The following is a 57,671-nucleotide window of genomic DNA, read 5'->3' on the forward strand; positions in this document are numbered from 1 at the left end:
AACATATGCTCCAGCGGTATACGTTGCCCGATGCTAAGTATACGAACGAGCAATGTTGCCACTACAAGAATCAACGTACCTTTAATCAACGACTCTTTTTTAGCCAAAAAGCTTACCTTCTTTCCATATCATCCCATTAGATTAAATTACTCTGACGTAAAAATTACTTTAAATGTTGCATATTTTTTGAGTTTCTGGGGATGGTTTCAGGTATGATACAGTATCAACAGACGATACTACTTTTTTTAGCTATTATTAAACTAGACAAAAATGTGAAAGTTGCAGTGTGAAACGGATATAAAATACCTGCAAATAGTAGAAGTAAACAGACTACGGGAGTTGGGTATTCTTGTGGATTTTGAAGTGGAAAATAGTAAGCAGATGCTGTGCTTTAATGAACAAAATAGCGTAAGGTATATCCTTCAACATGCAGGTAAAGATGTTTCAAATTTTGTGATTTTGAATAGATTTTAGTATAGATGGTTGGAGGGTGATAGGATGAAGTTATTTCATTTGCCAGAGCGAGTTAAATATGTAGAGTTTATTGGAGCTGAGCATACGAGGTGGGGAAATGATGCGATTTTATTTCGTGTGTATAAAGGTTTGGGGAAATTGGCTACGCGATACGGGAGAGATCATAATGGCGATCTATATCAGTTTTTACTACTCGATAATCAACCTTTAATTACTAGTTACGGAGAGGAAATATATTGTCCGACTTGTGCGAAAATACTGAGTCTTGGTTTGGGTAGGGAAACTGTTGATCCACATTTGATTAATACGATTAAATATTCACAGCATGAAATGATGGATATGAGAGTTACTTTTGAAAATATGAAATCGATGCTGACCATTCTAGAAGATGGCTACTACTTGTTGACCCGGATTGAAATGATCCCGACGGATGGGGAAGGGGATTTCTTTTGGAATTTGTCTAGTTCGAGAAATCGCTATACCGCAGCAGCGAATGTTTATTATAAGTACCATGTTAGTGACACCACTCCGAAATATCTCTTGCCGTCTCAGCGAACAAACAGTTTAAATCAAGCAAGAGTTGATCATTATGTAGCTCAAAACAAGCGTGGTAAAAAGATGACAGGGCTTGCTTATTACTACGATGGATTTATGAGTACATTATTAGACGGACATCATAGAGCAACTGCTGCTTATATCGAAAATAAAACAGTAGATTGTTTAACGATAGTAAAAGTAACCGGATTAGGCTTTGATGAAGAGGCAGAAGCAAACAAATTGTATGCTGGCGGAGAAGTGTTAACTTTTGATTTATTTAAAGAACCACAAAAAATTGGAAAACATATAAATAAGACGATTGTTTCGAATAAGTTAAAGATCAGTACTCGGCAAGTGGAAAATATTATGGAGGAATTTTATAGTGTCTGGTTGGATGAACCAGCTTCTATCATTCACGATTATGGCAAGCGAGTTTATCCAGATTATTTGTATGTTGGTTTTGCAGATTTGGTCGGAGATATTTCGAAAGAACATGTGGACAAAGTAATGAGCGATAGTAGTGCGAATACGGAAGTGGAATTTCAATTGGAAATGATTTTTAAAAAAATACAAGTAGAAGAACCGAGTCGAGCATTTGAGCTTGCCAAACGAATTATTCATGACTCGATTTGGAAGGTGCTGCATGCAGATGCTTTTCGTTATTTGGCAACATTGGATCGGATGGAAGTGGAGGATATTTTTATAGCTTATATTGTAAATACGGACTACGATTCGAAAGACGCGAGCAGAAAGATTGCAGATGAGTATTTGAATAATAGATAGGAAATGGTTTGTCGCTAGTATAAGTAGGACTACATGGATGTCAAATTGCTGAGATAATGTCACCTTAACTCTTCTATGAAAATGTCACTTCTTGTGTTTAAGATCAGCCCCCGTTAGGGGGCTTCTGTAGATTCTTCATTTCTGTTAGAATAAGGGGAGTTGTTGCTCCAATTCATCCTCCAAGGATGGTTGGTGGCGGGTTTACGTGGCTGCGTAGTACCCGCCTTTTTTGTTTGCTTGATACGTTCTGGTCGTTCTGTTTCTTTGAGCTTTAACGCTTGTCCTCGTATCCAAAGGATGACCTCCCCTGCAAGTGTTTCTCTCACCTCGACCGTTGTTTTCACATCTAGTCGTAGGGTGGTAGTTTGAGCAAGTGTATATATCTTGCCACCATAGGCGATGGTGTTTCCGGAACCTATTTTTCGAAAGTTTCGGATGGTGAAGATATAGTCCAAATTAATCGTTGTATCCAGTTTCATATAAGCGGTTTGCGCGTCTTGGGCTTTTACGGAGAACCGTCGGTTGTGTTTATTTAGCAAATAGGGTAGTGCCTTATTCGCATCCTTCATGGTGTGAATGCCTAACAATCGTAGTTCGATCACCAGTCGATCCTGAAAGGTGACCCAAAGTCGTTCTACCCGTCCTTTAGCTTGTGGTGTCATTGCCTTAATGTGTTTAATGTGTAAGTCCTCCATAGCTTTTCCAAAGTTGGACAGAGGCCTGCTTTCTCCGGCAAGCTCTTGTTCTAACGTGAGTGATTCATTTGGTGACCGGAAGATGGTATGCCGATCGCTATAAATACCGAGAGGTACCCCGTATTTTTTCAGTCCCTGCTTCATGACGATAGAATAGCCTTCTCTGCATTCATTGGCACTAAAATACGCCCCAACAACGGTACCCGTCGCATCATCAATGGCAGCATGTAATGCGAATGTAGTCGCACGATCTTCTAACCAGGCGAAGGGCGTAGCATCTAATTGCCATAGCATTCCGCTTTGAGATCTTCGCTGCCGTGGTTGGTGTGCTTTACTCCGCCGTCTTTGTTTAGCTTGTTTGATCCCTTCTTGTAATAAGATACGACGAACACTGGAAGAACTAAGTACAATGGATTCATGCTCTTCTAACAACTCCGAAAAATGACAATTATTACTGCCATAATAAGTAGTTGTGTATAACTCCACCACGCTTTTTTTAATTTCCTCGTCCAAAGCGTGAGCTGGCTTGCGTCCTCTACTTTGATGCGCTAAAGCTTGCGCTCCTTTCTCTACGTATGTTTTTTTTAATCGCATGGTTTGCCGTGTTGACAATCCCAGTGTTGCTGCTCCTTCTTCTGTGGTCATTAACTTATCCAACATCTTTTCTACTACCAATACCTTTTTCAATTCTGCTCTAGTCAATGTAATATTCTCCTGTCCCATAATGACATTATCTCAGAACAGTTATGGGGTGACATTATCACAGAACAATAACAAAGTAGGACTACATGGATTGACAAATATTAAAATTAAAATTATGCTGGCATTATATTTAAAATTTACATGTAAACATGTTTTGAACTTAAAGTAATTACAATATCTCTCTTAGCTGCAAGCAGCAGTGTGTGATCGTCTCTCTGGACGGTTATGTATTCCTCACTGCTTATATGGCTGAGGGGGATTTTTTTGTTTATAGGTAAAGTGGGAAAACGAAACAAGAGAGAATTAAATTTGTGATATACCAAAAATTCCGATGGTATTCATATTTAGTGCTAATCAAAGGAGCTGAAATCTATGGAACCAAAGCCGGAGGAAGAAACGTTACATCCTCGCCATGATACGTCGTATCGCTTTTTGTTATCCAGTAAGAAATTATTTGTTGAGTTGCTTCGTTCTTTTGTAAAACGTGGTTGGACAAATGATGTTACGGAAGAAAATGTAGAGGAGATTCCGCATACTTTTATTTTACAGGATTTCAAGCGGCAAGAAGCGGATCTTGTTTATCGAGTGAAATTGAATGGACAGGATGTTATTTTCTATCTGTTATTGGAGCTTCAATCTACTGTAGATTATCGAATGCCCTATCGTTTATTGTTATACCAAGTGGAAATATGGCGCTACTTCATCCAAAATGATATTAACCTATTACGTAACAAAAAATCGTTTCAACTGCCAGCTATTGTACCAATTGTATTGTATAATGGAAAGAGAAAGTGGTCGGTGAAGCGACAGTTTCGCAAGCTGTTGGCAGGCGAGAAAATATTCGGTTCGGAGCTACTCAATTTTGAATATTTGCTTGTCGATGTAGTACGCTATACGGAAGAGGATTTATTGCAATTATCGAATACGATAGGAGCGTTCTTTTTACTCGATCAGACAGAAGAAGTGCCACAGTTGCTCGGACGATTGACGAAATTAGCGCATATAATTAAGCAACTACCATCTGAAAACAAAGATAAATTATTGACATGGATGAGCAATATATTAAAAAGAAAACTACCAGAGCATAATATAAATTTACAAACGATTATCGAAACGACAAAGGAGGGTCAAAATATGTTGCGATTTGAAAAAGCGCTTGATAATCTAGAACAACAAGGGATTGAGAAAGGAAAACAGGCAGGATTATACGAAGGGCTACTGCAAGGTAAACTAGAAGGGCAACGTGCGGAACGAGAAGAAATAGCAAAACGAATGTTAGATATGAATGTAGAACTAGCGATTATTACAGCAGCTACAGGATTCTCTATTGCAGAGATTGAGCAGTTAAGAAATTAAAAGGTTTTAGAGCCATAAGGCGGACGATTATTTGCAGGTTTTTCTTTAGGAAAAGCAAACCAATAATGTTTTGAGGAGTGATTCAATGGATATTAAAAAATATACCGAAGCTAATCGTACAGCTTGGAATGAAGTAAATCCGATTCACCAGCAGCATAATCCGACCCCATTACGTGAGGCTTTTTTAGAAAAGGGTTACTCTACGCTTGATGATCATATTACTCGTACGTTTCTCCGGTTAGGTTTGCAAGGACGTAATGTGGCGTAGCTTTGTTGTAATAATGGTAGGGAAGTGTTGTCACTCGTCAACTTAGGTGCACAAAGCGGCACTGGATTTGATATTTCGGATCATGCCATTGCGGAGGCGAAGGAGTTGGCTTCTACATCTGACTTGCCCTGCACATTTAATGGGATGTTCTGAATATAGAGCTGTGAGTTATGCGTTGCTTTTAATCGCTAAAAGATGACGAGAATGGAGCGGTTTGTAGAAAGGGAGGACTGACATTGTTGATCTTAACAAGATTTAGTAGTAATACATTAATTCGAGCGGCTGCAATCGTATCGGTGCTACTAGGTTTGCTGTACTTGCCTACTAACTATGCCTTGCCTATTGTGGGACTTGGTTCCGAATTATCGGGTGGGCAACAACTAGCAGAACAGTGGGCGATGTATGCGATTATTGGAGGTGCTAGCATTTTTATCGGCTCTTTCATATTACATCTAGCTCCATCAATAACGTATAAACGAGTCATCATAACCATTTACCTTATCGCTATGTGTTTACTAGTCGTTGCTCAGCTCTTGCCACTCTTTTGGTGGTTGTTTATTGCTTTCGCTGTATTTTCCTGGTCAAGCGTGATTGGTTTCTTTCTCCACCTCATCTTACTAGCGCTTGCTTCATGGGGAGCAATAGTAACCATGTATGGATTTGAACAATTGAAAGTCAATGTGGTGAAGTAATTAGACACAATGGCAGATGTAGCTGCTCATAAGGATGTATTTGTGTTGGCTTAGATTAAATAGCATTACTGTAGTTCTTGATAACTACTATTTAAATTATCAAAAAAATTGTTAAGGGTCATTACGGCAATAACAATGATAAAAATAAATACAGCTAATAATACCAGCCATTTTTTTATATTCATAGTTAGTCCTCCGAGCTACGGTTTTATGCAACATCGTTTACCCGCATTTTCATCAAAGATCACTGGCAATTACTCATATTCCACACCGCGTACTTTGGAGAAGACCATCGTATTTCGCAGTGAGCCGTCAACGTGATAAGTATCGTTACGGAGAATTCCTTCTAAGGAAAAGCCTGCTCGTTCTGCAACTAAGGCACTGCGTGTATTACGGGAATCACAACGGATTTCGACTCGATTAGCTTGTAATTGTCCGATAGCATAAGTCGTAATTGCTTGCACAGCTTCGGTAATATATCCTTGTTTGGCAAAAGAAGTACGTACCCAATAGCCAATTTCAAATGTACGAGCGTGCCAATCCATCCGGTGCAGACCACTACCACCGAGGAATTGTCCGCTCTCTTTATGTAGCAATTGCAGTCTTAAATCTTTTCGTTCCAGAAACTGTAATCTAGCATGCCTGATGTTTACTTCGGATTGTTCCAAGGTGGGAATCGTTTGTGCCCATGGCATCCAAGGCTGTAATTCCGCAATACTTTCTGTAACTGCCTCGTTAACTAAACGTCCATCCCCCCATAACGGCGCGCGTATAATTAAACGTTCGCTTTCAAAACTTTCTGGAATATCTAGCAAAATAGGATCGGTATAAGTAGCTGCCATATTTTCAACTCCATTTTAATATTTAAATGAATGTAACATATTCCGACGTTATTGTCATTAAGTGTTACAAGCATTATGGTACGTTGAAAAATAAATTATATATTTCATAGGCTTACTTACATAATTCATGAGACAGACAGTTACTCGAATCATTTTTGCGTCTGCTTGAGAGAAAGTGTGCAATGATGGTAATAATGAGGGATCATTTACAAAGTTGTTATTATCTATTTATGCTATGATTAAAGCAGTTATTATCATTTTTTTAGTACTGCTTAAAAGGATGAAAGGAAGTAACGCAAATGGACTGGATAGGCTTCGTTGTTGGTATTTTATGTGTTATTGTAGCAGTGTTAATTATTGCTAGTTTTTATTTTTATAATGTAGCGATTAAACGGAATAAGAAACAGTTTCTCAAAAATAATAAGGACTTGGAGCAACCAGATCATCCGTCTGATGATGTTGAAGTGGTGGAGATTACGGAGGAACATATTCAACCGACTCCTGTATTTGATGCGGATTGGGTAAATAGTCAGTCATTCGAAACGTGGCAATTGACATCAGAAGATGGGTTGAAGTTAGTCGGGTATTATATACCTGCAAAAATTAAAACGAATAAAACAGTGTTACTTGCACATGGCTATACTTCACAGGGGAAAGATATGGGTGGATTTGCGAAATTTTATTATGAACGGTTAGGATATAACGTCTTTATGCCGGATAGTCGGGGACATGGGGCGAGTGAAGGTAATTATATTGGGTTTGGTTGGATCGATCGTAAAGATTATTTGCTATGGATAAAAGAAGTGATAAATAAAATTGGTAATAATGCTCAAATTGTTCTGCACGGTATTTCGATGGGTGGAGCTGCTGTCATGATGATCAGTGGAGAGAAATTGCCGGAGCAAGTGAAAGTAATTATTGAGGATTGTGGCTATACTTCGGTAGAGGATGAGTTGAAATATCAGCTGAAACGAATGTATAAACTACCTAGTTTTCCAATATTGCAAACGACGAGTCTGCTAACAAAAGTAAGAGCGGGATATCATTTTCACGAAGCCTCTTCTTTGAAGCAATTAGAGAATAATAACACACCGATGTTGTTTATTCACGGAGATGCAGACACTTTTGTTCCTTCAGAAATGGTCTGGCAAGTGTATGACGCATGTAAAGCGGAGAAAGATGTTTTAATAATAGAAGGTGCTGCTCATGGGATGGCCTTTTCCGTTGGTAGATCGATCTATGAAAAAAAGGTGACTGAATTTATAGCGAATTATATAAATTAGCACGAACCACAATGTGCAGGTACAATGAAATCGTCATGTGAAAATGTAAAATGAAAAGGAATTTAGCGATGAAAAAAGTTATTGTAGTAGGGGCAGGTATATTAGGAGCCTCAACGGCTTATCAGTTGACAAGGTTAGGGGCAGATGTGTTAATAGTCGATCGGCAAGATGTTGGTCAAGCGACGGCTGCGGCTGCGGGAATTATTTGCCCCTGGTTATCGCAACGGAGAAATAAAGCATGGTATCGGCTGGCAAAAGCTGGCGCTAGTTTTTACCCTTCTTTTATTCAACAATTAGAGGAAGAATATAATGAGAAAACAGGGTATGCCAAAGTCGGTGCGCTTTGTTTGCATACGGATATCGAAAAATTAGAAGTGATGAAAAAAAGAGCAGTAGAGCGAAGAGTTGATGCGCCAGAAATAGGGGAGCTGACACTGCTAACGAATGTAGAGGCAAAAGAAAAGTTTCCGCTGCTGGCTGACGGATTCCATGCCTTACATGTAGCGGGCGCAGCCAGAGTAGATGGTCTTCAGTTACGGGATGCTTTACTGCGAGCGGCACAGCAAAATGGTGCGGAGTTGCTAACAGGAAGTGCAACGCTTATTCATGAAGGGCAGACGATTACTGGTGTAAGTGTTGATAAGCAACGATTTGAAGCAGATGAAGTAATTGTATGTGCAGGTGCATGGTCAAACACTATTTTGCATCCATTAGGAATTAATGTGCAAGTGGATTATCAGCGAGCGCAAATTATGCATTTACAGTTTAGAGGACAACCTAATATAGCTGAGTGGCCTGTCATTATCCCACCTTCTGATCAATATTTGCTGACGCTACCTGATGAACGAATTGTTATTGGAGCTACGTATGAGAATGATGTAGTGGATTATGACACTGCTATAACAGTAGGCGGCATGCAATCTATATTGCAGAAAGGATTACATATCGCACCAGACTTAACGGAGGGATGCTTATTGGAAATTAGAGTGGGATTTCGTCCATTTACCGCTAATTATTTACCTGTATTCGGATATGTAGAGGGATGGAACAAACTGATCGTTGCCAACGGATTAGGCTCAACGGGATTAACGGTAGGACCATACTTAGGTTACCAATTAGCCAAACTAGCGTTACAGCAACAAGTAGATATTCCTTTAGAAGATTACGAATTAGCATTAGCGGCAAAAAAATAGTACAGGTTGATAACGAAAAGAGAAATATCCGAAAATATAAATGTGGAGGGAAAAATAGATTATGAAAAGAATATCGTGAGAAATTAAAGGAGTGCAAATGATAAAGAAATGAATCTGGAGGTTTCTAATGAAGACAGTATTGGTTACTGGTTTTGAACCTTTCGGTGGAGAGAATATTAATTCGGCTTGGGAAACGGTCAAAGCGCTCGAGATGGACGTATAAAAGATTATTTTGCAAGATGCTCTGTTTTATATAAAACATCAAAACAGAAGGGCGGATAAGTGATGAATGAACTGGAAGAGCGGAGTAAACAGCAAGTGGTCGTTCCTCATGATGAAGCGTTTAAAAAGTTAATCCAAACTTTTTTTAAGGAATTTATTGAGCTATTTTTTCCTAAATTACATCTTAAGTTAGATCATACACAAACTCGTTTTTTAATGCAGGAGTTGTTGGTGGACATTGTGGGGCAAGAATCGCGGACACTAGATTTGTTGTTAGAAACACGTTATACGGAAATGGATGCCTACATTCTTATTCACTTTGAGCCGCAATCTTATGCAGATAAAACCTTTCATGAGCGGATGTTTGTGTATTTTGCAAGATTATACGAAAAATATCGTAAAGAGCATAAACTGATTATTCCTATTGCTATATTTACTGGTGAGCGATATAAGGAGTCCGAAGATAAGATAACGATGGCGATTCCTGATCATCAAATTTTACACTTTCAGTATTTGAAAGTAGAATTAAATAAAAAAAATTGGCGTCATTTTGTTAACTCTAATAATCCCGTGGCAGCTGCATTACTTGCTAAAATGGGGTATACTAATAAAGAAAGGCGAGAACTTCGTCTTGCATATTTGCGAATGATTTTACGTTTACAGTTGTCGTTAGATCAAGCACAGTTAGCGTTAATTATGTCTGTAGCAGACTTGTATTTCAAAGCTGATCCACTGGAAGATCAAGCTATTATAGAAGAATTAATTGGAAAAGATGAAAAGGAAGGTGAGCAACTAATGGAGTTAATGCCGGCATGGAAACGATGGGGATTTGACGAAGGTCATGAAGAAGGTATAAAAGAAGGTATAAAAGAAGGAGTAGTAGTGGGTATAAAAGAAGGTATAAAAGAAGGTATAAAAGAAGGTAGGATAGAAGCACAAAATGAAATGATTAGAAAAATGATAAATAAAGGTATAAGTCCAGAAGATATTTCCAACATGTTAGAGTTGCCACTGGACGAAATAAAAGTACGTACTAATTAATTAATTAATATCAAACCGTTGTCGCTGTCATGTCGAGCGTTGGCGGTTTTTTTTATTCTGTAAACTTCATGTGGTGAGCGGATGGTTTACGATGATGACGCAACATATTAGGTTGAGTATGTATGTAACCCTTTGCTAATGTTACAATCACATATAGTAGGTAGTAGTTGGTTTTACTTCATTAATACTGTAGGGCGATAACATATATATAATTTTTTAGATTCGATACCAATGTAGAATGGCGGACGCTATTAGTCAGAGCAAGGAAAGTAGTTTTATTAGCAATCCAACAGAAATGCTGTTACCCAATGGAAATTTTTATTTGATTTTGGGAAATAGACGTTGTGATTATTAAAAATACGGTTTGAAAAGGGAGATGTATTGTGCCATTATTATTGACAAATGTACGTTTGGAAACAGGATATATCTATGACCAATCGTTTGTGACCGCTACCAAAACGGCTATTTTTGATGTACTAATTGAAAATGGAAAATTTATAAACATAGCTCCAACGATTGAAGTAAGCGGTAACGATGTTATAATCATTGATGCTAAACAGCAATTGCTCGTTCCATCTCTCCAAGAAATGCACACACATATTGATAAAACATACTTTAGCGGAGATTGGAAGGCACCGGTGCCAGCGACGGAAGGTATATTTACACGTTTCAAAGAGGAAGCAATAATATTGCCCAAACAGTTGAGTGTAGCGGAAGATAGAGCACATGCAATGGTACAGCATTATATAAAAAAAGGACATACGCATATTCGTACCCATGTGAATGTTGATCCACATATAGAGACGAAACATATGGAAATTGTAACGCGTGTGTTAGAACATTATCGTGAACAAATCACGTATGAAATTGTTGCCTTTCCGCAACATGGCTTATTACGCAATGGGGAAGCGTTTCTAGCAATCTTTGAAAAGGCGTTGCAAATGGGAGCTACTCATGTCGGAGGTGTGGATCCGGCGATTGTTGATCGGAATAGTGGAACGGTATTACAGACAATATTTCAACTAGCGCAAAAATATTATCTGGGCATTGATATTCACTTACATGAACAAAACACATTAGGGGAGTTTCAAATACACCAGATTTTAGATGAAATGGAACAACGATCGTTTAAAAATGATGTGATGATTAGTCACGCCTTTACGTTAGCCGATTTGTCTGAGCAATCGTTAGATAAGTTAATCGAGCGAATGGCTGCCAATCAAGTGAACGTGACGACGACAGTTGCTATTGGTGCAGGAATGATTACGATTCCGGTGAAATATTTGTATGACAAAGGCGTTAACGTTTCGTTTGGGCACGATAGTTTGACAGATCATTGGTCACCGTTTGGCAGCGGCGATACAATTCAAAAATTAAATCGCTTTATCGAACGTTTTGGTTACATTGATGAATGGCATATTGGACAATCGCTGAAGTACGCGACAGGTGGGGTCACGCCACTAAATGAAGCAGGCGAGCAACAATGGCCCAAAGTTGGTGATACGGCTAACGGTTTGTTAGTCGATGCTGTAAGTTCAGCACATCTGATTGCTAGAAGGTGTCCGATTTCGACAGTGATATCCAAAGGAAAAATTATTCATGAAGAAGCAATCGAGTTGAAGGGGGAGTTTCGATGACTATGTGGTTACGCAATGTTAGACTGGAAACTGGCGAAGCAACCTATGAAGACGGTAGTATAAAAACAACGGCCGATCTGTTTCACATACAAGTGACAGAAGAAGGAGTTGTTCAAGCGATTATTGCTGCGTCATCGGATGTACCGGAAATAAATGCGTTTGATATGAAAGGGAAACTAGCGCTTCCTGCCTTCAAAGAAATGCATAACCATTTGGATAAAACTTATCTTTCCATCGGCTGGAAAGCTTGTCGTCCGGTGAAAAACTTGTCAGAGAGGTTAGATGTGGAAGCTACGGAATTAGAGAATCTTGCAGAAACAGTAACGCAAAGGGCATCTGCGATGATCGAATTACATTTGCAATATGGTGTAAATCATATTCGGACCCATGTTAACGTTGACCCGTTCATTAAACTTAAAAACTTGGAAGGGGTAAAGAAAGCACTAGCCATTTATGAGCCGTATATCACTTACGAAATTGTAGCATTTCCGCAACATGGTTTACTTGCTCATCCCGAAATGCCCGACTTATTAAGACAAGCATTGCGTTCTGGTGCTACTATTTTGGGAGCGCTTGATCCGGCTGGCATCGATAGAGATATTGAACATTCATTACAAATGACGATGGATATAGCCCAAGAGTTCCAGGTGGATGTCGATATGCATCTGCATGATCGAGGGCAAGTAGGTTATTACACGATGGATAAGTGGCTCGACATGGTGAAGGAGCAGAACTTTAAAGGACGTACCGCATTTAGCCATGCTTTTGGTTTAAGTAAACTATCACCCGCAGTGCAACAGCAATTTGCCAAAAAAATGAGTGAATATGATGTGGAAATTATGTCTACTATCCCGATTTCGCTCAACCATCAACTCATTCCGATAGATATATTACGAGCAGAAGGCGTGAAAGTTGCTTTAGGCTGTGATGGTTTTTATGATTGTTGGAGCCCTTACTTTTCGGGAGATATTTTGGAGAAACTATATAACTTTTGTGAATATACCGGAAAATCCAACGAACGTGCATTGCGTCAAAGTTTAGGGTTGGTGACACAAGGTATTACGCCATTGAATACAAATGGTGAACAAGTATGGCCTGTAGTTGGAGGAGAAGCAAGTTTTGTGTTCGTGGAAGCGAGTTCTAGTGCGGAAGCGATTGCTCGACTGCCCAAAAACAGACAATTGATGCATAAAGGAAAGTTTTATATCCCTAATAATTAATGTGATAAATGAGTTAAACTGAAATGGTAGTTATTTATGATACTATTAGAAGGGTTAACAAAAACACAAGAAACCAAATAGATGTTTCATTCGTTAAAACGTAACCTCAAGAGGTATTCTCTTAAGTTGCGTTTTTAGTTTTCTATATTTACTAATTAAATTTTTTGAAATTTTGGAAATGTTTTATGTTGGTAAAAGAATCGGACAGAGAGTAGAAAGTTAATAAAATGATAGAAAATAGTGTATTAATCCCTATTTCGCGGGATCTTGATACCATAAAATAAAATTAGAACGTTGGAGTTAAACTACATGTAATCGTTGAAGAAGGACGGTGGAATATTGTTGTCATTGAATCAATTGTTATTCGGACCAATACGTTATATCAAACAATCTTTATATCGAAAAATTGTTGCTTCATTTTTTATTATTATAGCGTTAACTGTAGCAGTGTTAATTTGGAATTTTCACACACAAACAGCTGATAATATGAAAAAGCAAGCGGTATTTAATTTGGAAAGGTTAGCAGAGCAAGCGGAGTCTACACTTTCTTCTCATATGAGTAGTGTGAAAAGGTTTGCTTGGGATTATTTTGGAGATAGTAATTTTCAACGGTTTGTCAAACAAATGGGAACTGATCCGGAAATTTATAGTTACTACTTGAGTAAGTTAAATCAGTTTGTAACAGAACAGGAAATGATAGAAAAAATTACAGTAAGTCAACTATCTGGAAACCGATTAATTGCTGGCTATCAACGTGAAACGTCACATTCTATAGCAGAGGAAGAACGATTAAAAGAAATAGCGTTAGCACATGATGGGAAAGGTGTATGGGTTGTAAGCGATACGGAAGGTAATAATACCTTTGCTTCTAACGGTGAGAAACAACCTACATTAGTGTTTGTGCAAGCGTTGAAGGAAGTGAAGATGACAGAAAGACCTCTAATTGGAGTTATGCTTATTCAGTTCAAAGGCGAAGCAATTCAACAGTGGTTGCGAGGTATAGAAGGTACTGTACAAGGTAATTTCCATTTGCTAGATAAAAGTGATAACAAGATAATTGTTCCAAGTTCTTTTGAGCATGATATGAGTTCTTCACAGTTACCAGTCGTATTTCTTGCATCTACAGATATAGAAAAAATAAATACAACGATGGGGTATGGACATTTCTTTTCTAATGAGCAGCAGGATAATCAATTAATTGTCTTTAGACATTTGAAAAATACAGAGTGGACTTTAGTTGGAAAAGTTTCGATGAAAGTATTGCTTACTCCAGTTTATGATGTTGCAAGACAGGCGATTTGGCTAGGGATCATTGTATGTCTCGTCGCTGTATTGGTAGCAAGTTTGTTATATAGCAAAATATCTACACCACTAAAACGATTAACAAGAAGTATGAAATTAATTGAAACGGGTAATTATGACGTCGTTGTTCCGGTAGAGAGTGAGGATGAGATTGGTTACATTTGTATCGGGTTTAATGCGATGTCTCAAGAGATTAATAGGTTAATTGTTAAAGTATATGAAGCAGATTTATTAAAAAAAGATGCAGAAATAAAAGCATTACAATCTCAAATTAATCCTCATTTCCTTTATAATACCCTCGGAACGATAGATAGTTTAGCTACACTGCATGATGATGAACGAATAAGTCGAATAAGCCAAGCGTTAGCACAGATGTGCCGCTATAATTTAAACGGTGAACGAATAGCGACTCTAGGTGATGAATTGCAACAAATAGATAAGTATTTAACTATTCAAAAAATTCGATTTGGCAATAGATTAACTTATGATATTGATGTAGATGACATATTAAATAATGTATTGGTTCCCAAATTATTAGTACAACCGATTGTGGAAAATAGTATCTTACATGGGATTGATCGTGTCGTCTTAGGAGGTCAAGTGAACATTCGAATGTATAAGGATAAACAGGATGTGATAGTGGAGGTATATAATAACGGTCCTATTATTCCAAAGGAAAAATGCGAAGAAATTCAGAACGTGTTAAATGATGTAGTGAAATTACCATCCAAGTTAGAAAAGACCGAAAATTTGTCGATTGGTTTATTAAATGTTCATCTTCGTTTAAAACTAATATACGGTTCAGCGTATGGTGTTTCTTTTGTTAGTAGTGAGCAACAAGGAACAATTTTCACCATTAAATTTCATGAGAAATTAACAGAGGAGGCGTTACATGATGAAACTGTTAATCGTTGAAGATGAAGAAATCATTCGACAAGGGATTGTAAAAAAAGTGGCTAACTGCAAGTTGCCGATCGATTCCATCGTGGAAACTGGAGATGGTATATCGGCTATGGAAATAATGGAAAATGATACCCCCGACATTGTATTAACAGATATTCGAATGCCTGGTCTAGATGGTATTTCCTTTATTGAACTAGCAAAGACAACATACGAAAAAATACAATTTATCGTTATAAGTGGCTATAGTGATTTTGACTACGCTAGACGTGTGATGCGGCAAAATGTCAGTCATTATTTGCTTAAGCCTGTCAATGATAAGGAGTTAAAAGAAGCATTGCAACAGTGTATAGAGAAGATAAGCGAACAACGCGAAACAACAAAACGATTAGAACAAATGGATATGAATCAACAGCTAAGTGAAGAGACAATACGGCAATATATGCTAACTAAATTAGTTCAACAAGGAGATATTGAAATAGGGGATAAGGAAAAATGGAACAGCTATGTAGAAACATTACCGCAGCGTGTGAACTATTATCAAACGATCATATTCAAACTAGAACCATTTCAAATGCCACTTCGTTCATTTCTAATTGGTGATGAAAGATTAGTGTGGTTTGCCATTAAAAATATGGTAAATGAGCGATTTTTGCAAGCTGGTATTGCTGGCCTGTTATTTGAGCATGCTATTAATGATTTTGAATTGGTGTTTGTAGTAGGCTTCGAAAGACAAGAGCAGACGATGGTAATGGAACAACTATTGCAAGCTGTAATAACAGATAATAACCATTTTTTGAAATTAGAAATGACAATTGGAGTAGGATCTATAGTCAAGCAAATAGATCATATGCAGCAGTCCTATCAGCAAGCTAAGTATGCGCTTTGTAATCGAATCTTGCAAGGAACAAAGCAAGTATATGAAGCACTAGTCCGAAATCGGGTAGAACGAAGGTTATTACTAACAGAACAAGATGAGGAGATGTTGCTCTATTGGTTGAAAAATAATCAGTATAAAGCGGTGAATCAATGGTTAGAACGAGCAGTATTATCTATTGCAGAAGACAAATCAGCTAACTATTTTCATCTAGAATGGTATTGTATGGATTTTTACTTACTGTTACGAAAATATTTGCTGAAAGAAACGAATATGACAGAATGGTTAATTGGAGAAGTAGAAGATTTAATTCAATATATACAATCTGCAAGTAATGTAAAAGAAGTTATTACTCGAATGCAGCAGTACATCCATAATATCCAAGGATATTGGCACTCTAACGCTTCGACATCTGATGTTATGGAAGAGATAAAGCAATATATTGATGACAACTTCCATGAACCGCTTACCTTACAATCTATAGCGGATCAATACTTTATTCATCCAAATTATTTTTCGAGACGATTTAAAGAACGGTTTGGTGAAAAATTTATTGATTATTTAACCAAGTTACGTATGAATAGAGCAATGCAATTGATGAGTGAAACAACAATGAAAATTTTTGAAATTGCGGAGCTTGTCGGGTATGAAGATGCGGCATATTTCGGGTCTGTATTTCGGAAGATATTCGGGATGACGCCAAAACAGTATAGAGATCAATTACCGTAAAGTTGCGAAAAGTAAAGAATTTTATAGTTTTACGTTGAGATATTCTGTTCTAAGTATTAAGGGGAACTTTTATAATGAGGACACAAGCAACAATATTACAATATTACGGGGGGAAATACGTGAAAAAGGTAAACAGAAATAGATGGGGTTTGTTAACATTTGCTTTAGTTACAGCAATAAGCTTAACTGCTTGTGGATCTGGCAGTGGTAATTCAAATGAAAAAGAACAAACTGGCGCAGGTAATGGCAATACAACTACTCCAACAGAGGTCATTGAAATAGTAGCTTGGGACAAGCCACATGCAGATGAGCCGTTCAAAGCTCATATGGATCAAGTGCATGCAGATTTTGAAAAAGAATACCCTAATATCAAAGTAACTCATATGGAGCAAACAAGAGGACAAGAACGAGAGCAGTTAATGACAGCTGTAGCTGGTAATGAACAACCGGATATTATTAACGTTTCCTTTCCATCAATGGAGGTCTATATCCAACAGGGTATAGCAGCTGATGTAACGGAATTATGGAATAACTATGAAGAAAAAGATAAGTATATTACGGGAGCACTGGATGCTGCTACAGTTGATGGGAAAATCTATGGTACTCCCAATGATATGTATGCCGCTGGTCTTTATTACAACAAAACACTCTTTACTGAAGCTGGACTTGATCCGAACAGTCCACCAACGACATGGGATGAATTTGTAGATGTGGCTAAAAAAATTCATAATCCTGATAAAGGAATTAATGGTTTTGATATTTTAGGTATGGACTGGGCAGATTGGCACTTTGAATACTACGTATGGGGTGCTGGTGGAGATTTGACGAATCGCAAAGATAATGGAGAAGTTGAATTAACATTTACCTCCGATGCAGCTGTCCAAGCATTGCAGTATTATAAAGATTTGAAATGGACACATCAAGTGACACAAAAAAATGTCGTTCAAAGTTTAGATGATAATCAAAAAGATTTTTATACTGGAAAAGCAGCTATGATTATAGGTGACTCCAATAGTTATGGTCAGTTTGTTTCTAAAGGGATGGATCCTGACAGCATTGGCTTTGCTCCATTGCCAGCCGGACCATCAGGAACTGCGCCGACACAAGTGGGAGGATCATATTGGATATTCAATCCCAAAGCTTCTCCAGAAAAATTAGAAGCTGCATTCACTTACTTTAAATATATTTCTTCAAAAGAAGTGATGGAATCTATATTTGAAGCGAAGTCAGAATTTGGTTCTGTAGGTGCTCTAAGTGTACGTTCAGATATCGATATGACGAAATATGTGGAAGACTTGCCTCAAGACATTGTTGAAAACATACAAAAAGCAGCTGCTACTCCTCACTTGGAATATTTCTTAAAAGATCGTTTGAGCCCGTATGTTGTAACTGCTATTCAAAAAATATTAGTGTCTTCAGACGCTGATCCTGCAGTGGAACTCAAAAAAGCACAAGAGTTAGCTCAAAAAGAAGTAGCTGACCCATATAATGCTTCATTACAGTAAATAGTAATTCAATCAGAGGTGCAATTGCACCTCTGATTGTATAAAGGAAGTGAATCTGATATGCACCGGCTCAACTCTTTGAAGCCTCGGAAATACACGATAAGATGGGTAACGATATTGTTTTTATTACCATCAATTATTGCCTATATTATGTTCAAGTATTACCCATTGTTCAATATGATGTATATGAGTTTGTTCGATTATAATGTTGTCAATCCACCAGGCAAATTTATTGGTCTGGCTAATTATAAAAATTTTCTGCAATCTGAAACATTTTGGAACGCTATAAAAAATACGTTTATATTTTTTGGACTTTATGTTGGGTTGACGTTTTGGATTCCTATTGTTCAAGCGCTCCTTCTCAATCATATTAAAAAGGCAAATGGTTTCTTTCGATTTATGTATCTTGTACCAGCTGTACTACCAGCGGTTGCAGGTATTCTCGTTTGGAAATGGATGTACAATCCAGATTCGGGATTGTTAAATTACTTACTTTCTTATATTGGTCTTGGTCCCTATGGATGGTTAAATGATACTAATATTACGAAGTTAGCCATCGTTATGCCTTCTGTTTTCGCAGGATCAGGAATTTCTGTTCTACTGTACTATGCTGCGATACGCTCGATTCCAGAAGATCTTATCGAAGCTGCTCAAATTGACGGCGTTGGTCCTTGGAAGCGACTATGGCTCATTATTTTACCGAATATTCAGTTTATTATCGTTATTCAATTTATTGGATTTATCTCTTCGACGCTACTCGCATTCGACAATATATACGTTATGACGCAAGGTGGACCAGCGAATAGTACGATGGTCGTATCGATGCTTATCGTCAATAATGCTTTTCAGCAATCACGATTTGGTGTAGCAGCAGCGATGTCATTCTTTATGTTTGTTCTCATTGGTCTAATTACAATAATTCAACAAAAATTTTCCAATGAGAAGGAGTGATTATAGTGTTTAGAAAAAAGAATAGTAATAAAATTGTAGAAAAAGGCGCACTACAACTGAAAATTGTAGCTTATACCGTCACCATTTTATTCGTCATCGCTTCATTGTTACCAATGGCATGGATGTTAATTACTTCTATGAAAGATAATACTGCGATTGACGCATATCCACCAACCTTTTTACCAGAAGTACCAGCATCTATAGAAATTACATTAGATTATACGAATCAACCTGATCATGATCCAGCATTTTATGAGCAAGATGCTATGGAAGCAACATGGTATCCTTGGATGAAAAATATGCGTGAAAATATCGGTGAAGTTAAAATAGTTGGTGTAAAAGATGGGAAGAAGTTGTATGAAGCCAAAACGAGATCAGCTGAATTTATGTTTGGTCAACCTCTGATCGTTCCATCTACTAACTTTAAGCCTAATCAGATGGAACGAAAAATGTCTATTATTCACGATAATAAATTATCTAAATTTGTTTGGTACGAACAAGCTAATTCATTAAAAGTATCGAATGAAATAGCAGACAAGCAGCTTAGCAGTAAGCTGAAATCATTTTTTGAGGATACTGAATTGATTGATGGTCAAGTAGTATCTATGGAACAATCCAAAAATTGGTTAAGAATGTTTGATAGTTACTTAATGTTAAATAAACTATCGCAAGATACAGCCGGTAAAAGTGGATTTTACGGTTACTTTATTAACAGTATGTTCGTTACTGTTGCTTCCATTGCTTCGCAATTAATATTAGGTGGGATGGCTGGATATGCTTTATCTCATCTGGTAAGAAGCAACCGATTAAAATTTTGGTTAGTGATGTTCTTTTTAGGAACGATAATGATTCCAGATGTAGCGATACTGTTACCTCTTTATATGACAATGGAGAAATTAAATTTGATTAATTCACTCTGGGCAGTCATATTACCTCATACCGCTTGGGGAATTGTCATCTTCTTATTCAAAGGGTTTTTTGATCAGTTGCCTAAAGAATTAATGCAAGCTGCCAGAATTGATGGAGCTTCAGAAATTCGAACGTTTACGCAAATGGTATTACCTATGTCAATTCCGATATTTACAATTGTAGGTCTTATGACGTTTATTCCCGTGTGGAATGAATTTATGTGGCCGCTCATTGTATTAAAAAATCCGGAAAGTTGGACATTTACAGTAGCATTAAACGATTTGCAAACAAGATCCAATGTTCGTCAGAACGTAATTATGGCTAGTGCAGCCATTTCGATGATTCCGTTGCTAATCTTGTTCAGTACTTGTCAAAAGTATATAGAAAAAGGTATTTCATTCACTGGTGTGAAGGGATAAACGAGCAAACAAGAAGACATTTAGGAGGAACTTTAGATGAACTCAAAAATTAAAGTCGGAGTAATTGGATTAGGTGAAGTCGCTCAAACGATCCACTTACCAGTATTACAACAATTACAGGAACAATTTGAAGTAGTTGCCATTTGTGATGTATCTCCTACATTAGTAGAAACAATCGGTAACCATTATCAAGTACCTCATCGTTATGAGAAAGTAGAAGATTTAGTCGAGAATGCTAATTTAGAAGCCATTTTTGTACTAAATAGTGATGAATACCATGCTGATTGTATCGTTCAAGCGGTAAGACGAGGATTACATGTGTTTGTAGAGAAGCCCATGTGTCTAACTATTTCAGATGCTGAGCGAATAATTGAAGAAAAAAATAAAGCGCAAGTCAATGTAATGGTCGGATATATGCGTCGATATTCTCCGGCATATCAACAAGCAGTTAAAGAAATACAATCGTTGGACAAAATTAATTTCGCTCGTTTTAAAGACATCATCGGACCTAATAGTTTCTTTATCGGACAAACTAATCATGTTCATCGTTTTCAGGATGTTGCTGACCATCTTGTAGCGGATCGGGCAATGCGAGGACAGGTGCAAGTGGGTGAGGCACTTGGTTCGCTTGCGGAGAAATACTATCATACTTACCGTCAGTTAGGTGGTTTGGCGAGTCATGGCTTGTCTGCGATGCGAGGAATGTTAGGTATGCCAGATAAAGTGATAGCTGCTGCAAGATGGCGTAATGATCAACATTTTATGAATGCTGTATTTCAATATGGCGACTATATGGTTCACTATGAAACAGGAGTCGATAACCAAGGTAGGTTCGACGCTGCAATTGAAGTACACGGCGATCTAAAAACTGTTGAAGTACAGTACGATACTGCTTACATTAGGCATTTGCCAACTACTTTGACGATTAAAGAAACGATAGGAGATAGCTATCAAGAAACGTTCATTCGACCGACTTATACAGACGCATATACGGTTGAGTTAACTACATTCTACGATACCATTAGACACAATAAAGCTGTCCCTACTCCACCAGAAGATGCCATTGACGACTTACGTTTGTTTAAAATGTTAATTGAGGCGATGGAGCAAGGTTCATTATAATAAGCGTAACTTTTTGATTGACTGGATGGGAGGAGGACCTGAAAGTGGAAATACCGATTAAAGTTGGAATTGTAGGTTACGGCTATACAGTGAAAACATTTCATCTGCCATTACTGCAATCATTACCTATATTTGAAGTAAGTAAAATCGCTAGAAAAAGTGGCAACAGAGATGACCAATTACCCCATTCGATTACATTTGTACAAGATGCTTCTCTTTTATATAATGATCCAAATATAGAATTGATCATCGTTTGTACACCCAGCATAGATCATGTTACATTTGCCCGAGATGCATTACTCGCAGGAAAACATGTAGTTGTAGAAAAACCATTTACTGTAACAACAGCGGAAGCAGATGAACTAATTAAGCTTGCAAAACAGCAAGGTAAAATGTTAAGTGTTTTTCACAATAGAAGGTTTGATGGAGATTTTATGACTATCGAGCAAATTGTAAAGCAAGCTACATTGGGGAAATTAACGGAAGTTTCATTCGGCTGGAGTCGTTATATACCGCAAGTGCAAGATAGCGTGTGGCGAGAAAGCAACATGTTAGGTGCCGGCGTTATCTACGATTTAGGTATACATTTGATAGACCAAGCACTTTGCTTGTTCGGAACACCTGATGCGATTACAGCCAAAGTTGCTGCTTTACGGGAAAACGCAGTAGTAGATGACTATTTTGACATCACCTTATCTTACCATGATGGACCGCATGTGAAGTTACATGCCTCTTTATTGCGACGCGAACAAACGGCGCGTTATATGTTACACGGTTCAAAAGGGTCATATGTGAAATATGGCGAAGATCCGCAGGAAGCTGCACTTTTGGCTGGGAAAAACCCAACAGATATTGATTTTGGTATGGAACCAGAAGCAAATTGGGGCATCCTTCATACTGGCTTGGGTGAACAGCAGCTTATAGGTAAATTGAAAACAATACCTGGATCGTATCTGAGTTATTATCAAAACATATACGACCATATTCGACATCAAGCAGAGTTAATAGTCCGTCCAGAAGAAGCTAGAATGGCAGTTTTGTTGGTAGAACTAGCGCAAAAAAGCAGCGAACTAGGGGAAACTATCATTATAAAAGATTCGCTTGCTTCCTGTGTATAATAATGAATGATCATCTAGTCATCAGACTCGGTGGTCATTTTTTTTGTTGACGACATATTTGATTTAGAAATGACAACTAAATAAATTGCAACACTAACGAAGTTACAGACAAAACAATCCAACAACTCAACCCTAATAGTAGCGGTTTCCAGCCTCCTTTTAACAGTTTAATCATGTTTGTATGCAATCCAATTGCTACCATCGCCATAACTATCATATATTTTCCTACTTGAAGTAACACGTCTTTTAATGCAGCATCCATTGGTAAAATTGTATGAACGATAGAAGCGGCAATGAATCCTAATATGAACCAAGGAAAAGTATGTGCTATTTTGTAGGTGGATGTGCAGGAACGCTGTTGTTTGTGTACGGTATAAAAGGCTAAAAATAATGTAATAGGTATAATGAGTAACGTTCTTGTTAGTTTGACTACAACAGCAAGATCACCCGCGGAATCGCTAAATGTATATGCTGCCGCAACGACAGCTGAAGTATCATTGATAGCAGTGCCTGCAAACAAGCCAAAATGATAATCAGACATGTGCATTAAGTGTCCCAGAAACGGGAAGGAAACAGTAGCAATGATATTGAACAAAAAGATCGTTGAGATCGCTTGAGCCACTTCATCCGATTTTGCTTGAACGGCAGGAGCGGTTGCTGCTATGGCTGATCCACCACAAATGGCTGTTCCTACACCAATTAAAATCATCGTGTTTGTATCCACTTTAACTTACCAACTAAAAAGGCAGTCAGGAATGTGGCTGCTAGTGTTAATAAGATGAGCCAAATTGTGTTACCTCCTACCTCAAAAACAGTATACAAACTCATATTAAAGCCAAGCAAAATAATAGCGTATTGCAACAACTTTTTTGCACAGAAGGATACTCCCCATTCAAAAGACGATGGTTTTTTCCAAAAAGAAAGTATCAATCCGAAAATGATTCCTACAATTGGGCTTCCTATGATAGGAAATTTTTCTCCAATGAACCAAGCGGGAAGAGCAAGGAAAGCGATTAATAATACGCCAGATGTTTTATGAAGTATGCTATACATGTGATCACTCCTATAAACCAAGTATAAAACTTGCATAACGATAAGTTAAATACTATTATTTGATAATATAGATAAGTAATTACTTATGGATTACAGGTGCAATGTTGACGTTAAGACATTTTCATATATTTGTAATGGTTTGTGAAAAAATGAATATGACAGCTGCTGCTAGTGCTCTTTTTATGTCGCAACCCGCTGTCAGTCAAGCAATATCTGAAATGGAAGCTCATTATCATGTTCGACTATTTGAGCGATTGTCAAGGAAGCTGTATTTAACAAAAGCGGGGAAAAAACTATTGAGCTATGCTCACCATATTTTACGCACGACGGAAGAGGCAGAAAGAGAAATGCGTTCACTGGATGAGAATGGAGTAATAAGAGTTGGCGCGAGTGTGACGATAGGAGCGACGATCCTTCCGAAACTTATTGTTGATTTTAAGTTAATGTATCCCCATGTGACGGTGGAGGTTGTGGAAAATAATACAGCAAAAATTGAGCAGATGATATTTAAAGATAGTTTGGATGTCGGGCTAGTAGAAGGAGATATTACAGCACCTGACTTAGCAATCCAACCGTTTGTAGATGATTATCTTGTGTTGGTTTGTGGAGCTAATCACCCATTTGCAACTAGGCTGGAAGTCGAGCAGAAGGAATTAGATAATGAAGATTTTATTTTACGCGAAGCGGGAAGTGGAACTCGGAATACGTTCGAAAGTGTGATGACCGCCCATTCACTGAACTGAAAAGCAAGCTGGACATGTAATAACGTTGATACGATTAAAGCAGCAGTTATCGCCGGCTTAGGTGTCTCGATTATTTCACAACGAGTGGTAAGCAAGGAGGTTGCAGACAGTACTCTTCATATAGTTCCGATTAAAAACATGACATTTAAAAGACAGTTCAAACTCATTCATCATAAAAATAAACATGTGACCAAAGGGATGCAACGTTTTATGGATGCTTGTATCGAAAGAGGAGTAAACGAATGAGGATAATCGATAAACTAGCGCAACCGCAAGTTGTAATAATTAGTCACGAATCATACAAAGCGTCTTATCATCGTGTGTTGTAAAGTTGCAAGTAATTATATAGCATAGCTAGAGGGGGGTAATTGTATGGAGATGATCACGACAACTAGACTTTTATTACGAGAGTGGCAAATGACGGATAGTAAAGATTTATATGCATATGCGAAAAATGAGTTGGTCGGTCCTAATGCTGGCTGGTCCCCTCACCGTAGTGAAGACGAAAGTAAAGAAATAATCAAGATGTTTATAGAAAACAATGACGTTTATGCGATTGTGTTGCAAGAAGAAAATAAAGTTATTGGCAGTATAGGGTTTCATGACCGTGCTCCAGATGAAAGTCTTGCTGATTTAAACCAAAAAGAAATCGGTTTTGTACTGCATCCTGACTATTGGGGAAGAGGCATTATTCCGGAAGCGGTGCAACAGTTGATCGCTTACGGTTTCCATCAATTAGAGCTTGATTTGATATGGTGCGGTCATTTTGATTTTAATGATCGATCGAAGCGAGTAGTTGAAAAATGCGATTTTCAGTATAAATTTCAAAAAAAAGAAAAGATGCATTTATTAAATAATAAAGAAGTTACGACGTTATATTATGCGATATTGAAAGCCGACTATAAATATTTAAAAGATTGAGTCTGTTGTTTTAAAAGGTGTGGTTGTGGTAAAGAAACAAAAGAGTCCTATCATACTAACTACTAATTTGTAGCTGATACGTGGGACTCTCTTATTTTCTAGTGATTGCTTTAGATAATATTTAGCCTGTAATTAATATGGAGCTTTGGTTTGGTTGCTATATTGATTTTTTATATGATCATGTCATATTCGCAAGATGTGCTTGTTTTACTTCAAACTTGAGCGGTTCACCGTTATAGAATCGTTCCATTTCGTCGACCATCATTGCGCCAATTCGCAGTCTAGAGTTGGGATTGACACCTGCCAAATGGGGTCTGACGATGACGTTTTCCATAAACCGTAGTTCACTATCGAGTGGCAATGGTTCTACTTCAAATACGTCTAAGCCAGCGTAAAATCTTTTTGAACGTAAATGTTCGGTAAGTGCACATTGATCGATTAAATTGCCGCGAGCAGTGTTGATCAAAATCGCTTGATCACGCAGTAATGCTAGTTCCTTATTACCAATCATATGATAGGTTTCTGGAATTTGTGGAGCGTGTAGCGAAATAATATGAGCCTGACTTAATACGTCGTGTAGCGGTAGTAAGGTAATATTTAATTCGTTAGCTACTTCTTTTGGAAAGAATGGATCATAGCCAACAATGTTAATGTCGAAAGGTTGTAGTAATTTTATAACTTCTTGTGCTACCATCCCTAATCCAATTAGCCCAACAGTTCTCCCTCGCAATTCGTAGGATTCTATATCTATGGCGCTAGTTTTCCACAGCATATGAGTGCTCATTAGTTTTTGAGTTGGAATAATTTTATGCCCTAGAGCCAATATAAGAGCAAGTACGGATTCACTAACAGAAACGGCGATAGCGTAATTGCTATTAAGTACGGTTACTCCTTGTTCGTATACTTTTGAACTTGGTAATATTGGTTTCACAGAACCTGCCATGTGAGCGACTAGTTGAAGCTTATTCGCTGCAGCTAATATGGAATCGGATAATGGGATACTGTTCCACGAAGTTATTGTAGTGTGTACGTCTGCTAGTTTCTCGGCTAATTCTTCTTCTGGAAAAGGACCATGATATGGATTCCATTCTATTTCGCCAAAGGAGTGTAGTTTTTGTAATGTTGCTTTGGTGATAAAGTGTTGGATTTGATTACTTGGAATTTGGACAAGTATTTTGCGAGACATAGAGCGACCTCCTATTGTTAGAACGATTTATAGTAGTGAGCAACTGTACGAAGTAAATGGGATGACACATTCGCACAGTTGCTTTAATAGATAATTATTGTGTCATTTTTTCATCATAAGCTTTTTGGTAGATGGCAATATATTTTTCTAATTCCATTCCGTTTAGCGTATTAATGTAGTTGTTCCAACCTTTGTCTAAATCGGACTCACCAGTAATAAAGTTTGCAATCATATGATTGACGTAATCATTAATTGTCTTGTCTAGTTCAGCAAGTGCCTGAGAATCTTCTGGAGTGAAGAATAGTGGTGGCACAATTGTTTCGATGTTAGGGATGTAAGGATGATACTTTTCCATAGTGACATCAAAGTACATTTTTTCTTTATCCAGCTCACTAAGTACAGCTTGACCAGCATAGTGTTGTTTGTCTGTCCGATAGTTTAAACCGAACTGCGCCCAAGATTCATTCTGCACTCTACCGTGTGGAACAAGTAATCGATATTGTGCTGGCTCTCCATCTCTACCAACATCTCCTGATTCGGGTTTAGACCATGACTTTCCTTCTGTTCCGAAGTTTGATCTTAAACCGTTTTCAAATTCATACATGTAATCAGCCCAGCGCATTGTTGCTTCTGGATATTTGTTCGCACTGGTCATAATAAAGTTGCCGCCTTTAATTTTGTCGTATGGATTCCAAAAAGCATTTTGCTCGCCAGAAGGACCTTTTAACGGTGCAATGGGTTGGAATTCAATCCAACGATTACTTTCTCCTTCAACAATAGTAATGGTGGATGGAGAATGAGCTGGTGCTGCTCCAACAATATTAATGCCAGGATTTTCGATCAATTTTTTGTACGACTCGTTGTCTTGTGTAAAAGATTGTTCTGCAATTAAACCTGCTTTGTACAGTTTATTTAAATATTGAAGACCTGCTTGCCACTCTGGTTTATTGTAAACAACGTCAATTTTGCCATCTTCAACAATCATCCGCTTCATCCCGTCGTCATATATAAAAGAGTTCATAATAAAAGGATCGATAATACTTCTAGGTTGGCCAGGAGAAGCGGTCATAGGAATTTCATCGGCTTTATTGTTTCCATTAGGGTCTAATGTTTTGAAAGCTACTAGCATGTCATAAAACTCATCTAAAGTTGTCGGTTCTTCTAGTTGTAATTTCTCCAGCCAAGGTTGATAAACGTACATTTTAAAATTCATAGAGCAGTGGATACATTCGTTGATGTAAGGTAGACTGAAAATACGGTTGCCAGGCGCAGTGATTGCTTCTTTTACTTCCGGCATTTCTTGAAATATTTGTTTTGTATTTTCGCCATATTGTTCGATTAATTCCGTAAAAGAGACAAATATTCCTTGTTCGCCATAAATCATCTGTTGTTCGGGAGAAATGTTCATATTCATAATGACATCGGGCAATTCGCCACCGATTAATATGAGATTTAATTGTTCTTGCGAACTTTGCGGATCTAGCACAATCCATTCTACTTTAATATTTGTTTTTTCTTCTAAATACTGTGTGTATTCATTTGTTTTAAAATCTTCCACAAGCGGATTTCCGTTTACGGCTACTCGTAGTGTTATTTTTTCATCCACGATTGGAAATTGTCCTGGTGGATTAACGGTAGGACCCGTTACATTATTGCTATCTGTTGTAGAGTTTTTACCATTATTATCGTTCGTATTGTTTGCTGTAGGTACGTTTTGGGAACAAGCGGATAGTAAAAGTAGCATGCTGATGAAACAAGATATAATGACAAAGTATGGACGTTTCACTTGATATAACCCCCGTAATTGGTTTTTTATAAACTGGTATTGTAAGCTAACCTTTGATGGAACCGAGCATAACACCTTTCACAAAATGCTTTTGCACAAATGGATAAACGATTAAAATAGGTATAGTAGCCACTACAATTAATGAGTATTTCAGCAGATCTGACAAACCTTGTCTAGCAATAAGATCTTCTTCGCTAGTTATCATGTTGGGGTCGATCTGATTTTGTATCAGAATACTTCGTAAAATCAGTTGCAGTGGATGCAGTGTGCGATCCATTAAATAAATAAGCGCGTTAAAGTAACTATTCCAATGACCTACGGCGTAAAATAACGTAATGACTGCGACAATTGGACCGGATAGAGGAATGACAATTTTGGCAAGAAACTTAAAGTCCGTACAACCGTCTACTTGCGCAGCTTCTAGCATTTCTTTTGGTATATTCGTTTGAAAATAGGTTCTTGTAATAATGACATTAAAAACACTAATTGCTGTTGGTAAAATCATCGCCCAGCGTGTATCTAATAGCCCTAAATCTTTGACTAGTATATAGGTAGGGATTAATCCACCAGAAAACATAATGGTAAATACAAAGATAAACATAATCGCATTTTTGCCTACAAAGTCTGGACGAGATAATGGATAAGCGGCGATAATAGTTAGTACAACGTTTATAATAGTACCTGCAATAGTGTAAATAAGTGAATTATAAAATCCGGTCCAAATAGCCTTGTATTCAAACACTGCTTTGTAGCCTTGTAATCCAGGCTCTACTGGCCACAGCCACACTCTTCCTGAGACTACAGCGTTTGTTGAACTAAAAGAAGCGCTCAAAATATAAATAAGTGGATATAATACAGTAATTAAGAAAGCGCTTAAAATAATATAATTAACAATGTTAAATATTTTGTCGCCACGTGCTTCCGCTATTTTTTGATGCATAGATGAACCCTCCTCGTTACCATAAACTTGATTGACCCATTTTTCTAGCAGTTCTATTCACGACAAGGAGTAGAATCAAGTTAATAATATTTTTAAATAAGCCTATAGCGGATGAATAAGAAAAGTTGACAACTGGAGAGGCCAAACCAATTTTGTATACGTAGGTGTCGATAATTTCTGAGGTGCGTAAGTTCATTGGATTTTGCATGAGAAACACTTTCTCAAAGCCGATTTCTAGCATTTTACCAACATCCAAAATTAGTAGAATAACGATAATAGGCAAAATTCCTGGTAAGTCTATATTCCACATCCGTCTTAACTTGCTAGCGCCGTCTACGACAGCGGCTTCGTGTAGAGATTGATCAATGCTGGATAAGGCAGCTAGGTAAATGATGCAGCTAAAGCCGACGTTTTGCCATATGCCAGACCATACATAGATGGACTGAAAATATTCGGCTCGTCCTATCCAGTTGACAGGGTCCATACCGAATAACTTGATCACTTCATTCATAATTCCGATGCGTGGATCTAGTGCTTGAAAGATAATACCTACTAAGACGACAACAGAGATAAAATGTGGTGCATAGGTAATGAGTTGAACTGCTTTTTTAAATTTTTCATTCATAATATAATTAATACTAAGTGCTAACAAAATAGGGAATGGAAAACCGGCAACCAGTTGGTAAACGCTAAGCGATATCGTATTCCACATAATATTCCAAAATTCATAGGACTTAAAAAAACGAATGAAGTAATGGAAACCTACCCAATCACTGTTCCATATTCCTTTGGTAGCAACAAAATCTTTGAAAGCAATTTGCGCTCCGTACATGGGGATATATTTGAAAATAATAATATAAATAAATGGCAGAGCCATAAGTGCATAGAGTTGCCAAACTTTTCGCATACTGACCCACTTCTTAAATAGATGATTGGTAGTCAATCTGTCACCTCCTGACGTAAAAGTAAAAGAGTAAGTGTAAACTTCTAAAATAAGGACTTGATATAAGAAATATCTTCTTGAATGAATCGATCAACATCGGCTCCATTCGTATATTCTGCTGTTAAACAGATAACCCCCTTGTATTGTCTTGATTTCAAATAATCAGCTATTCTTTGCCAGGAAGCTAAACCATGTCGTCCCGTTGTAAAATATGGTTTCCATATCGCTTGCATTGCCTCAGGACCGTTTGTTCTTTCGTAAAAAGCATTTTTTAGATGAATCATGTCTAAATGTTTCCACACAATATCTAGACCCAATTCCGGTTGTTGTCCAGCTAAAGCATCATGTGCAGCATCCCATACTACTCCAACATAGTTATTCTTCAAGTTTTCTATGACATGTAGCAGTCCCATAGAGTCTACGATGTAATTACCATAGTGTTGTTGCATTCCTACCCTGATGCCATACTTCTCACAAAGTGGATACAGAGTTTCTAGATAGCGATGAATATTTTTTTCGGAAGCAAGATAACCATCGTTAAGATTAATTTCAGGCATAATACGAATAAGTGGAATGCCTGCTTCTGCACAAGCAGCAAAAATTTTCTCGTCCAAATTGCTTGCAACACTACATATGCTTACCCCATGATCTGCTAACTGTTGAACTAACTTTGGCAAAAGATGAGCTTGTTCCGGTTCCATTTGAAAACCTTCTCGCAGTGGAAATTCAATTCCATCAAAGCCCATGTCCTTTACTAACTTACCTAAATCCCAAATGGATAAAGACTTCCACGGTTTTGTAAATACTGAAAATATAATTTCTTCGTTGGCCAATAATAAACACACTCCTTAATAGTCACTTTAAGCACTCGAAAATAAAGCGCTTTTATTAACTAAATAATATAGTCACTAATTACTTTTGTCAATAATCAAATTAATAGAATGGAAAATATAAAAAAAGTAAGTGAAAAAAAGAATTTATCTTTAAAAAGACGAAACTTTTGTGTATTTTTGAATTTAATGTCTGGCATAAAGTGAAACTTTGTGATGATACTAGAGCAGAACTACAATTTAATGTAAAATAGTTGAGAGAGTGGCTACAGGTTAGAGAGTATAATCTAAAGGGACTATGTCAAAAATTGAATTAACTTAAGTGGTTGGTGAAACAGTCATAGAGCAAGCTTTATTAAGAGGAGTTGAATAACTTTGAAATTAAAACTGGAAGATGTAATAGATGCGATTGAAATGGCTAGTGATGGGGTCGAATATTATTTTTCGAAAGAAAAAGGGGAAATAGTTGTATATACCGACCCTCTTATTACTGGAATAGAAGATGATGAGTTAGCAGAAGAATTAGAAGAAAATGTTGACGAATACATTCGACTTCCTACCAAGTTTGATGTGAATGAATATAGTATTATGGAGCAGTTTATTTGGAGTTTGCCAGAAGGGAAGATGCAGGATTCGTTAGAACGAGCTATTCGAGGACGTGGAGCTTTTAGAAATTTTAAAGACAAACTAGAAAGTTTCGGTATAGTGGATGAATGGTACGTGTATGAAGCCAATACTTTTAAACGGATTGCTATTGCATGGTGTGAGAATAAAAATATCGAATATACGTAACTTGAAGGTGGATTAGTTAAAAAAACCAACTGCCCTGGTATTTGCTCCAAACAGCTTGTTTTATAGGCATATTTAGTAATTTGTTTACTTAATTAAATTAAATTGTTCCAACTAAGGAGTCAAAGTCGATGAAAAATAATACTTCTTATGATCAAAAAGGATCAAAAATTAATATTATACAAGCTTTGTTGAAAAATGGACCTATGTCGAGAATAGAATTAACTCGGTTTACGAATTTAAGTCGAGCAACTATTTCGGCGACTGTAGCAGAATTAATGGATAGTGAGCTAGTACAAGAAACTAGTTCGCAGTATTCAACGGGTGGCAGACCAGCTACATTAATTAACTTGACTCCTCACTCTCGAGTAATTGTTGGCGCGGATTATAGTAATCAGACATGGACGTTAGGTGCATTTGATTTGCTTGGTAATACTGTGAAAGAAGTGACGATCCCTGTCAGCGATTCGACAATAGAAACGGTTATTCAATCATTAGTTACAAGTTTAGAGCATTTCATTGATCAGTTAGTCGAAAAACCAATTGAATTGATTGGTTTAGGTATGCCTGGCTTAGTAGATGTTAATCGTGGAGTCATTGTTAGTGCTTCCAACATTGGTTGGTACAATGTGGAGATTGTAAAAAAAATTAAAGAGCGAATGAACTGGGAAGTAGTTGCAATTAATCGACACCGTGCCCGTGGGTTGGCAGAGTGTAGATTTGGTGTAGGAAAAGATTTTGGCGAAATTGTTTACATTGGTATAGGAACTGGAATTGCTGCTGGTTTATTTCATAATCGACAAATATTATTTGGAGCTATAGGTGGAGCTGGTGAACTTGGTCACATTACGGTTGATCCGAATGGGCCTTGGTGTCCTTGTGGTAATAATGGATGTCTACAACAATTGGCAACGAGTTCAGCGATGGAGCAAGAGTTACGGCGTATGCTTCGCAGTGGAAAAGTATCTTCTATTTATCCTGATTCGAGTTACGATTTGCAATTAATTAAATCAGCCGATATTGGTAAAGGAGCTGATGAAGGAGATCAGCTGTGTATGGAAGTGGTGGAGAAAGCGGCAACTTATTTGGGAATTGCGATGGCTAATTTAATCAATATTGTCAATCCTGAAACCATTATATTGGGTGGTACTGTACCAATGGAATCGGAATATTATATAAAAGTGGCAACGGACGTTATGCATCGTAGAGCACTAAGCCCTTTGAACAGTAATGTGCAAGTGTTAAGAGCTTCTCAAAACGATCTAGGCGGAGCACTTGGAGCTGCCAACTTTGCACTAGACCAGCATGTAGGAACGATTAGTTTTTAGCGGAGCTACTCCATATAAAACAGTTGATGCTTGTTGCGATATTCGCTAGGAGTAAAAGTCGTATGACGTTTAAGTAAACGTGCAAAATAGTTCATATCAAAAAAACCACATTGCTCGGCTACTTTGGCTAGAGGTAGTTTGGAATGGGCAAGTAGCCGTTTGGCACGATCAATTTGTAAATGGTGTCGATATTGAATCGGACTCATCCCACAATATTCTTTTAAACAACGTGCTAAATAATCAAAATGATAGTTTAATTCATGCTCCATTCGTTTCGAGTCAAAAGGAAGTGCTAATTTCTCTGCCAAAAAATCTGCCACTTGTTATCCAATTTCATATGCTCTAGCGTTAGCACTATTTTTAATCATCCCATTCTGGATTTGCATAAGTAATTGTCCAAAGAGAAGCTGTAGTTCATACACCCCAATGGTGTTAGCACGCTGTGCAGTTGGATCATTTCTTCTAATATTGGTACAAGTATTCGTACGTCTACATTCGAAAACTTTGGAATTTCTACTGTAGCTGGATGTGAAATAGTATCTTGATCGGTTGTTGGCAATAGTGGTTGAGGTGCTTTACTTTTTTGTTTGAGTTGACTGTTATTAATATAGTGAAAATGAATCCAATATACTTCTGTTTCGGAATCGGTAGGATGGTATCCACGATGTTTTTTTCCAGGTTCGAGCAGTAACATCATGCCTTGTTTTAAGTTGTATTTCTGTCCACCTTCTTCCATATATAGCGTACCTTTCGTGCAGATAATCAAGTCATATACGTCGAATTGACGTTGTGCGTGTATAACACCTGCTTGCCAAAGGGTATGACCGACAGTAGTAAGCATAGGAAATGGTGGAATAGTAAGTTCTACGACAAGCATCTTATCACCTTCTTCATTAGATGTAGATATTGTATGATATAATGTCGATTTTGTCTGCTGTTTTCTTGATTTATTTCGTATATATTAGTAGACATCATATGGTACTAAGCACTGCTTGGTAAAACAAGGAGGATGTATAGTTGTGGTTCATGAGCAGTTAATAGAAAACCAAAAACGGTTTGTTAATGAGCGATTCGTTATGTTTATTCATTTTAATAGTGCTACATTTCAGTTTGCTGAGACAGAGATTCATTTGAAGAAATAGACACTTGGGTAAAAGGATTTCAGCCTAATTGTTTATTAATGAATATTAGTGGTGAACCGACATTGGATCATACGGACATCGTATTTTATGAAAATGCTGCTGGACAAGACTTTGACGCAACGTTTGCAGGACCAGGAGCAAGTTGTAACATATTAACAGAAACTTGGTTTTGGAGAAAAGCGGATAGTACGATGGAGTTAAAATCGGTGGACTGGGCATTGCAAAAAGTAGAGGAGGCTAATCACCACAACGTTACTTTTCTGTTAAATGCTGCCCCTAATCAGTTGGGATTAATAGATGAAAATATAGTAAAACAGTTTAAAGCGGTAGGCGAACGTTACAATAAGCCAGCTAAACTAGAGGAAGTACCAGAAAATTGGTTGCATCGATTGAAATAATCAGATTTTTTTAAATTTTGAAACTTTATAAGTAGAAAACCGTCTGTCTAAAAAAGGGAGGCGGTTTACTCCAACAGGATGGCTAATATGATATATAGTATATTTGTTACCTAATTACAATAAAAAACAAACTGCTTTGGCACTTGCTCCAAAACAGTTTGTTATATAGGTTTATTTCGTGAATATTTTAATTATTTTTCTAATTTCAATTGTTGCTCTCGAATAATGAAGTTAATGAAATCAATAATCAGACGAGCGGCAATTTGCGAAGTTACTCCTGTTGGGTCGTAAAGTGGGTTTACTTCTACGAGGTCAAACCCGATGACTTCCCCTTTTTTGGCAACTGCTTCAAGAATGTCACTTACTTCGTCATAGAAAAATCCACCTGGTGATGGAGAACCAGCTCCTGGAGCGATGGATGCATCCAAACCATCAATATCGAGTGTAACATAATATTTTCCACCGTCTGGCATATCTTTTAATGCTTCCTCGATACCCATTTTGCGAATTTGTCTTGGGGATAGGATGGTTGAACCATAAGCACGTGCGTCATCGAAGTCATCTTTTTGACTACTGCCTACACCTCTAATGCCAAGCTGCGCCATTTTGTTAATATGGTCCATCTCGGACATTCTACGCATCGGATTACTTAGTGTGAACCGTTGTCCAGATGCATCTTTTAACCAATCTAAGTGAGCATCAATTTGTACGACATTGATCGGTTCATTGTATTCTGCTAAAGCAAAAGCTGCTGGGTTAGTAACCGAATGGTCGCCACCAAGTACGATAGGAATAGCACCTTTGGCAATTATTTTGCGGATTGCTTCTTCTGCGTTCTCGTGACTTTGTTCCACATCACCGTTGATAATGGATACATCACCACAATCTACAATTTTATAGCCATCGTTATTATAAACAATATCCCGTTCGTGATCGTATCCAGAGCCGAAGGCGTATAGTGACGATTGCTCACGAATAGAACGTGGACCCATGCGTGCGCCAGAACGCCAAGCTGTTGTCATATCATTAGGTACACCGATAATTGCAAAGTCGGCATCTAGCTCATCTAGATTGTTACAAATTGGATATTTGCGAAAGGACGTAATGCCAGTGAAAGGCATGTCCAGTTTTACTCGTGTGTAGTCTGGTTTTCTTGCATATTTACTCATCTTAATCCCTCATTTTCGATAGTAGTATTTGTTAGTAGTACTTTTTGTGGGTGAGCATACTATTTTTTAAGTTGCCCTTTGTTAATAAACTGACGATAGAACATACCTGCCATTAGTATTAATCCAATATATCCAACGATCGGATAGACAAGATCTATAATTTTTCCGAAAGGAAGTAGACCACCGAAAAAGCCGAGTATCGTTAATGCGATGGTGATGATCCGATATTTTTTAGGATCTCCTTTGGAAAATTGTGTAGAAACAGTCCATAGCATACCGACAGCTGTTGTGTAGATAGCAATTAGTAATATCATCGTAAAGATAAATGCTAAGACAGGACTAATTTGTTGTGCCAAAAATAATGTTGGAATTTCTTTTGTATGCAATTGCTCTACATTAGATAGCAATCCTACATAAATAGCGAATACGCCAATTAACATTATTAATCCGCCTAAGCTTCCACCGATAATGACATTTTTTCTGCTTTTTTCCCCTTTGCCCAGATTGGTTAGAAAAGGAACAGCAATTAACAATACGAAAGAAGAATAAACAAATCCGGCTTGCCACCAATGCGTCGTTGCAGTAGACAATTGAAGTTGTTCTACAATCGCACCTGCTTGTTCAAAACCACTGGCATCAAAATTTCCAGCGCCTACAATAACAGCAATGATGATAATGATCGGACCTGCAATACCTAGTACTTTGATCATTGTTTCTAATCGGAGCAAAGCAGTGATTAGTACGACAATTGCCATCAATGCTCGTCCAGCTACGTCGCCAACTTCAAAGTGTTCTGAAACTGTAGCACCAGCACCTGAAATCATAACAACGAATACGATGAGCATGAACAACTGGGAAAACCAGTAAAAGAATGGACCTAAATACTTGCCACAAAAATAATTAAAAACTTCTTGGGAATCACGTGCTTTTAGCCGTAATCCTACATCCATTGCATAAGCACCAAACCACATATGCAACACAGCAGCGATGAGGATAGCAGCTATTCCCCAATAACCAAACGATACGAAAAATTGCATAATTTCTTGTCCTGTTGCTGTTCCAGCGCCGAGAATAAAGGATACAAAGGCGCCGGCTAATATAAAGATTTTAAAAAGGTTATTCATAAATATTCTCCATCCTTTCTTCCTATTTAGTAGCATCCATAATTATTAGTATTCCATCATACTAATAATGTTAGTATAAAAAGATGAAGGAAGACATATCAAATTGAATGTAATACAACGTAATTGTTGTCTAACTGAAGGAAATATGTCATATTTATATTACTTTTGAAATATGGAGGTAATTATGGACCCGATTGATGTGCAATTGTTAACTTTGTTACAGGAAGATGGTCGGATGTCGATTAGTGAACTATCTCAACAGCTCTCCCTTAGTCGTCCGAGTGTAGCGGAGCGGTTGAAGAGGTTGCAGGAAAAAGAAATTATCGATGGTTTTTATGCTAGAGTCACTCCAGCAGCTGTCGGTAGAAAATTAATGGTGATGATCGAACTAAGTGATGTACGTGCGCCATTGCGTGAATTGGAACAATTTTTAGAGGCAGAACCGGTAGTGATAGAGTGTCATCGTGCTACGGGGCATGTACATTATTATATAAAAGCAGCATTGAATGATATGGATGGACTGACGTTTTTGATCGAAAGATTAATGCCATATGGTAATACGCGGACTTCTATTTTACTCAGTACACCGGTAGAAAAACGAGTGATGTTGCCGAGTGAATATTAAATAATAGGGGAGACCAGAGATCAGTTTTCACTGATTTTCTGGTCTCCCCTATTATGTTGCCTAATTAAACTTATAGCCCTCATAATCGATATAAGTAGGCGGATTATGAGGGCTCTTTTAATGATTTCTTATAGGTTATTGCTGTTGAATGTACTATTTTTATATTTGATGATTACTTGACATTATGTATTCTAGAAATTCAACAGTAATTTGAGAAACAGCATCCTCTTTAGGAAGTTTAATGTATTTACTTATTTCTTGTATATCTTTTTCGTATATTTTAATTAGTTGCAACATGGAATCTTTGTCATTACTTTGGGCATTTTCTATTAATTCTAAGAGTTCTTTGTCTGAGATAGTTTTTTTAGGGTTGTTCTTTTCAATTTGTTCACCGCCTGTCGACTAATATTTAACTCTTTGGTAATAGAAGACTCTGTGTGACCTAATAAATAAATTCTTTTAACAATGATTATTCCTATATTCTTTGGATGTTTCTCTACTAACTGATCTATTAAAACTTTATTGTCTACATATGTGGTGAAACATTAATTTGTAGGTTTTATTATATTAAAAAACTCTTCTTTTTTTGAGGACCTTAGTTCCATATTGAATTCTCCAATTAACACAAAATATTTCTTTTCTAGTTTTTTTGTATAGCGATTGTTCTTTCTCCATAACCTCACTCCCTTATATCAGTTATAAATATAGGTAAATATAAATATATTTTACAACCAAACGACAAAAAACATGAACATTAGTTCTTTATGTCGTTTGGTTGTTTTATATAGTACAAAATAACCTAATATATACCAAAATTAGATAGGAGGCGAGCTATTATGAGTATTGATTCAATTATATCATTATTAACAAATGTTGGATTTCCAGTTACTTTGAGTTTTGTGTTAATTAGATATGTACTGCAAACCATGGGAGAAAAATTAGATAAGTTGGATGTATCGTTACAGGAATTGACAAAGGCGATTAATGAAAATAAAAAATCACCTATGAATTAGAAGAAGATATGCTGATTTTCATAAAAGTTTAGCTGGCAGGTTGTAATTGATACCTTGAAGTCTCCTTATATAGTGAAGGCAATGAACACTCCAACCCCGGGAATGGAAGCGATCATTACTTGAAAAAAATTATTTAGATATAGGAGATGTTAAGAATGAGTACAGCTTATGTAAAACAATGGCCAAATGGTGGGAAAACAGTAAGAACTATTACGGTAGATGCTGCTGCTATAAAGGTTGAGCATGTAGGTAACAAAACTGTTATGGCTTCCGGTAAATATGGGGTTAATGGTACGTTCTTCGCTGGATCGAATCTAACCGGTATTGCTATACAAGATGGATATGGGGTTAATACTGCGGGTGCTGATAAATATGCTAAAGGAGAAGCAAATTCACCAATTAGCGCAAGTGTAGCTGCACCTTGCGGGGGAAAGGTCAATAAACGAGGGACATTGTTTCATTTTAGTCCATTATTAAATGGTCAAATTCATACAGCGCAAAAGCCAGTAGTTGATTTTTCTGATTATTCCGGCGCAAACCGTAGCAATATTAAATGGGCAATTGGAGGGTATAGTTTGTTTCTTACTAATTCCTATTCCTCATCTGACGATTATTACAATGATATTCAAGCCGTTTCATGTGCCAATAATACGGAGAATGCCAGTCGTTTCAGTCCAAAATCACCAAACACAAGAACAGCAATTGGGTATCGTTATGATAGCACTCATGGTAGACAGATCGTTTTGGCTGTATTTAAAAGCGCAACGGCATGGGAAGTTCGCAACTTTATGAAAAATACGATGGATTGCTCTATTGGCGTAATGCTTGATGGTGGTGGTTCTAGCCAAATGCGGTGGAAACTCCCATCGGGAGCTAATGACGATTGGGATCCAAGTGATCAAAAAAGAACCATTCAAACAATGGTGACTGTTACTGCTGACAAATGGCTATAATTTGATAACCCCCTTATAGGGACTTGGTGTTAACCAACTCTCTGTAAGGGGGTTCAGCATCTACATATATGGACGAATGTCTTTTATTCTAACCGATGAATTCTTCTTTATAAAAACATCTAGCACCGGGGCTTCAAATTCAAGTAGAACATAAGGTTGCCGTCCATACATTTCTTCATCTAAAAAACTGTCTGCATAATTGACAACGACCATTTGATTGGCAGCTCGAATATTTAGTAATTCAATAGATGCTTTGGGTTCAGCTACAAGTAAAATATAGGTTTTATCTTCATCCATGTTTGCATTGCCAGAAATGAAAACTTCTTCAGCTCCATGCGTGCTATTTAGATAGGCTTGCGCCCATTCCTTTACTTTTGGAGCTGCATTATCCAAAGTAATGATGTTATAAGCTATATTTTGGCTCTCCGTCCCGATGTTGGATTCACTTACTATTCCATAATTTGTAGCTGTCCAAATTCCATCGTAATTATGTCTTTTGACCAAATTAATGAGATATATCGTACCTGTAGTACTTCCTACAACTATACTTCTTGGATTATAAGTATCAGGCAATGAAAACATAAATGCGACATCTATCAATAGCTTTTCATTTGCAAAATTACGAGTAACTTCTTCCAAATCTTTCCGCCAATCTTCTTTTCTCATGTTGTTAAGCTGTTCATCCGAGTAATCAGGACCTGTAAATCTCGTGACTCGACGGGCTAGTTCAGCTAATTCGTCGTAATTCACAAAATCAGTTTGTTGCACTTGCTTGTCTGGACTTTCATTTTTTGTTACGGATGATGAAGCAGAATCAGAATTTTTGGTAACAGAAGGGGATTGGGTGGTACAGCCTGTGGTTAAGCTAANGGGATTGGGTGGTACAGCCTGTGGTTAAGCTAAAAACCAATATTATGCTAAAAAATAATCTCATCTCAATATATACCTCCTTGTTTTAGTTTCCTCATAGACGAGAACTGATCACCACTTAGCTAAACCTATCGGTTTTACCTAAATACAACTGGACATGTATTCACCTCGGGCAGCATATCATGCGGTTCATAAATTCCGCTAAGCCTTTTTAGAAAGAATTTTTAAGATAGTTTTCAAGTTAATAAGATGCCAGTAAAAGTATCTAAGAAATAGATTTCGAAAAAATAAAAGTAGTAAGGTTGTAATTTTTGGTCTTAGTACTCCTTATTAAGTATAAGAGTCTTCTGGCCAGAAAATCTTAACATTTTAAAGATTGGTGGTATTTATATGAATTTATTTTAGGTTTGAGACATAATTACCCAATGTCTCATTATAGGCTATCATGTCTTCTATGTTACGAAGAGTTAGGGAGATTTTAGCACCTTCTTGGGAATCTGGTACATAATAAACTCGGCTCAAAGGATAAGCCATAGTTTCTATAAAATTGAGAAGTTTTGCATAGTCTTGGGCGTAATTTAATGTCCAATTCAAAGGGTCAGTATCTCGCTGCTGTTTTAGGTAATCTACAATTTGTAACATGTTTTCCACAGCCGGAACCAACAAAGGCTCGTTAGGACTTAGAGCAAAGTCCAGTGTTTCTGCATAGGCACGACTAGCCAATAACGTATCATGTACTTGATCCAAATTCTAATCGGAAAGGGTTTTATTCTCCACTATAATTTCAAGTCAGATCGGAATTTATACATGGTATGACCAACTGTTCCTTTGAAATGAGACTCTACACTACTGTTTTTACCAATCTGCATGACGGAAAAAGTGATAGCGGAGACTACAAAGAGAAAAATAAAACCAACTAATAATTTTTGTTTAAACATTGAATTCTCCTCACATATTTATAGCCTCTCGGCATTCGCCGAGGCAGATGCTACAAGATTTTTCTTGCACCATCCAAATATTCCTTCTTACTTGGTAATGACTGGTCGTTCATCCCTATAATACCACAAACATCACCTTAAATGGTATTTATAATATGCTGGAAATTCTCGCATTATCAAATAAATATCTCTAACCTCAAAGAATTTTGCATGAGCTGAATACACTTCCTTCATATTCATTATTTAAACGCTAATTTGGTCCAAGACACATGGAAATATTGAGAAATCACCATAACAGAGCTCAAGTCTTATTCATCCATAATATTACTTGTATTTTGGGCAGTCATATAAGAGTATACCTTTCTCTACTAAATAAGATTTCATAACCTTTGCCTCAGTGAACTACTTATATGCTCTAAATAAAAAGAATTATTAGAAGCTTTTCCTGTGGCTATGAAACAAAAAAGGATCGTTTTAATCGATGCTAATTTATTTGATATGATGTTTGAAAAATCGAAAAAATTAAAAGAGAGTATTGTAACAGAACTATTCGCTTCAAGTGCGGTGGCTGCGAGTCTGGAGATGTTAGAGGATAACAATGAATAGTTGAGATTCTTGAACAGCGCCCTTGCGGCATTTAAAATTTTACAGAAGCATTACCTAGAATAAAAGCCATCCTAAACGGGTGGCTTTTTACGTTTTCGAAGTAAAATGAAAGACCTCATGATCCGTCTAATTACTCGGATTATGAGGTCTTTTTTAGTGATTTATTTGATGAATTTCTAATTTTCAAGTTTGATGTTATTTGACATTATGTATTCTAGAAATTCAACCGTAATTTGAGAAACAGCATCTTCATTAGGTAGTTTAATATATTTACTAACTTCTTTAATATCTTGATCATATATTTCAATTAATTTTAACATAGCGTTTTGATCTTTGTTTTGAGATTTTTGAATCAAATTCATCAGTTCACTATCTGATATAGTTTTTTTAGAGTTGTTCTTTTCCATTTGTTCACCGCCTGCTGACTAATATTTAACTCTCTGGCTATGGAAGACTCTGTATGCCCTAATAAATAAATTCTTTTTATAATGGTAATTCCTATATTCGTCGGAAGTTTATTAACTAATTGATCAATGAGAATTTTATTATCTACATCCGTAGTAAACAGTGGTTTGCTGGTTCTATTGTGTTAAAGAACACTTCTCTCTTTTTCAGTACTTTAGCTCGATATTGAATTCTCCATGCAATACGAAATATTTCTTGTTTAATTATTTCATATAGTGACAATTTTCTTTCCATAAAAACAACTCTCCTTTCCATCAGTTATAAATATAGGTAAATATAAATATATTTTACAACCAAACGACAAAAAAACATGAAGATTAGTTCTTTTTGTCGTTTGGTTGTTTTATATAGTACAAAATAACCTAATATATACCAAAATTAGATAGGAGGCGAGCTATTATGAGTATTGATTCAATTATTTCATTATTAACAAATGTTGGATTTCCAGTTACTTTGAGTTTTGTGTTAATTAGATATGTACTGCAAACCATGGGAGAAAAATTAGATAAGTTGGATGTATCGTTACAGGAATTGACAAAGGCTATTAATGAAAATAAAAACACACCCAAGAATTAGAAGAAGAGACGTGGATTTCAAAAAAAGTTTAGCTGGCCGGTTGTAATTGATAGCTTAAAGTCTCCTTATATAGTGAAGGCAATGAAAACTCCAAACTCGAGAATGGAAGCGATCATTACTTGAAAAAAAATTATTCAGTTGAAGGAGATGTTAAGAATGAGTACAGCTTATGTAAAACAATGGCCAAATGGTGGGAAAACAGTAAGAACTATTACGGTAGATGCTGCTGCTATAAAGGTTGAGCATGTAGGTAACACATCTGTTATGGATTCCGGTAAATATGGGGTTAATGGTACGTTCTTCGCTGGATCGAATCTAACCGGTATTGCTATGCAAGATGGATATGGGGTTAATACTGCAGGCGCTAATAAATATGCGAAAGGAGAAGCAACTGCAGCTATTGGCCCAACTGTAGCTGCACCTTGCGGGGGAAAGGTCAATAAACGAGGGACATTGTTTCATTTCAGTCCATTATTAAATGGTCAAATTCATACAGCGCAAAAGCCAGTAGTTGATTTTTCTAATTATTCTGGCGCAACCCGTAGCAATATTAAATGGGCAATTGGAGGGTATAGTTTGTTTCTTACTAATTCCTATTCCTCATCTGATGATTATTACAATGATATTCAAGCCGTTTCATGTGCCAATAATACGGAGAATGCCAGTCGTTTCACTCCAAAATCACCAAACAAAAGAACAGCAATAGGGTATCGTTATGATAGCACTCATGGTAGACAGATCGTTTTGGCTGTATTTAAAAGCGCAACGGCATGGGAAGTTCGCAACTTTATGAAAGATATGATGGATTGCTCTATTGGGGTAATGCTTGATGGTGGTGGTTCTAGCCAAATGCGGTGGAAAACCCCATCGGGAGTTGATGACAAATGGGATGCAGGTGATCAAAACAGAAAAATTCAAACAATGGTGACTGTTACTGCTGACAAATGGCTATAATTTGAGAACCCCCTTATAGGGACTTGGTGTTAACCAACTCTCTGTAAGGGGGTTCAGCATCTACATATATGGACGAATGTCTTTTATTCTAACCGATGAATGCTTCCTTATAAAAACATCTAGCACCGGGGCTTCAAATTCAAGTAGAACATATGGTTGCCGTCCATACATTTCTTCATCTATAAAACTGTCTGCATAATTGACAACGACCATTTGATCGGCAGCTCGAATATTTAGTAATTCAATAGATGCTTCTGGTTCAGCTACAAGTAAAATATAGGTTTTATCTTCATCCATGTTTGCATTGCCAGAAATGAAAACTTCTTCAGCTCCATGCGTGCTATTTAGATAGGCTTGCGCCCATTCCTTTACTTTTGGAGCTGCAATATCCAAAGTAATGATGTTATAATCTATATTTTGGCTCTCGGTCCCGATGTTGGATTCACTTACTATTCCATAATAATTAGCTGTCCAAATTCCATCGTAATTATGTCTTTTGACAACATTAATGCGATATATCGTACCTGCAGTACTTCCTACAACTACAATTCTTGGATTATAATTACCAGGCAATGAAAACATAAATGCGACATCAATCAATAGCTCTTCATTTGCAAAATTACGAACAACTTCTTCTAAATCTTTCCGCCAATCTTCTTTTCTCATGTTGTTAAGCTGTTCATCCGAGTAATCAGGACCTGTAAATCTCGTGACTCGAAGGGCTAGTTCAGCTAATTCGTCGTAATTCACAAAATCAGTTTGTTGCACTTGCTTGTCTGGACTTTCATTTTTTGTTACGGATGATGAAGCAGAATCAGAATTTTTGGTAACAGAAGGGGATTGGGTGGTACAGCCTGTGGTTAAGCTAACCACCAATAATATGCTAAAAAATAATCTCATTTCAATACATACCTCCTTGTTTTAGCTTCTCCCTATAGACTTAAATAATACCAATAGGTTGCTCGGTCGAATTGCGATTGCCTTTTAGATAGACGCAGTTTGACTGTAAAATATGACATATACAGGTAATATACGCTATAGACGCATTGGGGAAAAAAATGTTGCATGTCAAATGTAAATATCGTGTGATTAGCAAACTAAGGATTGTTTATCCTGCTACTAATAAATGTTTAGAGAATCAAAAAAATTTATAGTTAGTGGGTTGTAAACATGTTTGTATATTTACCTTTATTAGTAGAGGAATAACACACTGTTAAAGTCTGGCCAACTTTAAAACTAGTGCTTGTTAATTCTGAAAATACTAAGGAGGTTTTTCAATGGCAAATGTTGTTGAAGTACGATTAGCTGCATTTATTCCGCAATCTTGGGTAACTATGTATAGTACATCAAAGGTTCTTGTGCAATTTAATGGTAATAATAGAGAGTTTACCTATTTTACTGTTGATCAACCTGAACTTTCTAAAATGGTTCAACACGTAGCAGTTAATTTCAATAAAAAAGAAATTAAGCATTTTAAATCTATAGGATCAACGATCGAAAGAACAGTTGATAAGGTAACTGGAGAGGTATTACGAGAATTTACTGATACTGCATCTGATGCAGGATTAGTTATCTCTAATCAAAGTATTTCTAACACATCAGCTTCGTTTAAGTTACGAGGTTCGGCCGGTAATCCTTTGCTATCTTTCGCCGATCCTATCGATTGGGAATATACTGTAACGGTTACTAATCAAGGTAAAGTTACTGTTGTAGGAAAACATGATGGATTTCCTGCGCACGAGATTTGGAAAAGAGTAGATAACGGCACGCCAGTTAATATTTATAAACATGATCCACGTGTAACAGGTGATACTCCACTTGCTTTGCAAGGAAACATGGAAATATCGGTTAACAAATCCGTTTAATTAAAGAGTATTTATTATACAAATAATTGGTTGGTTTGAGTTCGGTATTGTAGTGGACTTAAACCAGCCAATTTTACTTTTAGCCTTTTTTTTGGGTAAAATATACAAACATTGCAAAACAACCATTTTGTAAAATATGAATAAATTATTAATTTCATGATTTTCTTTATTAATGTTAACTATAATTTTGTTTAATTACAATTATAAGTATAAATATTGTAACAACTGTCATAGAAAGAAAAATAAATGGTTTAATATTGTGTTTTTTTTGAGCTACCCAAGTACCATAAGACGCCATGAAAGATATACTGGTGAAAGACAAGATTAATAATAATCCTTCTGAACGAAATATAGTATGAAACTTAGTAATATCAAAAAAACCAGTTAAAAAAGGTACTATAAAAATTGATCCAATTCCAATAAGTATGAAAAGTAAGGATTGTAACCAAAAGTAATATTTATTTATAGAACGAAGGAAGATTACACTCAAAAAGTACCACACAAAAGTAGATAAAAATGGAAAAGTAGTTCGGTAAATTAGTGCATTTAAATTATGGACCTCTTCTCCATAAAAGCCCCAAAGAGATATTGCATAAACAAGAGGTCCTAATAGAGAACTGCTAATAAATATCCAAATATAAAATAAAATTAATCTCATTAGCAAACAACCTCCTTTAATGTAGAAAAAGTAAGTATTTACATATAGTATATATTAACAATTATTTAATATATACTAATATGAGAAAAATATCACAAAAACAACAATTGGATGCAAAGTATCCTCTGCCAAAATATACGTTACAAAGTTTACGGGAGAAGCTATATTTAGAATGGACATATAATTCCAATGCAATTGAAGGAAATACATTAACTATTAATGAAACGAAAGTAGTATTAGAAGGAATTACAGTTGGTGGAAAGACGATGCGCGAGCATTTGGAAGTTATTAATCATCGAGAGGCAATTACGTATGTAGAGGATATTGTACAAAAAGCGGAGCCTTTTTCAGAATGGCAAATTAAAAATCTACACCGATTAGTTTTAAAAGGAATTGAGGATGAGTATGCAGGTGTGTATCGAATCCAGCAAGTGTTTATTTCTGGTGCAGTTCATATACCGCCTGATCCATTGAGGATTCAAGAGCAGATGGATCAATTGATGCATTGGTATCACGGAGCAGCTCAAGCGTTTCATCCGATTGTAAGTGGTGCAATGTTACACGCTATATTTGTTGGTATTCACCCCTTTATCGATGGGAATGGTCGCACCTCGAGATTGCTGTTAAATCTTGAACTAATGAAATCGGGTTATCCACCTATTATTATTAAAGTAGACAACCGATTGGCATATTATAACGCGTTGGATAAAGCACATACGACAGAAGATACTCAAGATTTTATTGCGCTAGTTGCTGCGGAAGTTGAGTTATCACTTGATTTGTATTTAAGTGCAGTGTCTAACTTTACGCCGTAAATATGAGGTCGATTAGTATAATATAAATAGATGATTGGAACGGGAGAAAAAAATGTCAAATATAAGATTGTTTCATATGGCGGGTGAAGTGAAGGAGTTATCGGTTACTTCCGTTGCTTTGGAAAGAGATTTACAAGTATTAATAGAGAATAATATGCCCATTTTATTTGGAGTAACTTTGTTGAAAAGTGAATTTGTTACTACCAATCATGGAAGAATGGACAGTTTGGGAATAGATGAGAACTATTGCCCTGTAATATTTGAATATAAACGAACTAGTAATGAAAATGTCATTAATCAAGGATTGTTTTATTTAGATTGGTTACTAGATCATAAAGCAGATTTTGAATTGCTGGTGTTAAAGACGTTAGGGAAAACCTATGCTGACCAATTAGATTGGAGTATGCCCCGACTTATTTGTGTTGCCGGTGATTTTACAAAGTATGATATTCATGCTGTGAAACAAATAAATAGAAATATTGATCTTGTTCGCTATAAAAAGTTTGATTCAAATTTATTGATGTTAGAGCTTGTTAATTCTAATACTGCTAGAACTTTGAATATGACAAGTAACAACCAACTCAAGCTTTCATCCGACAAAACTTTTGAGGAGCAAATAAAGCTGACATCACCTTTGCTACGAGATTTATACGCTACTATTAGAGAATATATTTTGACCTTGGGCGATGATATTACAGAAAATCCTCTTAAATTATATACTGCGTTTAAAAAGATGAAGAACATAGTCTGCGTAGAAGTATATCAAAAACAAATATTGCTACATATGAGATTAGATCCAACTACTATAGAATTAGAAGAAGGATTTACTCGCGATATGCGAAATGTTGGACATTTCGGTACAGGTGATTTGCAAGTTATTATTAAAACAAAGGAAGATTTTGAAAAAGCACGTTACCTAATTGATAAAGCCTATGCAGTGAATTAATAAAACTACCATATGGAGCGACCGGAATAAGTAATGGTATAGTGGTCAGGGAAAAGGTGAGGGGAAGGATGACAAAAATGGCAATATATTATAAAATTCCCTCCAACCTATTTATACTTTCATTCACATATGAGAACAGAATCGATATTAATGACGATTGCAGTCTGAAGCGCTCGGTTATGCTGATATTTATACGTTTAGTAAATTATTTAAACGGTGCAAGGGTGTATCGCCTTCTAACACTCAGATGCATAAAATTATATCGTTACTTAAAATTACATATATTATGGTATATTGTTAGTCGGAGGTGTTATTGTGAACAATAAAAAATCAGTAATTTTTCTACTACTCATTTTCGTATTAATTACTTCGAATCTACCTAATTCTGCTTCAGCAGCATCGGCTTCTAGCATTGAAAAGGGTGGTATTATTATTAATTCACAAACGGAATCGATAGAACTACTTTTAGATATACCTGGTGCATATTTTATTGTTACTGATCATAATAACGATGAACTAATTCTATACGAAGGAAGCGAAACTAATATTATTATCGCTCATCTTGAGCCAGATACCATGCAAAGATACAATCTATTTTCATACGACAAGAATAATAGTTTAATTGAAGTTTTTTATTTATCTACACATACGAAAAGTAAGCATGTCAATAATAGGTCTAAAACAGATACGTATGTTGATATGAATGCAATGGATCTAGTCGTATCAAAAAATCGAGTATCGCTTAGATGGGATGCTACTCCAAATGTTAGTCAATATAGTATTTATAAAAATAGCAAGCTAGTTGTAACAACAAAAGATACTCAATATGTAGATACGAGTGATATGATGGAAGATAACATTACATATGAAGTTGCATTTGAAGTACCATTTACAGATGCGGAGAAGGCGGAGTTAAAGTCGCATTATGAGAAAAGTATAGGAAAAATTAGTGATGCTGAACTGAATGAGATTTCTAATAAGCCTTATAGCATCATTAGAATAGTGGATACATCATCGATTGAGAAGGAACTAGATCGGATTCCCAACGAACATTTAAAGGAAAGGACATTTAAGCAGTTTATAAAGAAGTTTTTGTGGATGCTCCTTGCTTAGTTTATATAATAGTTTAAAAAGAGTTGCTTGAAAAACAGTGTTCACTGAAGTTGGCGACTCTTTTTTGTGTGTAATAAGCGATAAGATAATTTATCTTGTACAGATGAAGCGTGGTCGTTCTATATGTGAACAGAAAGCTGGAAGGCAAATTGGATTATGATGGAAAGTTTAATGACTAGACCCCAGTGATCTTAGGATAGGAGCTGGAAGTAGTAATGAAACAGTGGAAATTAATTATAGGATCGATGTTTAGCGTTGTTGTTTTGGGAATACTCGGTATATTTATTCATCAACTAAGTAGTTTTACTATTGAGGAAAGCGCCTTGAAAAAACATATAACTGAACAAATAAATAGGGGATCGAATGCGAAAATTAATATAGAAATTGAGGAAGTTAAGGATATCGGAAATTTTAAAACATTGTTACTTTCAATAGACGAGGGAGATAAGTCTAACGTTAATGAAAAAATAGGATTTGCGTTCTATGAAAAAAATAGGTTAAACAAGTATCGTTTTGATGGTTTAGGATGGGGTACAAACTCGTTCGATAGTTATTTATTTAAGGCATTTGTGGGGAAAAAGAAAGAAAAACTTCTCGTTGTGTTCGGTAAAAAACCTTCAGCAACAAAAGAATTTGAACGATTCACAGTTGAATTCGAAGACGAGGTATTTGTTGCGAACCTTTCTAAGGCAGAATATTTTCTAGAAGTATTTCCTGTCAGTAGTAACAGTACAGATGCTAGTCGGCTGACCAATATTAGCTTTGGGACCAATGACTACTATAGTGAATCTTTCCCTCTCATCATAACCTCCAAAATTAAGTGATGGAGGTATTACGAGTCAAAATTCAACTAAATTGTTTAACAACTATGGGTAATTATTAATTATAGGTTTTAAATACTATTCATCTAAATAACTTACCTAAAAACAAATATTGTTCTAATTTAACTTTGAGTAAAAGATAAAGTGCAAATTTATTACAATAATACCCATATATAGTGCTACATCCCTTTGTTTCTTATGTGATAAGTTTTTTATATGTAGTTATTTGTATGATAGGGGGATATAGAGATGTATAGGAAAATGTTAACGGTACTGTTGGCAACGATCTTGCTTTTGACAGCGTGTTCAGGTGGGGGAAGTAAGCAGAAAGATGGAGAAACATCAGGAAACAATGCGGGGAAAGAGAAAGAAATAACGATTTGGGCATGGGATAAAAAGTTCGGAATTGCAGCGATGGAGCTAGCGATAGAAAAGTATACGAAAGAACATCCTGACGTTAAAATAAATATTGTAGAATATGCACAAGAAGATGTTGTACAAAAGTTGAATATTGCGTTTAGTTCAAAAAAAGAATCGTTGCTGCCGACGATTATATTGATGGAAGATTATCGAGCGCAAAGCTTTTTGCAAACGTATAATGAGTTTTTCTATGATTTATCGGATCATGTAAAAGGTGAAGATTTTGCTCCATATAAGCTAGGGCCTACTAATTACGATGGGAAACAATATGGCGTACCGTTTGATTCTGGAGTTGCTGGATTTTACGTACGTACCGACTATTTGGAGCAAGCAGGATATACCCTTAATGATTTGCAAAATATAGATTGGCAACAATTTATTGAAATCGGTAAAGCAGTGAAAGAAAAAACTGGTAAAGAAATGATTACACAAGATTATAATGACTTAGCATTTATTCGGATGATGATTCAATCGGCTGGAGTTTGGTATATGGAAGAAGATGGTGAAACACCGTATTTACAGGATAACGAAGTGTTAAAAGAAGCTTTAATGACGTACAAAGAAATTATGAATGCTGGAATAGTAAAATTAGTATCGGATTGGGCTACTTATTTGGCTGGATTTAATAATGGGGATGTTGCCGCAGTGATATCTGGTAACTGGATGGTACCATCTATTAAAAATCAATCTGATCAAGCAGGAAAATGGGGCTTAGCGCCAATACCAAAACTACGAAATGTAGAGAATTCGGTAAATGCATCTAATCTTGGTGGTAGCTCGTGGTATGTATTAAATGTAGATGGTAAAGAAATTGCTGCTGACTTTTTAGGCAAAACGCTTGGTTCTGATGTGGAGCTATATGAGGATATTGTAGAGCAAGTAGGGGTAGTTGCTACGTACACACCAGTAATGAAAAGTGATGCATTTAGTGTAGCGGATGAATATTTTGCAGGGCAAAAATTGCTGGAAAGTTATGGAGAGTGGATGGAGTTAATTCCAAACGTTAATTACGGTAAACATACTTACTTTATTGAAGACATATTAAAAGTAGAAATTCAAAATTATTTAGGTGGTAAGTCTGTAGAAGATACGTTGAAGGATGCACAAGCACTTGCGGAATCACAACTTAATAAATAAGAAGAAATAGTTAAAACATAATAAAATATTGTAGAGCCGGTGATAACATAGTTATCCCGGTTTTTTTGCATGATAGACTGTGGGAATGGTTAACATAAAGAGTAGCTTTAAAAAATTTGAATAATGATCTGAAGACTTATAGAATATATAGTGTAACAAATATCACTTAGGAGATGGAAATCATGAAAGCATTGCGTTGGTATAATCAAAAAGATTTACGTTTAGACATTATAGAGGAGCCAGTTGCTAAACCGGGGCATGTAAAATTAAAAATTGCATGGTGCGGGCTTTGTGGAAGCGACTTACATGAATATACAGCAGGACCAATTTTTATCCCGACAGAAACTGCACACCCGTTGACAGGGGACAAAGCTCCGATCGTAATGGGGCATGAGTTTTCTGGGCAAGTGGTTGAAGTTGGTGAAGGCGTTACGAAAGTTAAAGTAGGTGATCGAGTAGCGGTCGAGCCGATTTATTCCTGTGGTCAATGTGCTGCTTGTAAAGTAGGAAAATATAATCTATGTGAAAAAATGGGCTTTTATGGGCTAGCTGGTGGTGGCGGTGGTTTTGCGGAGTACGCTGCTGTGCCGGAACATATGCTACACGTTTTGCCAGACGGAGTATCAGATGAACAAGGCGCATTAGTCGAGCCTGCTGCGGTAGCATTACATGCGGTAAAACAAAGTAAGTTTCAAGTTGGTGATAAAGTAGCGGTATTCGGAACAGGTCCAATTGGATTACTTGTTGTTGAAGCATTGAAAGCCGCTGGTGCAACGGATATATATGCAGTGGAATTATCGGCAGAGCGCAGAGCAAAAGCAGCAGAACTTGGAGCTATAGCGATAGATCCAGCGAAAGGTGACGTTGTGGAACAAATCCAAAACCTCACTGATGGTGGAGTAGATGTCGCTTATGAAGTAACGGGTGTTCCTGTCGTATTAACACAATGTATCGCATCCACTAAATTTAACGGTGAAACGATGATTGTTAGTATTTTTGAAAAAGAAGCTTCCATTCATCCACAAAGTTTGGTGCTAAAAGAACGGACGATGACAGGCATTATCGGCTACAGAGATGTGTTTCCGGCAGTCATAAGTTTGATGGCAAGAGGATATTTTCCAGCAGACAAATTAGTAACGAAACGAATTAAATTGGATGATGTGATGGAAGAAGGATTCGAAGGGCTGCTTCGCGAACGTAATCATATCAAAATATTGGTGAAAGCAGAATAAAGTTAGGAGGGGCTGTCTAATCAGTCCTAAACGAAAAGAAGCTGGATGGAAAGATGTGTTTTTATTCCATCCAGTGTAATCGTGTGAATATGTAGAGGTATACTTTATTTATTGTTTGATATAATCTTCAAAAATGCCCAATGTATACGTTTTTTCAAACAAAACCTACGTTGCTAGCCTCTTCGCATGACCTTTTATATGTTTTTTCAAACAAACCCTACGTTGCTAGCCTCTTCGCATGACCTTTTATACGTTTTTTCAAACAAACCCTACGTTACTAGCCCTTTCGCATGACCTTTTATACGTTTTTTCAAACAAACCCTACGTTACTAGCTAGTCGTTAGTTTTCTCTAATTTCTATTTTAGCTACCTTACTACAACCGACTAATATGAAAAGTAAAGCTACTATGCTATAAAGTATAAACCTTCTACGCACACATTGCCGCCTAATGAACTTGCTCTATTCCGTTTGTTATTACGAGTTCGCAACATCAGATCGATATTGTTTGGGCGTAATGCCGGTATGTTTTTTAAATACTTTAATGAAGTATGATTGGTCGTAAAAGTTAAGTCTTGTACTAATAGAGGAAATGGTGTCATTGGTTAATCGCAACAGTTTTTTTGCTTCTTCGATGCGCTGTTCTTGTATATAGTTCTTTAGTGTCATCCTCATCTGTTTTTTGAACAATGTTATTAAGTAGTTGCTGTTAAGCCCTGTAAGTTCGGCTAGTAGGTGTCGATGGGTCAAGGGGCAGTTACTGATGAGATGTTGGACGGTCTTATTGCACAATTAAATCAAAACTAATTCGGTCAGATGCTATACAGGGCTGATTGCTGTTTCGTACAGCAGTCAGTCCTTTTTGCTATGAAAAAGTCAAAATAGTACACATAGTTGGTCATAATCTATCCTATACGAAGCGGGCAAATGATCTAAGATAAGTAACAATAACACTTATATTAGAACATATGTCGAGGTGAATGGCAGTGAAGTTGGCAACGCAAGCCGAACAAACAACAACGAAGAAGTTTTGGAATCCCCGCAAAAAAGAAGCATTAGTAGGCTGGTTATTCCTCATGCCAGAAATAGTTGGAATGCTGTTATTGAACGTATTTGCACTTTTATTTTCATTGTATCTTAGTTTTTCTTCTTGGGATTTATTATCAGGAGTAGCTGGTATTAAATTTGAAGGTTTTACGAATTACGTGAAAATGTTTCAAGATCCAGCTGTATTGGCAGCATTAAAAAACAACCTTATATATACGGTGCTAACTGTTCCTATACCGATAGCGATTGCCATGGTATTGGCTGTTGTTATTCATAAGCAAGTGTTTTTTAAAGATTATTTTAAAGTGGCTTTTTTTATACCGTATATATCATCTATGATCGCAATTGCTGCTGTGTGGAGTGCATTGTTCCATCCGTCACTAGGACCGATTAATCAAATTTTAATGGATCTTGGTATTAACAATCCGCCCAAATGGTTGGTAGATCCGCAAACATCACTTATATCTATTGCCATTATTAGTGCATGGGCAGGGCTTGGGTATACGATTATTATATTTTTGGCTGGTTTGACGAACATCTCTGATGAGTTGTACGAAGCAGCGGAAATGGATGGCGCTACAAGTATTCAAAAGTTCTTTAAAATTACGCTACCTTTACTACGTCCAACTACTTTCTTCTTATTCGTTACGATGTTAATCGGTTCGTTCAAAGTGTTCGATATTATTGCCTTTTTAACAGAAGGTGGACCTAATAATTCATCTACCGTACTTGTATACCGCATCTATGAAGAAGGATTCATTAACTACAATATGGGTTATGCATCATCTATCTCGTGGTTATTGTTTGCAATTATCGGTATCGTAACGGCGTTAACTTGGAAAATGAATAATAAAGATGCTTTGTAGAAAGGAGGAAATAGTATGCAACTAGTGAAAAAGAATATGTCCAAAATTATATTAACCATTCTTATGGGTGCCGCATCGATCGTTTTTTTAATACCATTATTTTGGATGTTATCAGCAGCGTTTAAGTTTGAACGAGATGTGATGAGATTTCCGATAGATTGGATTCCAGATACGATTAATGTAGTGTATAATTTTAAAGCGGTATGGATGGGAAGAATACCATTCTATAATTTCTATTTAAATTCATTCAAAGTAGCGATTATTACTACTATTATTACACTGATCATTTCATCTATGGCAGCTTATGCATTAACTAAATTACGTTTTAAAGGTAGAAACTTGGTGTTTCTTGCACTTATTTCTTTTATGATTATACCGGATCAAGCGACGCTAATTCCTCGTTTTCTACTTATACGTTGGTTTGGTTTGTATGATACACATGCAGCAATAATAGTAATGAGTATGTTTTCGATATACTTCACCTTTTTATTAAGGCAGTTTATGGCTGGAGTTAGTGATGATTTTATGGAAGCGGCGAGAATTGATGGAGCGGGACAAATCAAAATTTTCTATTCGATTATGCTACCGCTTTGTAAACCTGTGCTGGCAACAGTGGCTATCATCAAATTTATTTGGACGTGGAATGATTATCAGAACCCGTTAATTTTCTTGCTCAACAAAGATTTATATACGATTCCGCTGGGAATGACACTTTTCCGAGACGATTACACGAATAATTACGCTATTATGATGATGGCAGCATTATCAGCAATTGTTCCGCTAATTATTATCTTTATTACACTTCAAAAGCAAGTAATTAATGGGATTGCCTTGGGTGGAGTAAAAGGGTAATTTTTTGTGAAAAGTCAAAATTGTATTCTTATCACCTCAAAATTATGCACGAAGCGATACAATGTAATAGCTATACTACAAGTGAAGTAACTATAATGATGACAGAATAGAGGGGAATAAAATGCAAGTGAACAAGAAACATAGATGGACGGTAATGCTAAGTGTCATGCTTGTACTCAGTTTACTATTAAGTGCTTGTGGTGGTGGCAACGGAGGCAAAGCAATAAGTAATAATGGTGGAAACGCAGCAGCTGGTGAAGGTAATACCAATAACGCTACGAATTCAGCTAAAAAAGAACCAGTAACCATTAAATATTATAACTGGGATAATGAAGCACAAGAAGTAGCTACTAAAGCAATGTTAGATCAGTTTATGGCAGAAAATGAAGATATCAAAGTAGAGCATGTTGTAATAGTGCCTGGTGATTCGTTAGAAATGTTGAAAAAATTAGACTTTTTAATTTCATCGGGGGAAGCAGTAGATGTTGTACAGATGCCTTCTTTCAACGCTGTATTAGAGCGTGCGACAAGAAATGCATTAGAGCCATTGAACCAATTTTATGAGCAAGAAAAAGTAGTGCCAGAAGATGAATACTATGTAAATCCAAAAGTGGACGGTAACTACTACGGTATGCAATATACGAAAAGCGTTAACTATGTGATGCTTAACAAAAATGCTTTGGAAGAAGCAAATTTAGAAATTCCGAAGTATGGTTGGACGTGGGATGATTATCGAGAGTATGCAAAGAAATTAACAAAAGGTGAAGGTGTAGATAAGCAATACGGAACTTATTTCCACACGTGGGAATTGTATATGAACGCACCAGCTCAAACGGTTATGAAAGATCCATTCTTGTATTCAGACGGTACTACTATTCTTGCCGATCCAACGTACAAATATTTCTTCCAACTGCGTAAAGATATGGAGGATGTAGATAAGTCAGCAAAACCTTACGCTGATGTATTAGCTGCAAAACTGAATTATCGTACGGAATTTTTCAACGGTGATGCAGCAATGATTTTGACAGGTAACTTTACGATTCCTGATCCAGGTAACCAAGAGCAGTATCCGCATGAATTTGTTACGGCATTCGCACCGGTTCCACTTCCGCCAAAGGGAGAAGAACCGAAAGAGTATGAAGACGGAAAATACTTTACAAGTGGAAATCAGTTAGCAATGGGTAAAACATCGAAGCATAAGGAAGCTTCTTACAAGTTGATGCGTTTTATGACAACAACAGATAGCGAACATCGTACTGAATTCTCTGGCTGGAAAAAAGCGAACAATGACGCTTTGTTAGATCGTTTGATTGCTGGTAATGAACAATACTATGATGTAGAATCATTACGTTATGCTGTTGGTAGCGAAGACATTCAATTTTTGGATGCTGCTGAAGTGATGACGACTGGTTCTGCGGAGTTAACGAAAATTATCGGTGATGGCTTTAGCAAATTTATGTTAAGCAACGAACCGATTGATGAAGTGCAACAATGGATGGTAGATCAAGCAACGAAAATTATTGCTGAAAAAGAATTAATTAAGTAATACAAGAGGAGCTTTGAATGGCTAATATTAGCTATTTCAAAGCTCCATTTGCCAATGTTACAATAATTAAGAGGACGCAGCAGACGAATACATAACGTAATAAAGAGCTGAAGTAAAGAGAGGCGAGCGGAAAGTGTCAAAATGGACGTATCATCGAAGAATCCAATTATCATTTTTCCTATTGATTTTTTTGCCTTTGCTTGCCGTTTCTTTCATATCTTATCGT

61 protein-coding genes and 1 pseudogene (2 of these 62 cut by a window edge) are annotated in these 57,671 nt (G+C 36.7%); 41 read left to right on the forward strand and 21 right to left on the reverse strand.

What is annotated here, in order from left to right; genetic code table 11:
• A protein-coding gene (locus ACFSTH_RS05660) for a putative polysaccharide biosynthesis protein (protein ID WP_377770201.1) crosses the window boundary here: on the reverse strand, positions 1 to 107 show its start. Its footprint begins 1,510 nt before the window's first position; the window shows 107 of its 1,617 coding nt (coding positions 1-107); the start codon lies at positions 105 to 107; its stop codon lies beyond the left edge, outside the window.
• A gap of 391 nt (positions 108 to 498) precedes the next feature.
• Between ACFSTH_RS05660 and ACFSTH_RS05665 the strand changes: the two genes are divergently transcribed.
• On the forward strand, positions 499 to 1,794 hold the full coding sequence (locus ACFSTH_RS05665) for a hypothetical protein (RefSeq protein ID WP_377770200.1): 1,296 nt from the start codon (positions 499 to 501) through the stop codon (positions 1,792 to 1,794).
• Positions 1,795 to 1,907: 113 nt separating this feature from the next.
• Here ACFSTH_RS05665 and ACFSTH_RS05670 read toward each other — a convergent pair whose 3' ends face one another.
• A complete protein-coding gene (locus ACFSTH_RS05670; protein WP_377770199.1) occupies positions 1,908 to 3,191 on the reverse strand; it encodes an ISNCY family transposase in 1,284 nt (427 codons plus the stop codon).
• Positions 3,192 to 3,563: 372 nt separating this feature from the next.
• Here ACFSTH_RS05670 and ACFSTH_RS05675 point away from each other — a divergent pair, with 372 nt between their 5' ends.
• The 4 genes from ACFSTH_RS05675 (at position 3,564) to ACFSTH_RS05690 (ending at position 5,507) form a co-directional block, all read left to right on the forward strand.
• Positions 3,564 to 4,547, forward strand: a complete 984-nt coding sequence (locus ACFSTH_RS05675) for an Rpn family recombination-promoting nuclease/putative transposase (protein WP_377770198.1) — start codon at positions 3,564 to 3,566, stop codon at positions 4,545 to 4,547.
• Positions 4,548 to 4,632: 85 nt separating this feature from the next.
• Positions 4,633 to 4,815: a hypothetical protein gene (locus ACFSTH_RS05680; RefSeq protein WP_377770197.1), complete on the forward strand. Its 183-nt coding sequence runs from the start codon at positions 4,633 to 4,635 to the stop codon at positions 4,813 to 4,815.
• 27 nt (positions 4,816 to 4,842) lie between these two features.
• Entirely contained in the window at positions 4,843 to 4,968 is a 126-nt protein-coding gene (locus tag ACFSTH_RS05685) for a hypothetical protein (protein WP_377770196.1), read from the forward strand.
• Between the two features lie 83 nt (positions 4,969 to 5,051).
• Positions 5,052 to 5,507 (forward strand): hypothetical protein, encoded by a 456-nt coding sequence (locus ACFSTH_RS05690; protein ID WP_377770195.1) that lies wholly within the window; start codon positions 5,052 to 5,054, stop codon positions 5,505 to 5,507.
• Positions 5,508 to 5,761: 254 nt separating this feature from the next.
• Here ACFSTH_RS05690 and ACFSTH_RS05695 read toward each other — a convergent pair whose 3' ends face one another.
• Positions 5,762 to 6,349: a GNAT family N-acetyltransferase gene (locus ACFSTH_RS05695; RefSeq protein ID WP_377770194.1), complete on the reverse strand. Its 588-nt coding sequence runs from the start codon at positions 6,347 to 6,349 to the stop codon at positions 5,762 to 5,764.
• Positions 6,350 to 6,648: 299 nt separating this feature from the next.
• Between ACFSTH_RS05695 and ACFSTH_RS05700 the strand changes: the two genes are divergently transcribed.
• The 13 genes from ACFSTH_RS05700 to ACFSTH_RS05760 all read left to right on the forward strand — a co-directional run bounded on the left by ACFSTH_RS05700 (position 6,649) and on the right by ACFSTH_RS05760 (position 22,777).
• A complete protein-coding gene (locus ACFSTH_RS05700; RefSeq protein WP_377770193.1) occupies positions 6,649 to 7,632 on the forward strand; it encodes an alpha/beta fold hydrolase in 984 nt (327 codons plus the stop codon).
• A gap of 68 nt (positions 7,633 to 7,700) precedes the next feature.
• Positions 7,701 to 8,825, forward strand: a complete 1,125-nt coding sequence (locus ACFSTH_RS05705) for an NAD(P)/FAD-dependent oxidoreductase (protein WP_377770192.1) — start codon at positions 7,701 to 7,703, stop codon at positions 8,823 to 8,825.
• Between the two features lie 127 nt (positions 8,826 to 8,952).
• Positions 8,953 to 9,048, forward strand: coding sequence for a pyroglutamyl-peptidase I family protein (locus ACFSTH_RS05710; RefSeq protein WP_377770191.1), 96 nt, complete (start codon positions 8,953 to 8,955; stop codon positions 9,046 to 9,048).
• Between the two features lie 62 nt (positions 9,049 to 9,110).
• On the forward strand, positions 9,111 to 10,088 hold the full coding sequence (locus ACFSTH_RS05715; RefSeq protein WP_377770266.1) for an Rpn family recombination-promoting nuclease/putative transposase: 978 nt from the start codon (positions 9,111 to 9,113) through the stop codon (positions 10,086 to 10,088).
• Positions 10,089 to 10,471: 383 nt separating this feature from the next.
• Positions 10,472 to 11,725, forward strand: coding sequence for an amidohydrolase (locus tag ACFSTH_RS05720; protein ID WP_377770190.1), 1,254 nt, complete (start codon positions 10,472 to 10,474; stop codon positions 11,723 to 11,725).
• On the forward strand, positions 11,722 to 12,945 hold the full coding sequence (locus tag ACFSTH_RS05725; protein WP_377770189.1) for an amidohydrolase: 1,224 nt from the start codon (positions 11,722 to 11,724) through the stop codon (positions 12,943 to 12,945). The genes ACFSTH_RS05720 and ACFSTH_RS05725 overlap by 4 nt, the downstream gene beginning before the upstream one ends.
• A 342-nt stretch (positions 12,946 to 13,287) precedes the next feature.
• Positions 13,288 to 15,162, forward strand: coding sequence for a sensor histidine kinase (locus ACFSTH_RS05730; protein ID WP_377770188.1), 1,875 nt, complete (start codon positions 13,288 to 13,290; stop codon positions 15,160 to 15,162).
• Positions 15,140 to 16,753: a helix-turn-helix domain-containing protein gene (locus ACFSTH_RS05735; protein ID WP_377770187.1), complete on the forward strand. Its 1,614-nt coding sequence runs from the start codon at positions 15,140 to 15,142 to the stop codon at positions 16,751 to 16,753. Before ACFSTH_RS05730 ends, ACFSTH_RS05735 begins: the two co-directional genes overlap by 23 nt.
• Positions 16,754 to 16,872: 119 nt before the next feature.
• Positions 16,873 to 18,258, forward strand: coding sequence for an extracellular solute-binding protein (locus ACFSTH_RS05740; protein ID WP_377770186.1), 1,386 nt, complete (start codon positions 16,873 to 16,875; stop codon positions 18,256 to 18,258).
• Between the two features lie 60 nt (positions 18,259 to 18,318).
• The gene (locus tag ACFSTH_RS05745) at positions 18,319 to 19,209 is read left to right on the forward strand and encodes a carbohydrate ABC transporter permease (RefSeq protein ID WP_377770185.1); all 891 of its coding nucleotides are present in this window, start codon (positions 18,319 to 18,321) and stop codon (positions 19,207 to 19,209) included.
• Between the two features lie 5 nt (positions 19,210 to 19,214).
• A complete protein-coding gene (locus ACFSTH_RS05750) occupies positions 19,215 to 20,537 on the forward strand; it encodes a carbohydrate ABC transporter permease (protein ID WP_377770184.1) in 1,323 nt (440 codons plus the stop codon).
• Positions 20,538 to 20,573: 36 nt separating this feature from the next.
• A complete protein-coding gene (locus ACFSTH_RS05755) occupies positions 20,574 to 21,659 on the forward strand; it encodes a Gfo/Idh/MocA family protein (RefSeq protein WP_377770183.1) in 1,086 nt (361 codons plus the stop codon).
• 44 nt (positions 21,660 to 21,703) lie between these two features.
• Positions 21,704 to 22,777, forward strand: a complete 1,074-nt coding sequence (locus tag ACFSTH_RS05760; RefSeq protein WP_377770182.1) for a Gfo/Idh/MocA family oxidoreductase — start codon at positions 21,704 to 21,706, stop codon at positions 22,775 to 22,777.
• 76 nt (positions 22,778 to 22,853) lie between these two features.
• On the opposite strand, the gene ACFSTH_RS05765 is transcribed toward ACFSTH_RS05760, so the two are convergent.
• Complete coding sequence (locus tag ACFSTH_RS05765; protein ID WP_377770181.1) at positions 22,854 to 23,501, reverse strand: YeiH family protein; 648 nt, start codon at positions 23,499 to 23,501, stop codon at positions 22,854 to 22,856.
• Complete coding sequence (locus ACFSTH_RS05770) at positions 23,483 to 23,830, reverse strand: putative sulfate exporter family transporter (RefSeq protein ID WP_377770180.1); 348 nt, start codon at positions 23,828 to 23,830, stop codon at positions 23,483 to 23,485. Before ACFSTH_RS05770 ends, ACFSTH_RS05765 begins: the two co-directional genes overlap by 19 nt.
• Positions 23,831 to 23,931: 101 nt before the next feature.
• Between ACFSTH_RS05770 and ACFSTH_RS05775 the strand changes: the two are divergent.
• Positions 23,932 to 24,819, forward strand: a pseudogene (locus ACFSTH_RS05775) (LysR family transcriptional regulator).
• A gap of 126 nt (positions 24,820 to 24,945) precedes the next feature.
• On the forward strand, positions 24,946 to 25,494 hold the full coding sequence (locus tag ACFSTH_RS05780; protein ID WP_377770179.1) for a GNAT family N-acetyltransferase: 549 nt from the start codon (positions 24,946 to 24,948) through the stop codon (positions 25,492 to 25,494).
• Between the two features lie 178 nt (positions 25,495 to 25,672).
• Here ACFSTH_RS05780 and ACFSTH_RS05785 read toward each other — a convergent pair whose 3' ends face one another.
• From ACFSTH_RS05785 to ACFSTH_RS05805, 5 genes are all read right to left on the reverse strand, one after another.
• On the reverse strand, positions 25,673 to 26,680 hold the full coding sequence (locus ACFSTH_RS05785) for a hydroxyacid dehydrogenase (protein WP_377770178.1): 1,008 nt from the start codon (positions 26,678 to 26,680) through the stop codon (positions 25,673 to 25,675).
• 94 nt (positions 26,681 to 26,774) lie between these two features.
• The gene (locus ACFSTH_RS05790) at positions 26,775 to 28,466 is read right to left on the reverse strand and encodes an extracellular solute-binding protein (RefSeq protein ID WP_377770177.1); all 1,692 of its coding nucleotides are present in this window, start codon (positions 28,464 to 28,466) and stop codon (positions 26,775 to 26,777) included.
• A gap of 46 nt (positions 28,467 to 28,512) precedes the next feature.
• Positions 28,513 to 29,406 carry a carbohydrate ABC transporter permease gene (locus ACFSTH_RS05795; protein WP_377770176.1) on the reverse strand — a complete coding sequence of 298 codons (894 nt, stop codon included), beginning with the start codon at positions 29,404 to 29,406 and terminating at the stop codon, positions 28,513 to 28,515.
• A gap of 16 nt (positions 29,407 to 29,422) precedes the next feature.
• Entirely contained in the window at positions 29,423 to 30,349 is a 927-nt protein-coding gene (locus ACFSTH_RS05800) for an ABC transporter permease (protein WP_377770175.1), read from the reverse strand.
• Between the two features lie 44 nt (positions 30,350 to 30,393).
• Positions 30,394 to 31,182 (reverse strand): sugar phosphate isomerase/epimerase family protein, encoded by a 789-nt coding sequence (locus ACFSTH_RS05805; RefSeq protein ID WP_377770174.1) that lies wholly within the window; start codon positions 31,180 to 31,182, stop codon positions 30,394 to 30,396.
• 372 nt (positions 31,183 to 31,554) lie between these two features.
• Between ACFSTH_RS05805 and ACFSTH_RS05810 the strand changes: the two genes are divergently transcribed.
• Together ACFSTH_RS05810 and ACFSTH_RS05815 are read left to right on the forward strand one after the other, a co-directional pair.
• Positions 31,555 to 31,971: a UPF0158 family protein gene (locus tag ACFSTH_RS05810; RefSeq protein ID WP_377770173.1), complete on the forward strand. Its 417-nt coding sequence runs from the start codon at positions 31,555 to 31,557 to the stop codon at positions 31,969 to 31,971.
• 128 nt (positions 31,972 to 32,099) lie between these two features.
• Positions 32,100 to 33,296: an ROK family transcriptional regulator gene (locus tag ACFSTH_RS05815; protein WP_377770172.1), complete on the forward strand. Its 1,197-nt coding sequence runs from the start codon at positions 32,100 to 32,102 to the stop codon at positions 33,294 to 33,296.
• A 5-nt stretch (positions 33,297 to 33,301) separates the two neighbouring features.
• On the opposite strand, the gene ACFSTH_RS05820 is transcribed toward ACFSTH_RS05815, so the two are convergent.
• Both ACFSTH_RS05820 and ACFSTH_RS05825 read right to left on the reverse strand, forming a co-directional pair.
• The gene (locus ACFSTH_RS05820) at positions 33,302 to 33,604 is read right to left on the reverse strand and encodes a helix-turn-helix transcriptional regulator (RefSeq protein ID WP_377770171.1); all 303 of its coding nucleotides are present in this window, start codon (positions 33,602 to 33,604) and stop codon (positions 33,302 to 33,304) included.
• Positions 33,605 to 33,660: 56 nt separating this feature from the next.
• Positions 33,661 to 34,173 (reverse strand): AraC family ligand binding domain-containing protein, encoded by a 513-nt coding sequence (locus tag ACFSTH_RS05825; RefSeq protein ID WP_377770170.1) that lies wholly within the window; start codon positions 34,171 to 34,173, stop codon positions 33,661 to 33,663.
• A gap of 142 nt (positions 34,174 to 34,315) precedes the next feature.
• Here ACFSTH_RS05825 and ACFSTH_RS05830 point away from each other — a divergent pair, with 142 nt between their 5' ends.
• Positions 34,316 to 34,438: a hypothetical protein gene (locus tag ACFSTH_RS05830; RefSeq protein WP_377770169.1), complete on the forward strand. Its 123-nt coding sequence runs from the start codon at positions 34,316 to 34,318 to the stop codon at positions 34,436 to 34,438.
• A 62-nt stretch (positions 34,439 to 34,500) separates the two neighbouring features.
• Positions 34,501 to 34,836: a hypothetical protein gene (locus ACFSTH_RS05835; RefSeq protein WP_377770168.1), complete on the forward strand. Its 336-nt coding sequence runs from the start codon at positions 34,501 to 34,503 to the stop codon at positions 34,834 to 34,836.
• Between the two features lie 191 nt (positions 34,837 to 35,027).
• Here the strand turns inward: ACFSTH_RS05835 and speB are convergent, their stop codons facing one another.
• Both speB and ACFSTH_RS05845 read right to left on the reverse strand, forming a co-directional pair.
• Positions 35,028 to 36,005: an agmatinase gene (speB, locus tag ACFSTH_RS05840; protein ID WP_377770167.1), complete on the reverse strand. Its 978-nt coding sequence runs from the start codon at positions 36,003 to 36,005 to the stop codon at positions 35,028 to 35,030.
• Between the two features lie 59 nt (positions 36,006 to 36,064).
• Positions 36,065 to 37,129: a YkvI family membrane protein gene (locus ACFSTH_RS05845; RefSeq protein WP_377770166.1), complete on the reverse strand. Its 1,065-nt coding sequence runs from the start codon at positions 37,127 to 37,129 to the stop codon at positions 36,065 to 36,067.
• Between the two features lie 184 nt (positions 37,130 to 37,313).
• Between ACFSTH_RS05845 and ACFSTH_RS05850 the strand changes: the two genes are divergently transcribed.
• The 3 genes from ACFSTH_RS05850 to ACFSTH_RS05860 all read left to right on the forward strand — a co-directional run bounded on the left by ACFSTH_RS05850 (position 37,314) and on the right by ACFSTH_RS05860 (position 39,720).
• On the forward strand, positions 37,314 to 37,754 hold the full coding sequence (locus ACFSTH_RS05850) for an Lrp/AsnC family transcriptional regulator (RefSeq protein ID WP_377770165.1): 441 nt from the start codon (positions 37,314 to 37,316) through the stop codon (positions 37,752 to 37,754).
• An 836-nt stretch (positions 37,755 to 38,590) separates the two neighbouring features.
• Positions 38,591 to 38,767, forward strand: coding sequence for a hypothetical protein (locus tag ACFSTH_RS05855; protein WP_377770164.1), 177 nt, complete (start codon positions 38,591 to 38,593; stop codon positions 38,765 to 38,767).
• Positions 38,768 to 38,922: 155 nt separating this feature from the next.
• Positions 38,923 to 39,720: a phosphodiester glycosidase family protein gene (locus ACFSTH_RS05860; protein ID WP_377770163.1), complete on the forward strand. Its 798-nt coding sequence runs from the start codon at positions 38,923 to 38,925 to the stop codon at positions 39,718 to 39,720.
• 60 nt (positions 39,721 to 39,780) lie between these two features.
• Here the strand turns inward: ACFSTH_RS05860 and ACFSTH_RS05865 are convergent, their stop codons facing one another.
• Together ACFSTH_RS05865 and ACFSTH_RS05870 are read right to left on the reverse strand one after the other, a co-directional pair.
• Positions 39,781 to 40,488 (reverse strand): hypothetical protein, encoded by a 708-nt coding sequence (locus ACFSTH_RS05865; RefSeq protein WP_377793612.1) that lies wholly within the window; start codon positions 40,486 to 40,488, stop codon positions 39,781 to 39,783.
• Between the two features lie 498 nt (positions 40,489 to 40,986).
• Entirely contained in the window at positions 40,987 to 41,313 is a 327-nt protein-coding gene (locus ACFSTH_RS05870; RefSeq protein ID WP_377770161.1) for a hypothetical protein, read from the reverse strand.
• Between the two features lie 662 nt (positions 41,314 to 41,975).
• Between ACFSTH_RS05870 and ACFSTH_RS05875 the strand changes: the two genes are divergently transcribed.
• Positions 41,976 to 42,134, forward strand: a complete 159-nt coding sequence (locus tag ACFSTH_RS05875) for a hypothetical protein (protein ID WP_377770160.1) — start codon at positions 41,976 to 41,978, stop codon at positions 42,132 to 42,134.
• Positions 42,135 to 42,310: 176 nt separating this feature from the next.
• On the opposite strand, the gene ACFSTH_RS05880 is transcribed toward ACFSTH_RS05875, so the two are convergent.
• A complete protein-coding gene (locus ACFSTH_RS05880; protein ID WP_377770159.1) occupies positions 42,311 to 42,541 on the reverse strand; it encodes a hypothetical protein in 231 nt (76 codons plus the stop codon).
• Between the two features lie 142 nt (positions 42,542 to 42,683).
• Positions 42,684 to 42,833 (reverse strand): hypothetical protein, encoded by a 150-nt coding sequence (locus tag ACFSTH_RS05885; protein WP_377770158.1) that lies wholly within the window; start codon positions 42,831 to 42,833, stop codon positions 42,684 to 42,686.
• A 165-nt stretch (positions 42,834 to 42,998) separates the two neighbouring features.
• Between ACFSTH_RS05885 and ACFSTH_RS05890 the strand changes: the two genes are divergently transcribed.
• Together ACFSTH_RS05890 and ACFSTH_RS05895 are read left to right on the forward strand one after the other, a co-directional pair.
• Complete coding sequence (locus ACFSTH_RS05890) at positions 42,999 to 43,175, forward strand: hypothetical protein (RefSeq protein WP_377770157.1); 177 nt, start codon at positions 42,999 to 43,001, stop codon at positions 43,173 to 43,175.
• A 156-nt stretch (positions 43,176 to 43,331) separates the two neighbouring features.
• On the forward strand, positions 43,332 to 44,129 hold the full coding sequence (locus tag ACFSTH_RS05895) for a phosphodiester glycosidase family protein (protein ID WP_377770156.1): 798 nt from the start codon (positions 43,332 to 43,334) through the stop codon (positions 44,127 to 44,129).
• Positions 44,130 to 44,189: 60 nt separating this feature from the next.
• Here the strand turns inward: ACFSTH_RS05895 and ACFSTH_RS05900 are convergent, their stop codons facing one another.
• A complete protein-coding gene (locus ACFSTH_RS05900; RefSeq protein ID WP_377770155.1) occupies positions 44,190 to 45,029 on the reverse strand; it encodes a hypothetical protein in 840 nt (279 codons plus the stop codon).
• A gap of 377 nt (positions 45,030 to 45,406) precedes the next feature.
• Between ACFSTH_RS05900 and ACFSTH_RS05905 the strand changes: the two genes are divergently transcribed.
• Positions 45,407 to 45,994, forward strand: coding sequence for a DUF3238 domain-containing protein (locus tag ACFSTH_RS05905; RefSeq protein ID WP_377770154.1), 588 nt, complete (start codon positions 45,407 to 45,409; stop codon positions 45,992 to 45,994).
• 175 nt (positions 45,995 to 46,169) lie between these two features.
• Here ACFSTH_RS05905 and ACFSTH_RS05910 read toward each other — a convergent pair whose 3' ends face one another.
• Positions 46,170 to 46,652 (reverse strand): hypothetical protein, encoded by a 483-nt coding sequence (locus ACFSTH_RS05910; protein ID WP_377770153.1) that lies wholly within the window; start codon positions 46,650 to 46,652, stop codon positions 46,170 to 46,172.
• An 80-nt stretch (positions 46,653 to 46,732) separates the two neighbouring features.
• Here ACFSTH_RS05910 and ACFSTH_RS05915 point away from each other — a divergent pair, with 80 nt between their 5' ends.
• The 6 genes from ACFSTH_RS05915 (at position 46,733) to ACFSTH_RS05940 (ending at position 53,136) form a co-directional block, all read left to right on the forward strand.
• Entirely contained in the window at positions 46,733 to 47,467 is a 735-nt protein-coding gene (locus tag ACFSTH_RS05915; RefSeq protein ID WP_377770152.1) for a Fic family protein, read from the forward strand.
• A gap of 52 nt (positions 47,468 to 47,519) precedes the next feature.
• Positions 47,520 to 48,413, forward strand: a complete 894-nt coding sequence (locus tag ACFSTH_RS05920; protein WP_377770151.1) for a DUF5655 domain-containing protein — start codon at positions 47,520 to 47,522, stop codon at positions 48,411 to 48,413.
• 315 nt (positions 48,414 to 48,728) lie between these two features.
• Entirely contained in the window at positions 48,729 to 49,526 is a 798-nt protein-coding gene (locus ACFSTH_RS05925) for a hypothetical protein (RefSeq protein ID WP_377770150.1), read from the forward strand.
• Positions 49,527 to 49,741: 215 nt separating this feature from the next.
• A complete protein-coding gene (locus tag ACFSTH_RS05930; RefSeq protein WP_377770149.1) occupies positions 49,742 to 50,350 on the forward strand; it encodes a hypothetical protein in 609 nt (202 codons plus the stop codon).
• A 246-nt stretch (positions 50,351 to 50,596) separates the two neighbouring features.
• Positions 50,597 to 51,904: an ABC transporter substrate-binding protein gene (locus tag ACFSTH_RS05935; protein ID WP_377770148.1), complete on the forward strand. Its 1,308-nt coding sequence runs from the start codon at positions 50,597 to 50,599 to the stop codon at positions 51,902 to 51,904.
• Positions 51,905 to 52,086: 182 nt separating this feature from the next.
• Positions 52,087 to 53,136, forward strand: coding sequence for a 2,3-butanediol dehydrogenase (locus ACFSTH_RS05940; protein WP_377770147.1), 1,050 nt, complete (start codon positions 52,087 to 52,089; stop codon positions 53,134 to 53,136).
• A gap of 475 nt (positions 53,137 to 53,611) precedes the next feature.
• On the opposite strand, the gene ACFSTH_RS05945 is transcribed toward ACFSTH_RS05940, so the two are convergent.
• Positions 53,612 to 53,926 (reverse strand): helix-turn-helix domain-containing protein, encoded by a 315-nt coding sequence (locus tag ACFSTH_RS05945; protein ID WP_377793615.1) that lies wholly within the window; start codon positions 53,924 to 53,926, stop codon positions 53,612 to 53,614.
• Between the two features lie 188 nt (positions 53,927 to 54,114).
• Here ACFSTH_RS05945 and ACFSTH_RS05950 point away from each other — a divergent pair, with 188 nt between their 5' ends.
• The 4 genes from ACFSTH_RS05950 to ACFSTH_RS05965 all read left to right on the forward strand — a co-directional run.
• Positions 54,115 to 55,047 carry a carbohydrate ABC transporter permease gene (locus tag ACFSTH_RS05950; RefSeq protein WP_377770145.1) on the forward strand — a complete coding sequence of 311 codons (933 nt, stop codon included), beginning with the start codon at positions 54,115 to 54,117 and terminating at the stop codon, positions 55,045 to 55,047.
• Positions 55,048 to 55,062: 15 nt separating this feature from the next.
• Complete coding sequence (locus ACFSTH_RS05955) at positions 55,063 to 55,899, forward strand: carbohydrate ABC transporter permease (RefSeq protein WP_377770144.1); 837 nt, start codon at positions 55,063 to 55,065, stop codon at positions 55,897 to 55,899.
• A 121-nt stretch (positions 55,900 to 56,020) separates the two neighbouring features.
• Entirely contained in the window at positions 56,021 to 57,445 is a 1,425-nt protein-coding gene (locus tag ACFSTH_RS05960; protein WP_377770143.1) for an ABC transporter substrate-binding protein, read from the forward strand.
• A gap of 133 nt (positions 57,446 to 57,578) precedes the next feature.
• On the forward strand, positions 57,579 to 57,671 hold the 5' portion of the coding sequence (locus ACFSTH_RS05965; RefSeq protein ID WP_377770142.1) for a sensor histidine kinase. 1,653 nt of this gene lie beyond the right edge of the window; 93 of the gene's 1,746 nt are visible here — the first part of the coding sequence; its start codon is at positions 57,579 to 57,581; the stop codon falls past the right edge of the window.

The organism is Paenibacillus yanchengensis (assembly GCF_042684845.1).
Classification (GTDB): domain Bacteria; phylum Bacillota; class Bacilli; order Paenibacillales; family Paenibacillaceae; genus Pristimantibacillus; species Pristimantibacillus yanchengensis.

Coding starts and splice junctions, on each gene's coding strand:
- ACFSTH_RS05665 (WP_377770200.1), top strand. CDS start 499: ATGAAGTTATTTCATTTGCCAGAGCGAGTTAAATATGTAGAGTTTATT.
- ACFSTH_RS05675 (WP_377770198.1), top strand. CDS start 3,564: ATGGAACCAAAGCCGGAGGAAGAAACGTTACATCCTCGCCATGATACG.
- ACFSTH_RS05680 (WP_377770197.1), top strand. CDS start 4,633: ATGGATATTAAAAAATATACCGAAGCTAATCGTACAGCTTGGAATGAA.
- ACFSTH_RS05695 (WP_377770194.1), bottom strand. CDS start 6,349: ATGGCAGCTACTTATACCGATCCTATTTTGCTAGATATTCCAGAAAGT.
- ACFSTH_RS05700 (WP_377770193.1), top strand. CDS start 6,649: ATGGACTGGATAGGCTTCGTTGTTGGTATTTTATGTGTTATTGTAGCA.
- ACFSTH_RS05705 (WP_377770192.1), top strand. CDS start 7,701: ATGAAAAAAGTTATTGTAGTAGGGGCAGGTATATTAGGAGCCTCAACG.
- ACFSTH_RS05710 (WP_377770191.1), top strand. CDS start 8,953: ATGAAGACAGTATTGGTTACTGGTTTTGAACCTTTCGGTGGAGAGAAT.
- ACFSTH_RS05715 (WP_377770266.1), top strand. CDS start 9,111: ATGAATGAACTGGAAGAGCGGAGTAAACAGCAAGTGGTCGTTCCTCAT.
- ACFSTH_RS05725 (WP_377770189.1), top strand. CDS start 11,722: ATGACTATGTGGTTACGCAATGTTAGACTGGAAACTGGCGAAGCAACC.
- ACFSTH_RS05735 (WP_377770187.1), top strand. CDS start 15,140: ATGATGAAACTGTTAATCGTTGAAGATGAAGAAATCATTCGACAAGGG.
- ACFSTH_RS05745 (WP_377770185.1), top strand. CDS start 18,319: ATGCACCGGCTCAACTCTTTGAAGCCTCGGAAATACACGATAAGATGG.
- ACFSTH_RS05755 (WP_377770183.1), top strand. CDS start 20,574: ATGAACTCAAAAATTAAAGTCGGAGTAATTGGATTAGGTGAAGTCGCT.
- ACFSTH_RS05770 (WP_377770180.1), bottom strand. CDS start 23,830: ATGTATAGCATACTTCATAAAACATCTGGCGTATTATTAATCGCTTTC.
- ACFSTH_RS05780 (WP_377770179.1), top strand. CDS start 24,946: ATGGAGATGATCACGACAACTAGACTTTTATTACGAGAGTGGCAAATG.
- ACFSTH_RS05785 (WP_377770178.1), bottom strand. CDS start 26,680: ATGTCTCGCAAAATACTTGTCCAAATTCCAAGTAATCAAATCCAACAC.
- ACFSTH_RS05795 (WP_377770176.1), bottom strand. CDS start 29,406: ATGCATCAAAAAATAGCGGAAGCACGTGGCGACAAAATATTTAACATT.
- ACFSTH_RS05815 (WP_377770172.1), top strand. CDS start 32,100: ATGAAAAATAATACTTCTTATGATCAAAAAGGATCAAAAATTAATATT.
- ACFSTH_RS05825 (WP_377770170.1), bottom strand. CDS start 34,173: ATGCTTGTCGTAGAACTTACTATTCCACCATTTCCTATGCTTACTACT.
- speB (WP_377770167.1), bottom strand. CDS start 36,005: ATGAGTAAATATGCAAGAAAACCAGACTACACACGAGTAAAACTGGAC.
- ACFSTH_RS05845 (WP_377770166.1), bottom strand. CDS start 37,129: ATGAATAACCTTTTTAAAATCTTTATATTAGCCGGCGCCTTTGTATCC.
- ACFSTH_RS05850 (WP_377770165.1), top strand. CDS start 37,314: ATGGACCCGATTGATGTGCAATTGTTAACTTTGTTACAGGAAGATGGT.
- ACFSTH_RS05855 (WP_377770164.1), top strand. CDS start 38,591: ATGAGTATTGATTCAATTATATCATTATTAACAAATGTTGGATTTCCA.
- ACFSTH_RS05860 (WP_377770163.1), top strand. CDS start 38,923: ATGAGTACAGCTTATGTAAAACAATGGCCAAATGGTGGGAAAACAGTA.
- ACFSTH_RS05880 (WP_377770159.1), bottom strand. CDS start 42,541: ATGGAAAAGAACAACTCTAAAAAAACTATATCAGATAGTGAACTGATG.
- ACFSTH_RS05885 (WP_377770158.1), bottom strand. CDS start 42,833: ATGGAAAGAAAATTGTCACTATATGAAATAATTAAACAAGAAATATTT.
- ACFSTH_RS05890 (WP_377770157.1), top strand. CDS start 42,999: ATGAGTATTGATTCAATTATTTCATTATTAACAAATGTTGGATTTCCA.
- ACFSTH_RS05895 (WP_377770156.1), top strand. CDS start 43,332: ATGAGTACAGCTTATGTAAAACAATGGCCAAATGGTGGGAAAACAGTA.
- ACFSTH_RS05900 (WP_377770155.1), bottom strand. CDS start 45,029: ATGAGATTATTTTTTAGCATATTATTGGTGGTTAGCTTAACCACAGGC.
- ACFSTH_RS05905 (WP_377770154.1), top strand. CDS start 45,407: ATGGCAAATGTTGTTGAAGTACGATTAGCTGCATTTATTCCGCAATCT.
- ACFSTH_RS05910 (WP_377770153.1), bottom strand. CDS start 46,652: ATGAGATTAATTTTATTTTATATTTGGATATTTATTAGCAGTTCTCTA.
- ACFSTH_RS05915 (WP_377770152.1), top strand. CDS start 46,733: ATGAGAAAAATATCACAAAAACAACAATTGGATGCAAAGTATCCTCTG.
- ACFSTH_RS05920 (WP_377770151.1), top strand. CDS start 47,520: ATGTCAAATATAAGATTGTTTCATATGGCGGGTGAAGTGAAGGAGTTA.
- ACFSTH_RS05930 (WP_377770149.1), top strand. CDS start 49,742: ATGAAACAGTGGAAATTAATTATAGGATCGATGTTTAGCGTTGTTGTT.
- ACFSTH_RS05935 (WP_377770148.1), top strand. CDS start 50,597: ATGTATAGGAAAATGTTAACGGTACTGTTGGCAACGATCTTGCTTTTG.
- ACFSTH_RS05940 (WP_377770147.1), top strand. CDS start 52,087: ATGAAAGCATTGCGTTGGTATAATCAAAAAGATTTACGTTTAGACATT.
- ACFSTH_RS05950 (WP_377770145.1), top strand. CDS start 54,115: ATGGCAGTGAAGTTGGCAACGCAAGCCGAACAAACAACAACGAAGAAG.
- ACFSTH_RS05955 (WP_377770144.1), top strand. CDS start 55,063: ATGCAACTAGTGAAAAAGAATATGTCCAAAATTATATTAACCATTCTT.
- ACFSTH_RS05960 (WP_377770143.1), top strand. CDS start 56,021: ATGCAAGTGAACAAGAAACATAGATGGACGGTAATGCTAAGTGTCATG.